This is a genomic window from Shewanella sp. BJSY2023SW007, from assembly GCF_047314525.1.
Classification (GTDB): domain Bacteria; phylum Pseudomonadota; class Gammaproteobacteria; order Enterobacterales; family Shewanellaceae; genus Shewanella; species Shewanella chilikensis.
The window spans coordinates 1-57,671 of sequence record NZ_JBKORL010000038.1 but is presented as its reverse complement, the minus strand read 5'-3'; the positions used below and the strand labels follow the sequence as shown (position 1 = coordinate 57,671).

Annotated in this window: 44 protein-coding genes and 1 riboswitch (1 of these 45 running past the window's edge); of the genes, 20 read left to right on the top strand and 24 right to left on the bottom strand. The window is 55.3% G+C overall.

Going from position 1 to position 57,671, the window contains the following annotated elements:
• The 5 genes from aceF to ACMHXE_RS07250 all read left to right on the top strand — a co-directional run.
• Nucleotides 1-1,905: the 3' portion of a dihydrolipoyllysine-residue acetyltransferase gene (gene aceF / locus ACMHXE_RS07270; protein ID WP_165564358.1), read on the top strand. It extends 78 nt beyond the left edge of the window; the window shows 1,905 of its 1,983 coding nt (coding positions 79-1,983); its start codon lies beyond the left edge, outside the window; the stop codon is at nt 1,903-1,905.
• 157 nt (nt 1,906-2,062) lie between these two features.
• A complete protein-coding gene (lpdA, locus tag ACMHXE_RS07265) occupies nt 2,063-3,493 on the top strand; it encodes a dihydrolipoyl dehydrogenase (protein WP_071476775.1) in 1,431 nt (476 codons plus the stop codon).
• A 171-nt stretch (nt 3,494-3,664) separates the two neighbouring features.
• A complete protein-coding gene (locus ACMHXE_RS07260) occupies nt 3,665-8,107 on the top strand; it encodes an EAL domain-containing protein (RefSeq protein ID WP_413731831.1) in 4,443 nt (1,480 codons plus the stop codon).
• 88 nt (nt 8,108-8,195) lie between these two features.
• Nucleotides 8,196-10,412 (top strand): patatin-like phospholipase family protein, encoded by a 2,217-nt coding sequence (locus ACMHXE_RS07255; protein WP_224865817.1) that lies wholly within the window; start codon nt 8,196-8,198, stop codon nt 10,410-10,412.
• Between the two features lie 142 nt (nt 10,413-10,554).
• Nucleotides 10,555-12,609 (top strand): M13 family metallopeptidase, encoded by a 2,055-nt coding sequence (locus ACMHXE_RS07250; protein WP_224865819.1) that lies wholly within the window; start codon nt 10,555-10,557, stop codon nt 12,607-12,609.
• 58 nt (nt 12,610-12,667) lie between these two features.
• On the opposite strand, the gene hxpB is transcribed toward ACMHXE_RS07250, so the two are convergent.
• Nucleotides 12,668-13,330 (bottom strand): hexitol phosphatase HxpB, encoded by a 663-nt coding sequence (gene hxpB / locus ACMHXE_RS07245; protein WP_413731829.1) that lies wholly within the window; start codon nt 13,328-13,330, stop codon nt 12,668-12,670.
• A gap of 381 nt (nt 13,331-13,711) precedes the next feature.
• Between hxpB and acnB the strand changes: the two genes are divergently transcribed.
• Complete coding sequence (gene acnB, locus ACMHXE_RS07240; protein ID WP_101055966.1) at nt 13,712-16,309, top strand: bifunctional aconitate hydratase 2/2-methylisocitrate dehydratase; 2,598 nt, start codon at nt 13,712-13,714, stop codon at nt 16,307-16,309.
• A 437-nt stretch (nt 16,310-16,746) separates the two neighbouring features.
• Here the strand turns inward: acnB and yjgA are convergent, their stop codons facing one another.
• The gene (gene yjgA, locus ACMHXE_RS07235; protein WP_101055967.1) at nt 16,747-17,280 is read right to left on the bottom strand and encodes a ribosome biogenesis factor YjgA; all 534 of its coding nucleotides are present in this window, start codon (nt 17,278-17,280) and stop codon (nt 16,747-16,749) included.
• A 148-nt stretch (nt 17,281-17,428) separates the two neighbouring features.
• On the opposite strand from yjgA, the gene pmbA reads away from it, so the two are divergent.
• A complete protein-coding gene (gene pmbA / locus ACMHXE_RS07230; RefSeq protein WP_224865823.1) occupies nt 17,429-18,772 on the top strand; it encodes a metalloprotease PmbA in 1,344 nt (447 codons plus the stop codon).
• 96 nt (nt 18,773-18,868) lie between these two features.
• Here pmbA and ACMHXE_RS07225 read toward each other — a convergent pair whose 3' ends face one another.
• The gene (locus ACMHXE_RS07225; protein ID WP_101055969.1) at nt 18,869-19,216 is read right to left on the bottom strand and encodes a hypothetical protein; all 348 of its coding nucleotides are present in this window, start codon (nt 19,214-19,216) and stop codon (nt 18,869-18,871) included.
• 99 nt (nt 19,217-19,315) lie between these two features.
• Nucleotides 19,316-20,161, bottom strand: a complete 846-nt coding sequence (locus tag ACMHXE_RS07220) for a substrate-binding periplasmic protein (protein WP_165564363.1) — start codon at nt 20,159-20,161, stop codon at nt 19,316-19,318.
• A 186-nt stretch (nt 20,162-20,347) separates the two neighbouring features.
• On the opposite strand from ACMHXE_RS07220, the gene ACMHXE_RS07215 reads away from it, so the two are divergent.
• Nucleotides 20,348-20,572: a ribosome alternative rescue factor ArfA gene (locus tag ACMHXE_RS07215; RefSeq protein ID WP_096141104.1), complete on the top strand. Its 225-nt coding sequence runs from the start codon at nt 20,348-20,350 to the stop codon at nt 20,570-20,572.
• A 37-nt stretch (nt 20,573-20,609) separates the two neighbouring features.
• Here ACMHXE_RS07215 and rimO read toward each other — a convergent pair whose 3' ends face one another.
• On the bottom strand, nt 20,610-22,034 hold the full coding sequence (gene rimO, locus ACMHXE_RS07210; protein ID WP_039033558.1) for a 30S ribosomal protein S12 methylthiotransferase RimO: 1,425 nt from the start codon (nt 22,032-22,034) through the stop codon (nt 20,610-20,612).
• 233 nt (nt 22,035-22,267) lie between these two features.
• Here rimO and ACMHXE_RS07205 point away from each other — a divergent pair, with 233 nt between their 5' ends.
• From ACMHXE_RS07205 to ACMHXE_RS07195, 3 genes are all read left to right on the top strand, one after another.
• Nucleotides 22,268-22,975: an oxidative stress defense protein gene (locus ACMHXE_RS07205; RefSeq protein WP_101055971.1), complete on the top strand. Its 708-nt coding sequence runs from the start codon at nt 22,268-22,270 to the stop codon at nt 22,973-22,975.
• Nucleotides 22,976-23,179: 204 nt separating this feature from the next.
• A riboswitch (Lysine riboswitch) is annotated at nt 23,180-23,351 on the top strand.
• A gap of 88 nt (nt 23,352-23,439) precedes the next feature.
• The gene (locus ACMHXE_RS07200) at nt 23,440-25,020 is read left to right on the top strand and encodes a Na+/H+ antiporter NhaC family protein (RefSeq protein WP_101055972.1); all 1,581 of its coding nucleotides are present in this window, start codon (nt 23,440-23,442) and stop codon (nt 25,018-25,020) included.
• Between the two features lie 156 nt (nt 25,021-25,176).
• Nucleotides 25,177-25,299, top strand: a complete 123-nt coding sequence (locus ACMHXE_RS07195; protein WP_413731825.1) for a hypothetical protein — start codon at nt 25,177-25,179, stop codon at nt 25,297-25,299.
• Between the two features lie 192 nt (nt 25,300-25,491).
• Here the strand turns inward: ACMHXE_RS07195 and ACMHXE_RS07190 are convergent, their stop codons facing one another.
• The 11 genes from ACMHXE_RS07190 to ACMHXE_RS07140 form a co-directional block, all read right to left on the bottom strand.
• Nucleotides 25,492-25,674 (bottom strand): hypothetical protein, encoded by a 183-nt coding sequence (locus ACMHXE_RS07190; RefSeq protein WP_413731823.1) that lies wholly within the window; start codon nt 25,672-25,674, stop codon nt 25,492-25,494.
• Between the two features lie 173 nt (nt 25,675-25,847).
• Entirely contained in the window at nt 25,848-26,360 is a 513-nt protein-coding gene (locus ACMHXE_RS07185; RefSeq protein ID WP_287589752.1) for a GNAT family N-acetyltransferase, read from the bottom strand.
• A 113-nt stretch (nt 26,361-26,473) separates the two neighbouring features.
• Nucleotides 26,474-27,094, bottom strand: coding sequence for an urease accessory protein UreG (ureG, locus tag ACMHXE_RS07180; protein ID WP_413731821.1), 621 nt, complete (start codon nt 27,092-27,094; stop codon nt 26,474-26,476).
• Nucleotides 27,095-27,102: 8 nt separating this feature from the next.
• Nucleotides 27,103-27,954 carry an urease accessory protein UreF gene (locus tag ACMHXE_RS07175; protein ID WP_226563834.1) on the bottom strand — a complete coding sequence of 284 codons (852 nt, stop codon included), beginning with the start codon at nt 27,952-27,954 and terminating at the stop codon, nt 27,103-27,105.
• Nucleotides 27,836-28,378, bottom strand: coding sequence for an urease accessory protein UreE (gene ureE, locus ACMHXE_RS07170; RefSeq protein WP_226563568.1), 543 nt, complete (start codon nt 28,376-28,378; stop codon nt 27,836-27,838). Before ureE ends, ACMHXE_RS07175 begins: the two co-directional genes overlap by 119 nt.
• Nucleotides 28,379-28,413: 35 nt before the next feature.
• On the bottom strand, nt 28,414-30,117 hold the full coding sequence (ureC, locus tag ACMHXE_RS07165; protein ID WP_413731818.1) for an urease subunit alpha: 1,704 nt from the start codon (nt 30,115-30,117) through the stop codon (nt 28,414-28,416).
• Nucleotides 30,114-30,434 (bottom strand): urease subunit beta, encoded by a 321-nt coding sequence (locus ACMHXE_RS07160; RefSeq protein WP_101055978.1) that lies wholly within the window; start codon nt 30,432-30,434, stop codon nt 30,114-30,116. The genes ureC and ACMHXE_RS07160 overlap by 4 nt, the downstream gene beginning before the upstream one ends.
• 13 nt (nt 30,435-30,447) lie before the next feature.
• Entirely contained in the window at nt 30,448-30,750 is a 303-nt protein-coding gene (gene ureA / locus ACMHXE_RS07155; protein ID WP_039033550.1) for an urease subunit gamma, read from the bottom strand.
• A gap of 15 nt (nt 30,751-30,765) precedes the next feature.
• Complete coding sequence (locus ACMHXE_RS07150) at nt 30,766-31,611, bottom strand: urease accessory protein UreD (protein WP_224865829.1); 846 nt, start codon at nt 31,609-31,611, stop codon at nt 30,766-30,768.
• 215 nt (nt 31,612-31,826) lie between these two features.
• Nucleotides 31,827-32,729: a helix-turn-helix transcriptional regulator gene (locus tag ACMHXE_RS07145; RefSeq protein WP_101055980.1), complete on the bottom strand. Its 903-nt coding sequence runs from the start codon at nt 32,727-32,729 to the stop codon at nt 31,827-31,829.
• Nucleotides 32,730-32,817: 88 nt separating this feature from the next.
• Nucleotides 32,818-34,710: an alkaline phosphatase D family protein gene (locus tag ACMHXE_RS07140; protein WP_413731815.1), complete on the bottom strand. Its 1,893-nt coding sequence runs from the start codon at nt 34,708-34,710 to the stop codon at nt 32,818-32,820.
• Between the two features lie 225 nt (nt 34,711-34,935).
• Here ACMHXE_RS07140 and ACMHXE_RS07135 point away from each other — a divergent pair, with 225 nt between their 5' ends.
• Both ACMHXE_RS07135 and ACMHXE_RS07130 read left to right on the top strand, forming a co-directional pair.
• The gene (locus ACMHXE_RS07135; protein WP_412499797.1) at nt 34,936-36,228 is read left to right on the top strand and encodes an ATP-binding protein; all 1,293 of its coding nucleotides are present in this window, start codon (nt 34,936-34,938) and stop codon (nt 36,226-36,228) included.
• Nucleotides 36,225-36,755, top strand: a complete 531-nt coding sequence (locus ACMHXE_RS07130; RefSeq protein WP_413731813.1) for a response regulator transcription factor — start codon at nt 36,225-36,227, stop codon at nt 36,753-36,755. The genes ACMHXE_RS07135 and ACMHXE_RS07130 overlap by 4 nt, the downstream gene beginning before the upstream one ends.
• Before the next feature lie 118 nt (nt 36,756-36,873).
• Here the strand turns inward: ACMHXE_RS07130 and ACMHXE_RS07125 are convergent, their stop codons facing one another.
• Both ACMHXE_RS07125 and ACMHXE_RS07120 read right to left on the bottom strand, forming a co-directional pair.
• The gene (locus ACMHXE_RS07125; RefSeq protein WP_335921356.1) at nt 36,874-38,919 is read right to left on the bottom strand and encodes a TonB-dependent receptor; all 2,046 of its coding nucleotides are present in this window, start codon (nt 38,917-38,919) and stop codon (nt 36,874-36,876) included.
• A 106-nt stretch (nt 38,920-39,025) separates the two neighbouring features.
• On the bottom strand, nt 39,026-39,613 hold the full coding sequence (locus tag ACMHXE_RS07120) for a response regulator transcription factor (protein ID WP_224865836.1): 588 nt from the start codon (nt 39,611-39,613) through the stop codon (nt 39,026-39,028).
• 266 nt (nt 39,614-39,879) lie between these two features.
• On the opposite strand from ACMHXE_RS07120, the gene ACMHXE_RS07115 reads away from it, so the two are divergent.
• Nucleotides 39,880-41,646, top strand: coding sequence for a PhnD/SsuA/transferrin family substrate-binding protein (locus ACMHXE_RS07115; RefSeq protein ID WP_413731839.1), 1,767 nt, complete (start codon nt 39,880-39,882; stop codon nt 41,644-41,646).
• 31 nt (nt 41,647-41,677) lie between these two features.
• Here ACMHXE_RS07115 and ACMHXE_RS07110 read toward each other — a convergent pair whose 3' ends face one another.
• The 4 genes from ACMHXE_RS07110 to ACMHXE_RS07095 all read right to left on the bottom strand — a co-directional run bounded on the left by ACMHXE_RS07110 (nt 41,678) and on the right by ACMHXE_RS07095 (nt 46,699).
• The gene (locus ACMHXE_RS07110; protein WP_413731810.1) at nt 41,678-42,820 is read right to left on the bottom strand and encodes a putative sulfate/molybdate transporter; all 1,143 of its coding nucleotides are present in this window, start codon (nt 42,818-42,820) and stop codon (nt 41,678-41,680) included.
• Between the two features lie 291 nt (nt 42,821-43,111).
• Nucleotides 43,112-44,512, bottom strand: coding sequence for a tetrathionate reductase family octaheme c-type cytochrome (locus tag ACMHXE_RS07105; RefSeq protein WP_208125146.1), 1,401 nt, complete (start codon nt 44,510-44,512; stop codon nt 43,112-43,114).
• A 12-nt stretch (nt 44,513-44,524) separates the two neighbouring features.
• Entirely contained in the window at nt 44,525-46,252 is a 1,728-nt protein-coding gene (locus ACMHXE_RS07100; RefSeq protein WP_413731808.1) for a DUF3373 domain-containing protein, read from the bottom strand.
• Between the two features lie 120 nt (nt 46,253-46,372).
• The gene (locus ACMHXE_RS07095) at nt 46,373-46,699 is read right to left on the bottom strand and encodes a c-type cytochrome (protein ID WP_025010197.1); all 327 of its coding nucleotides are present in this window, start codon (nt 46,697-46,699) and stop codon (nt 46,373-46,375) included.
• Between the two features lie 553 nt (nt 46,700-47,252).
• Between ACMHXE_RS07095 and phsA the strand changes: the two genes are divergently transcribed.
• From phsA to ACMHXE_RS07075, 4 genes are all read left to right on the top strand, one after another.
• Complete coding sequence (phsA, locus tag ACMHXE_RS07090; protein ID WP_165564375.1) at nt 47,253-49,532, top strand: thiosulfate reductase PhsA; 2,280 nt, start codon at nt 47,253-47,255, stop codon at nt 49,530-49,532.
• A 12-nt stretch (nt 49,533-49,544) separates the two neighbouring features.
• Nucleotides 49,545-50,117 carry a 4Fe-4S dicluster domain-containing protein gene (locus ACMHXE_RS07085; RefSeq protein WP_101055985.1) on the top strand — a complete coding sequence of 191 codons (573 nt, stop codon included), beginning with the start codon at nt 49,545-49,547 and terminating at the stop codon, nt 50,115-50,117.
• The gene (gene nrfD / locus ACMHXE_RS07080) at nt 50,114-51,058 is read left to right on the top strand and encodes an NrfD/PsrC family molybdoenzyme membrane anchor subunit (protein ID WP_101055986.1); all 945 of its coding nucleotides are present in this window, start codon (nt 50,114-50,116) and stop codon (nt 51,056-51,058) included. Before ACMHXE_RS07085 ends, nrfD begins: the two co-directional genes overlap by 4 nt.
• A gap of 157 nt (nt 51,059-51,215) precedes the next feature.
• Nucleotides 51,216-52,409, top strand: coding sequence for a conjugal transfer protein TraF (locus tag ACMHXE_RS07075; RefSeq protein ID WP_101055987.1), 1,194 nt, complete (start codon nt 51,216-51,218; stop codon nt 52,407-52,409).
• Nucleotides 52,410-52,411: 2 nt separating this feature from the next.
• On the opposite strand, the gene ACMHXE_RS07070 is transcribed toward ACMHXE_RS07075, so the two are convergent.
• Nucleotides 52,412-53,155 (bottom strand): sulfite exporter TauE/SafE family protein, encoded by a 744-nt coding sequence (locus ACMHXE_RS07070; protein WP_101055988.1) that lies wholly within the window; start codon nt 53,153-53,155, stop codon nt 52,412-52,414.
• 75 nt (nt 53,156-53,230) lie between these two features.
• Nucleotides 53,231-53,545 (bottom strand): met regulon transcriptional regulator MetJ, encoded by a 315-nt coding sequence (gene metJ, locus ACMHXE_RS07065; protein WP_039033538.1) that lies wholly within the window; start codon nt 53,543-53,545, stop codon nt 53,231-53,233.
• Between the two features lie 215 nt (nt 53,546-53,760).
• Between metJ and metB the strand changes: the two genes are divergently transcribed.
• Both metB and ACMHXE_RS07055 read left to right on the top strand, forming a co-directional pair.
• The gene (gene metB, locus ACMHXE_RS07060) at nt 53,761-54,921 is read left to right on the top strand and encodes a cystathionine gamma-synthase (RefSeq protein ID WP_101055989.1); all 1,161 of its coding nucleotides are present in this window, start codon (nt 53,761-53,763) and stop codon (nt 54,919-54,921) included.
• Nucleotides 54,922-54,937: 16 nt separating this feature from the next.
• Nucleotides 54,938-57,337, top strand: coding sequence for a bifunctional aspartate kinase/homoserine dehydrogenase II (locus ACMHXE_RS07055; RefSeq protein WP_101055990.1), 2,400 nt, complete (start codon nt 54,938-54,940; stop codon nt 57,335-57,337).
• Nucleotides 57,338-57,671: the final 334 nt, after the last annotated feature.

The window sequence follows — 57,671 nt, the reverse complement described above, 5'->3', positions numbered from 1 at the left end:
GGTGACAGCCTGGCGGCTGAAGACTCCATTATTACCGTTGAAAGCGACAAGGCGACCATGGATATTCCTGCGCCATTCGCCGGTGTGCTCAAAGAATTGAAAGTGGCCGTTGGCGACAGCGTGTCTGAAGGCACCTTGATCGCCTTGATGGCCGCCGAAGGCGCAGAAGCGGCTCCTGTTGCAGAAGCGCCCAAGGCAGAAGCTGCACCTGCTCCGGCAGCGGCTCCCGCGCCAGCTGCAGAACAGGCGGCGCCGGCCGCACCTGCAGACGGTGGCAGCCAGGTCATCGAAGTGACAGTGCCGGATATCGGTGATGCCGCAGATGTCGATGTTATTGAGGTGCTGGTGAGCGAAGGTGAGGCTATCGAAGCCGATGCCGGGTTGATCACGCTGGAAACCGATAAGGCAACCATGGATGTACCTTCGCCTCAGGCGGGTACAGTCAAGTCACTGAAAGTGAAGGTTGGCGATAAGGTTTCCCAGGGCTCTTTGGTGTTGCTGCTGGAAGTTGGCGCCTCTGCCGAAGCGCCACAAGCGCCAGCGGCTCAAGCAGCCGCACAGCCGGTGGCCGCTCAGGCAGCCGCGCCTGCCACAGTTGAAGTGAAAGAGATTGCGGTTCCCGATATCGGTGATGCTGCCGATGTGGACGTTATCGAAGTGCTGGTGGCGGTAGGTGATGAGATCAGTGCCGATCAAGGGCTGATCACGCTGGAAACCGACAAGGCGACCATGGAAGTACCGGCGCCCTTCGGTGGCAAGCTGGTTTCTCTGACCGTCAAAGTGGGTGACAAGGTGTCTCAGGGTAGCGTGATTGCCACGGTTGAGACCCAAGGCGCTGCTCCCGCAGCAGTTGCTGCACCGGCAGAAGCCCCAGCTCAGGCGGCCCCGGCCCCCGCACCGGCTCCAGTGGCCGCGCCTGCAGCGCAGAGCCGCCCACCTGTGCCGCATCATCCGAGCGCCGGTGCCCAGCCTAACACAGGTGCGGTACACGCTTCTCCGGCGGTGCGTCGCCTGGCCCGTGAGTTCGGTGTGGACCTGACTCAGGTGAAAGGTACGGGTCGCAAGGGCCGTATCCTCAAAGAGGATGTGCAGGCCTATGTGAAATATGAACTGTCACGGCCCAAGGCCACGGCGGCGACTTCTGTCGGCGGCGGCAGTGGTCTGCAGGTTATCGATGCGCCTAAGGTAGATTTCAGCAAGTTCGGTGAAGTGGAACAAGTACCACTGACCCGGATCCAGAAGATCTCCGGCCCTAACCTGCACCGCAACTGGGTGACTATTCCCCATGTGACTCAGTTCGATGAGGCTGATATCACAGAGATGGAAGCTTTCCGTAAGCAGCAGAATGAATTGGCTGCCAAGCAGAAGCTGAATGTGAAGATCACTCCGCTGGTGTTCATGATGAAGGCGGTTGCCAAGACGCTGCAGCAGTTCCCGGTATTCAACTCCAGCCTGAGCCCGGACGGTGAATCGCTGATCCGCAAGAAGTACTTCCACATAGGGGTGGCGGTTGATACGCCAAACGGTTTGGTTGTGCCAGTGGTGCGTGATGTGGACAAGAAAGGGATTATCGAGCTCAGCCGTGAGCTGACCGAAATTTCGATCAAGGCCCGCGACGGCAAGCTCAAGGCAGCCGACATGCAAGGCAGCTGCTTCACTATCTCAAGCCTGGGTGGTATCGGCGGTACCGCGTTTACGCCTATCGTCAACTATCCGGATGTGGCAATTCTCGGGGTGTCCAAGTCTGAGATCAAGCCGAAGTGGAACGGTAAAGAGTTTGAGCCAAAGCTGATGTTACCACTGTCACTGTCTTATGATCACCGGGTGATCGACGGGGCGATGGCGGCACGCTTCAGTGTCACTCTGTCAGGGATCTTGTCCGATATTCGTACAATGATCCTCTAACACAACAGGCTGCCCCTCGGGGCGGCCTTTTGTTTATTGTGATCAGTGTCAAACACGGGTTAAAATGCGCCCACCTTACGAGACAAGCACTTTCGAGCTGGCGCATCGCAGGTTGGGCTGGCTGTCCCCAACGGAATGAAAGAAATCAGAGGAAAAAATGAGTAACGAAATCAAAACTCAGGTAGTGGTATTAGGTGCTGGCCCTGCTGGCTATTCTGCGGCTTTTCGCGCGGCAGATTTAGGCCTGGAGACAGTGATTGTTGAGCGTTTCAGCACTCTGGGTGGCGTATGCCTGAATGTGGGTTGTATTCCTTCCAAAGCCCTGTTGCATGTAGCCAAAGTGATTGAAGAGGCCAAGGCGGTATCGGATCACGGTGTTGTGTTTGGCGAGCCAAAAATAGATCTCGACAAGCTGCGTGGCTTTAAAGAGAAAGTGATCGGCCAACTGACCAATGGTCTTGGCGGTATGTCCAAGATGCGTAAAGTTAAGGTGGTTAACGGTTTCGGTAAGTTCACTGGCCCCAACAGCCTCGAAGTGAAAGGTGCCGACGGTGAAACCACAGTGGTTAACTTTGACAACGCCATCATAGCTGCCGGCTCTCGCCCAATTCAGCTGCCTTTCATTCCTCATGAAGATCCACGTATCTGGGACTCTACCGATGCACTGGAACTGAAAGAGATCCCTGGCAAGATGCTGGTGATGGGCGGCGGTATCATAGGTCTGGAAATGGGTACTGTTTACTCGTCTCTGGGCAGTGAAATCGACGTGGTTGAAATGTTCGACCAGGTGATCCCTGCGGCGGATAAAGACGTGGTTAAGGTCTTTACCAAGCAGATCAAGAAGAAATTCAACCTGATGCTGGAAACCAAGGTGACAGCGGTTGAAGCCAAAGAAGACGGCATTTATGTGTCTATGGAAGGTAAGTCGGCACCTGCCGAGCCAGTGCGTTACGACGCAGTGCTGGTGGCCATTGGCCGTACTCCCAATGGCAAGTTGATTGATGCCGACAAGGCCGGGGTTAAGATTGACGAGCGTGGCTTTATCAATGTCGACAAGCAACTGCGTACCAATGTGGCCAACATCTTCGCCGTGGGTGATATAGTTGGTCAGCCAATGCTGGCTCACAAAGGTGTACATGAAGGCCACGTGGCCGCCGAAGTGATTGCCGGTATGAAGCACTTCTTCGATCCTAAAGTTATCCCATCCATCGCTTACACAGATCCTGAAGTGGCTTGGGTTGGTCTGACCGAGAAAGAAGCCAAAGAGCAGGGCATAGCATACGAAACCGCGACCTTCCCATGGGCAGCCAGCGGCCGTGCTATCGCTTCCGATGCCAGCGAAGGTATGACCAAGCTGATTTTCGACAAAGAGACTCACAGAGTGATCGGTGGCGCTATTGTGGGTGTCAACGGCGGTGAGTTGCTGGGTGAAATCGGCCTGGCCATCGAGATGGGTTGTGATGCCGAAGATCTGGCGCTGACCATTCACGCTCACCCGACTCTGCACGAGTCTGTAGGGCTGGCGGCCGAGATCTACGAAGGTTCAATCACAGATCTGCCTAACCCAAAGGCAAAAAAGAAAAAGTAATCTGCTGATTGGGGACTTGTTCCCTGGCAGGGTTGAAGTCGGGTCCAGTTAGCTGGGCCCGATTTTTTTATATCAAGTGCAATCCTTGTAAACGAACTGTTGTTTACAAGATGAAATTCGGTGGTCTAGCTGGTACATTCAAGACTGGTCACCAAGGTCATTCATCAACCGATGATAAGAAAACTAATAACAGCAGGTATTGCTATACTGCTCAGCCTTTTTTTCGGGGCTGCATCGGCAGATGCCGACGAGTTGGTTAAAAGGGTATTTTCTTCCAGGGATGGTTTGATCAACACCAGTATTCTCGACATCAGTATGGATGAGCGGGGATTTATCTGGCTCTCTACCGAACAGGGACTGTATCGCCTCAGCAACGCCAATATCCGCCGTTTGGATCGCGATGGTCTGGAATCGCGGATGGCCGATGAGTATCTACCCCTGGTCAAGTCTCTCGGGCAACAACAGATGCTGGTCAGTACTCTGTCGCACGCCTATCTCTACCATATAGCCGATAACCGTTTCCGTCAGTTTGGCAGCGATGAGCTGTTTCCGGATTATCAGGGTGGCGGTTTAATGAAGAGCTTGCAATCGACCGCTGGCGGCTGGCTGCTGTTAACGGAAAAAGGTCAGATTTGGCGCCTGAGTCAGGACCTGCAACAGCTTAGTAAGTTGTTTGATTTACCTTTCGACAGCGATTTGCTTTGGGATCAGCTGTTACAGCTTGAGAGTGGTGCCTTACTAATAGGGAACGCTTATGGCTTGGAGCTGAGATCGCACAATGGCGATGTATTGCAGCGTTTACCCTGGCAGGATAACTATGGACGTCTCAATGCCTTGTTTCTGGATAGCCAACAGCGGATCTGGGTGGCCGCCAGCAAAGGATTCTATCGGGTGGATCTGGCTGCCAACAGCATAGAGGCCGTGGCCGAAATCCCTTTTTTTACCAGTGAAATCACCGAAGATCTCAAGGGAAACCTGTGGATTGCCAGCAAGCAGGGATTGTTAAACTGGTCTCCGGATAGCCGCAAATTAAAACAGTATAAAGAACAGTTGAAGCTCAAGGCCGGTATCGAATATATCAATGCCCTGCAGGTGGACAGCAATGGCCTGATCTGGGTTGGTGGCACGGGGCATTCGCTGGCAGTGGTAGCCGATTCACCGGAATTTATTCTGGATAGTTTCAGCGCTTCTGAACCTTACAAGCTCAGTGATTCCATGGTTTGGGCCATACTGGCCGACGGTGAGATGCTGTGGCTGGGAACCGACTCAGGGTTGTTGGCCGTCAATCGAAATACCCAACAGAGCCAAACTACGCTTCCCAAAGGGATGGAGGTCAATGACAGCATCTACAAGATAGATAATTTGGACCAGAATCACCTGTTGTTATCGACCACCAATGGCTTATTTGTGATGAACAAGCAGACCTTGGAAGGGCAACCCTTGGGGGATTGGAACGGCAGCGGGCAGTCTCTGAGTCACAAGACGGTGATCACGGCTTTGAATGAGGGCAACCTTTGGTGGTTTGCGACCAGCAGCGGTTTGTATGAGTGGGATCAAACTCAAGGCAAGATAGCGCAAAAGACTTTGCCGGATACTGAATCCAGTGGCAATAATCCTGCGATTTACGGTGTCTATCGCGATAGTCGGCAGCGCTTGTGGATAGGTGGCAATAAGTCGTTCGGTTACCTGGAAAAGGGCGGTGGCTTCCGCTCGTTGGCGTCGGTATTTGATGACTTGCCGCATATGCCGACGGTGAGCCAATGGTTGGAATTGAGTCCGGATCGTTTTTGGCTGGCCACCCGGCAGGGAGGCTTGATCGAGCTGGACTTGCAGACCATGAATATTCGCCGTTTGACGCAAGAATGGCAATTGGACTGCAACACAGTATTTTTTTTGCAGGATACCGGCGACTACCGAGTTGTGGGATGCAGTTATGTGTTGATCCGTCAGGAAAAGAGTAGCGGTGAAATCAAGGTATTCAATAATGATGACGGTTTGTTGGGGGAGGAACTCAACGAAGGGGCATACTTCTATCAGCCGCAGCAGGGCCTCTATGTAGGTACGCCGGATGGGGTGATACTGCTGGACGTTGCCGGCATGGTTAATCGTATTCCAAAGCACGGCGCCATTGTTGAGTCGATTGCGGTTTATTATGACAATAAAACAGAGCTGAGTTTGGTACCGACTCCTGAACAACTCATTGCTCCCGGAGCCAGAATGCTCAGTTTTCAACTGAGCAGCATGGACTACCTGGATGATGCGCCCATTAGCCTCAAATACCGTTTGCGGCATCCAGGGGAAGATGAGTTGAATTATCTACTGCTGGAAAATCAGTCACAAATCAATCTTTCCGGATTAATTCCCGGCCCTTATCAATTGGAAGTGATCAGTCAAAACAACGGTATCTGGCAGTCGGAACCCTTCCGTTTCCCCTTTACCGTTGACCAGTTCTGGTGGCAGAGCCTTTGGTTCAAGGGATTGTTGTTACTGTTGTCGATGGCAGCCCTGCTCAGTGTTGTGATCTTTCGGCAGCGTCAAGTACAACGTTTTATGACTATGAACCTGGCGCTGCGCCAAAGCGATGACAGGTTGAGGCAATCACTCAGGGGCAGTGAATCGGATCTCTGGGAATGGCGCCGTGATACCGGCCAGTTTCATCTGGATAATCGCGGTGGCGTGCTGGGCAGCGGTGAAGACTTTATTCTTATCGGGATAGATAAGTTGCCGGTGCATCCAGATGATAGGACTGCCGCTTTGGACGAATGGCGCAGGATGTTGGAAGGTGAGAGTGACAGGTTTGAGTCTGAATACCGTTATATGCGTCAGGATGGCAGTTGGGGCTGGCTCAGGGTGCGCGGTAGGCCGGTCAGTCACGATCCGGTTTCCGGCAAGGTGCTCAAGGCAGCCGGGATTTATTCCGACATCACCATCAAGCGGCAACTGGAAGAGGAGGTAGAGCTGCTGGCGCAGGCATTTGAAAACACCTCTGAAGGGGTGTTTATTTTGGACGCCGATGAGGTCATCAAGGTCGCCAACAGAGCGGCAGAGTCGATAGTAGGTCAGGATAGGCAGAGCCTGCAGGGACGGCACTTCGGCGAGTTGGTGGTCAGTGAAAACTTCCATAAAGATAAGGTTGCCATTTTACTGCAAGGGGTGGAATCCTGGACCGGCGAGCTGGAAATTGTTGGTGTGGCCGGGTCGCGCTGTCCTGTGTGGCTCAATATTTCCCTGATGCAGGATCGCAAGGAGCGGGTGCAACACTATGTGGTGGTGTTTTCCGATATCACTGAGCGCAAACGCACCGAGGCGGATCTGCGCCGCCTGGCGAACTATGACGTGCTGACCGGTTTGCCGAACAGGTCGCTGTTTGCCAACCGTTTGCAACAGGCAATCGAAGGGGCCAAAGATCAGCAACATAAGCTGGCCTTGCTGTTTTTGGATCTGGACAGGTTCAAGCATGTTAACGACTCCTACGGCCACAGCATGGGAGATGCGCTGCTGATAGAGGCCGCCAATAGGCTGCAGTCAGTGATGGGGCCGGAGCAGGTGTTGTGCAGGTTTGGCGGTGATGAGTTTGTGATCCTGGTACAGGATGCCGAGATAGATAAGCTCAATCGCCTCTGTGAGCGTCTGTTGGCGCAGATAGCTCAGCCGTTTGAACTCTATGGACGGGAGTTTTTTATTTCCACCAGTATCGGCATCAGTATCTGGCCCGACGATGCCAGACAACCTGAGATGTTGATCAAGAACGCCGATCAAGCCATGTATCACGCCAAGGAAGAGGGCAGAGGGAATTTCCAATACTATTCCAGTGAGCGTAATGCAGAGGCTTTGTACCATCTACGTTTGGAAGCCGATTTACGCCACGCCATAGAGCAGGGCGAGTTTGAGCTCTATTACCAGGGTCAGTTTGATGTAAAAGAGCAGCAAAAGCTTATCGGTATGGAAGCCTTGTTGCGCTGGCATCATCCAAGCGAAGGTTTTGTACGGCCGGATATTTTCATCAAGGTGGCCGAATCCTGTGGTTTGATTATTACTATCGACCGTTGGGTGCTGCGCCAAGCTTGTGAGGATGGTGCCCGTTGGAGCCAGAGTGCGGCGGAGCCGTTCAAGTTGTCGGTAAATGTCAGCGCAGTGCATTTCCGTCACCCGGAATTTATCAGTGGCGTGCTCGATATCCTCGAAGAAACCGGAATGCCGGCCGAATATCTGGCGCTGGAGATCACCGAAGGGGTGTTGATGAAAGAGCTGCAGATTGCCCGCCAGCACTTGAGACAGCTGAGGGCCCACGGCATAGAGGTGGCGATTGATGACTTTGGCACCGGCTACTCATCGCTGGCTTATTTGCGCCACTTTGAAGTGAATACCCTGAAAATTGATCGCTCCTTCCTCAAAGATATTGCCGGCAACAGTGCCGATCAGGCGATTGTCAGCAGTATTGTCGAGCTGGCCCGTAACCTCAAACTCAAGGTGGTGGCCGAAGGGGTGGAAACCCGGGAACAGCTGCAACAGGTCACTCACAGAGGCTGTCATATCATTCAGGGTTACTACTTTGCCAAGCCCGTACCTGCTGGTGAACTGGCATCCTGGTTTTACGAAACGTGCGATTTATGATCTTTGTTTATACCCTATTGGAACTTTCTCTTTACTGTAAATTCTTTGTTAGAATATACCGACTCTAATTCTGGAACTCTTGCTAGGTATGAAACCCTCTCTGCGCTTACTGGTTTTGATTGGCACTTTGTTGAGTGTGGCTGCGGTGGCGGCCGAACGTCCTAAGGTAGGCCTGGTACTCAGTGGCGGGGGCGCCAAGGGCGCGGCACATGTTGGGGTGCTTAAGATGCTCGAGGCAAACAATATTCCAGTCGATTATGTTGCTGGTACCAGCATAGGCGCCTATGTCGGCGGCCTTTATGCGCTTGGCTACAGCGCCACAGAAATTGAAACCATTATGATGAATGAGGATTGGTCCAAGGGTTACTCGGACACTATTCCGCGCCAGGCCATGAGTTATCGTGATAAACAGCAAAGAGACCAATACAATATTCCGCTCAATCTGGGGATCCGTGATGGTGAAGTACAGTCGCCCAGTGGCGTACTCCTTGGGCAAACCATGTCGCAACTGTATCGCAACACCACAGATCTGGTGCGGGAGTTCAATAGTTTCAACGAGCTGTCCATTCCCTATCGGGCGGTGGCGACAGATTTGGAAACCAGTCTGCCGGTAGTGATCAGCAGTGGCAGCCTGGTGCAGGCGATGCAGGCTTCGGCCACAGTGCCGGGAGCGCTGCAACCAGCTGAAATCGATGGTAAGTTGCTGGTGGATGGTGGTATTGCCAACAATATGCCGGTGGATGTGGTCAAGGCTATGGGGGCCGATGTGATTATCGCCGTCGATATAGGTTCGCCTTTGGTGAAAAGGGATCAGCTTAACGGCACCTTAGCGGTATTGGATCAGCTGTCTACCATGCTGACCAACGCCAGCACAGAGCGGCAAAAGGTCTTGTTGACCAAGGACGATATCCTGATCCGCCCGGCTATCGACAACCTCAGCACCACAGATTTCGCCGATATGCCCAAGGCATTGGAAGCCGGGGTGACAGCTGCCGTACGGTACACCGACAGATTGAGCCAGTTAGCCGTGTCTCCTGAGGAATATCATGCTTATGTCCGGCAAAAACGCGAAGCCAGTCGTGATTGGCTGGATAACTTGGAGCGCCCGGTTACCCGGATAGTTTTTGATAATCAGTCCAAGGTCAGTGACTCTCTGCTGGGTGATACTTTGGGTATCGAATTGGGTGACAGAGTTACCAAACAGCAACTGGACGAGAGTATTGCGCGGTTATACTCACTGAACAAGTTTGAACGGGTCAGTGCCGAGTTTCAGGATACTGATGAGGGCCGGGTGTTAACCGTAACTACCAAGGCTAAGTCCTGGGGGCCTAACTATTTCCAGTTTGGCTTGAATTGGGAGGACGATTTCTCACTGGATTCGGCAGTAACCCTGGATGGTGCCGTGACCATGACGGACTTGACCGAAAACGGTGGTGAATGGCGCAACGAGCTCAAGATGGGCTTCGAGAAGCTGCTCGGTACCGAATTTTACCAGCCTCTGGACAAAGATCAGCAGTTCTATGCCCGCGCCCGATATCAATACGAGATCAAAGGTTGGGATGTGTTTGATGCCAACAAGCTTTACTTTGAGCTGGATCGCAAGAGTCACAGAGTCGACCTGGGTTTGGGGTACAACTATGTCAAACAGGGCCGGATTGAGCTGGGGCTGACGGGTGAGTCGGGAGTGGTCTCCAATGATGCCTTCTTCGATGATCTCAAGTTCAACACCTATGGCGCCTATTTGAAGCTCGGCTACGATACCCTGGACAGCATCAGTTTCCCCACCTCAGGTAACCGTTTTACTCTGAATATCTATTTGCGTAATGAAGAGTATGAAGACGGCGAGTTCAAGACGGATCCGGAACGTTCGCTCCAGATAGAAGCCGACTGGAAAGGGGTAGTCAGTGTTGGCAGCCACTCTTTTGTGGGTAAGGCATCCTATGCAAACGTGGATAAAGACGGCAACTTTACTCTCTATGTATCCGACCTCGGCGGTTTCCTTAATCTCTCCGGCTACCACAAGAATTCTATTGCCGGCGCCCAAAAGGTGTTCGGTGCCTTCATTTATCAGTACGATCTCGGTCGTGATGCGCTGGGGATGAAGGACTTTCCGCTTTACTTGGGAGCCAGTTTGGAAGCGGGTAACGTTTGGGGTCTTGATGAGCATGTGATGTTCAACGATCTCATCTATTCCAGCAGTTTGTATCTGGGGACAGAGACTCAGCTGGGCCCTGCCGCGATCGGCTTTGGTTTCAGTGATAACGGTGAAAAGGCGGTTTACCTGTTTCTCGGCAAAAACTTCTAAGTCTTATTGTTGACCAGGTCAGTGGTGTTCATAGTTATTTACAAAAATCCACTACAGACTGGTCACAGGGAGTGCTAAGGTTTGAAGCTGGTATCTTTGTAGCAATATAACTATCTGAACAATCACAAATTCGGGAAAGAAAATGAGCAAAATAACCACCCTGGCACTGGGCATCGCCCTCAGCCTTGGTCTGGCTTCCTGTGCCAGCCAGCAAGCGCCGCAGTCGCAAGCAGAAGTGAAAAAGGCCTCCGGTATTGAGCTGGAGAACTTTGACCACCAGGTTCGTCATCAGGACGATTTCTACTACAGCGTCAACGGTAAGTGGTTGGCTACTACGCCTATTCCGGCCGACAAATCCAACTATGGTGCTTTCTCTGTGCTCTATGAAGAAAGCCAGGCTGCCCTGAAACAGATTATCGAAGAAGCCGCCGCCAAGCCTAATAAAGCTGAAGGTTCGGTGGAGCAGAAGATAGGCGATTTCTATGCCGCCTATATGGATAGCACTCTTGCTGACCAACTGGGGATTGCGCCGCTCAAGGGACAACTGGCCGATATCGCCAAAACCGCCAGCCATGCCGATGTTGCCGCGCTGATGGGCAAACTGTTGACCGATGGCTCCGGCATTCCCTTTGGTTTTTACGTTAATAACGATGCCAAGAATTCCAGCCAATACGGGGTTTACCTGTACCAGAGCGGCCTGACACTGCCGGATCGTGATTACTACCTCAAGGATGATCCCAAGTTTGTCGCCAATCGCGAAGCGATGCGTGAATATGTTCGCAACCTGATGAGTGCCGCCGGTTACCCGCACGCCGATGCCGCTGCAGCCAATGTCGCCAACATTGAACTCTTTATCGCCCAGAGCCAGTGGAGCCGGGTCGAGTCCCGTGATGCCAACAAGGCTTACAATAAGATGAGCCTGAAAGAGTTGCAGCAGCTGATGGGCGGCTTCGACTTTGACGGTTTCGCCAAGGCGGCCGGTCTAAGCGGCAAGACTCAGGACGTGATAGTGCGTCAACCTTCCTACTTTGAGAAGTTGGGCGCCGAGTTCGGCAAGTTCCCTGTTTCAGCCTGGCAAGACTACCTGGCATTCCATCTGGTGGACTCCTACGCCGGTTTGCTGAGCCAGCAGTTTGTCGATTTGCACTTTGATTTCCACAGCAAAACCTTGATGGGTATTCAGGAGCAAAAACCGCGCTGGAAGCGGGCCGTCGATGGCGCCGACCAAGTGATTGGTGAGCTGGTGGGTAAAGAATATGTAGCCCGTCACTTCCAGCCGGAAGCCAAGGCGCGGATGGAGTCGATGATCAAAAACTTGATCAAGGGCTTTGAAGTCAGCATCAATGAGCTGGAGTGGATGACACCCGAGACCAAGAAAGCGGCTCAGGAAAAACTGTCCAAGTTTACTTACAAGATAGGTTATCCGGACAAGTGGAAGGACTACAGCAATCTGGAGATCAAGGCCGACGATTTGGTGGGGAACTATCAGCGTTATGCCCGTTTCGAGTATCAGGACATGCTGGCTAAGCTGGGCAAGCCAATCGATCGCACTGAGTGGCACATGACACCGCAAACGGTGAACGCCTACTACAACCCTGTGATGAACGAAATCGTGTTCCCGGCCGCCATTCTGCAGCCGCCTTTCTTCAACATGGAAGCCGATGACGCGGTGAACTATGGTGGCATAGGCGCGGTGATCGGCCACGAGATCAGCCATGGTTTCGATGATCAGGGCGCCAAGTATGACGGCGACGGTAACCTGCGCAACTGGTGGACAGACAAAGACCGCGAAGAGTTCCAGAAGCGCGGTGCGCAGCTGTCTGCCCAGTACAGCCAGTTTGAAGCTCTGCCTGGCAAGTTCGTCAACGGTGACTTGACTCTGGGCGAGAACATAGGCGATCTGGGTGGCTTGACCGTTGCCCTGCGCTCTTATCACCTGAGCCTCAACGGTAAAGAAGCGCCGGTAATGGACGGCCTGACCGGCGATCAGCGTTTCTTCGTCGGTTGGTCACAGGTGTGGCGCCGCAACTACCGTGATGAGGAGCTGGGACGTCGTCTGCTGACTGACCCCCATTCACCCAGCCACTACCGCGCCATGGGTACTCCCCGCAACGTGGAAGGTTTCTACAAAGCCTTCGACCTCAAGCCGACTGACAAGATGTATCTGTCGGAAGAGGACAGAGTGAAGATCTGGTAAGGCGGATTATCCAGAAAACAGAGCCAGGCAGATGCCTGGCTCTGTTGTATCTGGTGGTTTATAGGGTATCAAGCAGTGCCGACAAGGCTTCCAGGCTATCACCTTGATAATGCGCCGCAGCCCAGCGGGGATCCTGGCGCTGCTCGGCTGCCGGGACTATCAAGGTCTGCATATTGGCGGCGCGAGCGGCTATCAGGCCGTTGAAAGAGTCTTCCACCGCCAGGCAGCGGCTCGGCGCCAGCGCCAGTTTGGCGGCGCAGGAGAGATAAACCTCAGGGTGGGGTTTACCGAGGGGAAAATCCTGAGCCGATTGTATCGCATCGAAGGCTTCTGTTATGGCGAGTTTGCCAAGCACGGCATCGATAATATCCCAGGAGGAAGAGGTGGCCAGACCCACTTTCAGACCTCGGCTGCGGCAGGCGCTGAGGGCATCGACAACACCGCGCATGGGTTTGCCATCGCGGCGGATATAGGCGATTACCGCCGCTATGATTTGATCGGCGATATATTGAGGATCTACTTTGACCTTTGGAAAGCGCTGTAACCAGAAGTCCACCACTTGATCGATTCGCAGGCCGGTGGTGAGCGCAATGGCCTCGCGGCTGACGCTCATTCCAAGCGAGTGTAAAACCTGAAACTCGGCTTGCTGCCAGACGGGCTCTGAGTCAATTAATATCCCATCCATATCAAAAATAACGGCCTGTATTGCGGGTGCTTGCATGGAAAAGTCTCAAAAACGGCGCGGATTTGGACGCAGGATAACGAAAATCGGCCTCGGGATGCAAAATTATCCCGGCTGGGATGCTTGGCTGAAGGCGTTTGAATTTAATTCGATTACTACAATCTAATTATTTGTATTTAAATGAAAAAATCATTTTTTCAAACTATTGTCTAATTTCCTTTGTTTAATGAGGGGCTTAGTGTGTTGCCGACCTTGGGATTTTGCCACGATTTCTCAGTTGCCTTAGTGTGATCTCATTCATACTTTTGCAAAGCTGTAGTATACTGCAGGCCGGAATTTACGGGTCGATCCTGTGGGGCTGTCAGCTTCATTCATGAAGACGTGCAGTCGTAAGAGCGCCTAACAAAGAGGAATGTTGCCGTGCTAGAAGCATATCGTAAACACGTCGAAGAGCGTGCTGCTGAGGGCGTAGTCCCTAAGCCATTGGATGCACATCAAGTGGCTGAGCTTGTTGAATTAGTGAAAAACCCACCTGCAGGCGAAGAAGAATTTATTCTTAACCTGCTCGAAAATCGTATTCCCCCAGGTGTTGATGAAGCCGCCTATGTTAAGGCCGGTTTCCTGGATGCCGTTGCCAAGGGTGAGGTGAAATCGCCAATCCTGAGTGCCGAGCGTGCGCTGGAACTCTTGGGCACCATGCAGGGCGGTTACAATATCGAACCCCTGATCCGCCAATTGGACAACGAGCAGATGGCCCCGCTGGCGGTCAAGGCTCTGTCCCACACCCTGCTGATGTTCGATGCCTTCCACGATGTGGTTGAGAAGATGAAGGCGGGTAACGCCTATGCCAAGCAAGTGGTTGAGTCCTGGGCTAATGCCGAGTGGTTCCTCAGCCGTCCTAAGCTGGCCGAGAAAATCTCTCTGACCGTATTCAAGGTCACAGGCGAAACCAACACCGACGATCTGTCTCCGGCTCCTGATGCCTGGTCACGTCCCGATATCCCACTGCACGCTTTGGCGATGCTGAAAAACGCCCGCGACGGTATTGAGCCGGATCAGCCAGGCGTAGTAGGGCCAATCAAGAAGATTGAAGAACTTAAAACCAAGGGCTTCCCACTGGTTTATGTGGGCGACGTGGTAGGTACAGGTTCTTCCCGTAAGTCGGCGACCAACTCTGTGCTGTGGTTCATGGGTGATGATATTCCATTCGTGCCCAACAAGCGTGCCGGTGGCTTCTGCCTCGGTGGCAAGATAGCTCCTATCTTCTTCAACACCATGGAAGATGCCGGTGCTCTGCCGATTGAGTTGGATGTGGGCAATATGGAGATGGGCGATGTTATCGACATCTACCCTTATGCCGGTAAAGTGACCCGTCACGATAGCGACGAAGTTATCTCTGAATTCAAACTCAAGACTGATGTGCTGCTGGACGAAGTGCGTGCCGGTGGCCGTATTCCATTGATCATCGGCCGCGGTCTGACCGACAAGGCCCGTGAAGCTCTGGGTCTGGAAGCCTCCGATGTCTTCGTGCGTCCAGGTGACGTTGCCGATACCGGCAAGGGTTACACCCTGGCGCAGAAGATGGTAGGTAAGGCCTGTGGCGTAGAAGGTATCCGTCCTGGCCAATACTGTGAACCCAAGATGACTTCTGTCGGTTCTCAGGACACTACCGGCCCTATGACTCGTGACGAGCTAAAAGACTTGGCCTGTCTCGGTTTCAGTGCTGATTTGACCATGCAGTCTTTCTGTCACACTGCCGCTTATCCCAAGCCTGTTGACGTAAATACTCACCACACTCTGCCTGACTTCATCATGAACCGCGGTGGTGTTTCCCTGCGTCCAGGTGACGGTGTTATTCACTCTTGGCTGAACCGCATGCTGCTGCCCGATACCGTAGGTACAGGTGGTGACTCGCACACCCGTTTCCCTATCGGTATCTCTTTCCCAGCCGGTTCCGGCCTGGTGGCTTTTGCCGCCGCTACCGGTGTTATGCCACTGGATATGCCTGAGTCTGTGCTGGTGCGCTTCAAGGGCAAGATGCAGCCTGGTATCACTCTGCGTGATCTGGTGCATGCGATTCCGCACAAGGCCATCGAAATGGGTCTGCTGACCGTTGAGAAGAAGGGCAAGAAGAATATCTTCTCCGGCCGTATCCTCGAAATCGAAGGTCTGGAGCACCTCAAGGTTGAGCAGGCATTCGAACTGTCTGATGCGTCTGCCGAGCGTTCTGCCGCCGGTTGTACCATCAAGCTGGATAAAGATCCTATCATCGAGTACCTGAACTCCAACATAGTCATGCTCAAGTGGATGATTGCCGAAGGCTACGGCGACCGTCGTACCATAGAACGTCGTATCAAGGGCATGGAAGAGTGGTTGGCGAACCCTGAACTGATGGAAGCCGACAAGGATGCCGAGTATTCAGCGGTTATTGAGATCGATCTGAATGAGATCAAAGAGCCTATTCTGTGTGCACCGAACGATCCCGATGACGCCGTATTGCTGTCTCAGGTAGCCAACACTCAGATTGATGAAGTGTTTGTCGGTTCCTGTATGACCAACATAGGCCACTTCCGCGCCACGGGTAAGATGCTGGACAAGTTCGCCAAGACGCTGCCTACTCGTCTGTGGATTGCTCCGCCAACCAAGATGGATAAGGATCAGCTGACCGAAGAAGGTTACTACGGTATCTTCGGCCGCGTCGGTGCCCGTATCGAGATCCCCGGTTGTTCTCTGTGTATGGGTAACCAGGCGCGGGTTGCTGAAGGTGCGACCGTGGTGTCGACTTCTACCCGTAACTTCCCGAACCGCCTGGGTACGGGGGCCAATGTGTACCTGGCCTCTGCCGAGCTGGCTGCCGTTGCAGCGCTGTTGGGACGTTTGCCAAGCCCTGAAGAGTATCAGGAATATGCCAAGGAACTGGACGCAACAGCGGCCGATACCTACAGATACCTGAACTTCGACCAACTGGAGTCTTACACCAAGAAGGCCGGTGAAGTGATCTTCCAGTCAGCGGTTTAAGTTATTGCATAGATTATCGCAATAACCTAAGTCAGCTCATGGAACTCAATGCCAATAGCTATAGAGGCTTAACGGTTTCCGGGAGCTGACGCAAAACCCCACTAACTTTGTTAGTGGGGTTTTTCTATGTTAGCTGAAGCGTTCGGGAAGATGCGAATAGCTACTCATGGCACCCTCATTGAAAGAGGGCGAAGCTTACAAAGCGGTTTGTTGTGTGCCGATCACGCCTTGATTCACATCACGAAGAAGTGGACTAAGCCTATAGGGGATAGGGAGCCGGTGAGGGTGAAACTCACTGTTCGGTGACAGAGTATCACAGTGATAAACTGGCACCTAAACAGAAGAATATATCGCCGTGTTAACTATATGAGTATTAATGCTTATACATAACATCAAAACTCCAAGAACGGCAGTTTTATACAGTGCGAATTACGGGATCAGTTTTCCAGTTCGCTGCGCAAATACTTGAACAGCTCGGCAGAGGACTTGGACTGAGGCCCCTTGGCCAGTTCCTTATTGGCCTGACGCACCAGTTGCCTGAGTTTTTGTCTGTCCAGTTGCGGATGTTCTTCCAGCAGGGACTGCACTTCGGCATCGCCACCATTGAGCAAACGGTCACGCAACTTCTCAAATACCTGGGCCTTGGCGGCCGCTTCGTTGTTCTTGTTCAGCACCCGCTCAAGCGAGGTTTGAATCGCCTCAAGATCTTCGTTGCGCATCAGCTTGCCGATAAACTGCAACTGACGACGGAAGGCCTCGGTATTGGGCTTGATGTTCTTGGTTTGCATGATGGCATCAAACAGGGACTCACCCAGCTCAATTTTGGCCAACTGACTCTTGCTCAGCGCTGCCAGCTGTTTGCCCAGATCCTGAGCCTCTTCACTGTCGCGTTTGAGCGAGGTCTTGCTGATATAGTCCTCGTCCTCATCATAAGGCTGTTTAAAATGCTCTGAATCGCCAACTATTTTCATAAAGTCTTTCCTCTGATACTGGCGCTGATTGTAGCATCCCCCTTGGCGCTTCGTCTTCTACGGCAGCAAAATTGATCTGTCGTGGTTATGTGAATAAAGCCGGCTTTTGTTATGCTAGGGGCAGTTTAGCCAATTCAAGAGTAAACCTGTGTCTGCAAATTTTATTGATAGTGAACTGAGTGCGTTGAAAGACGCGGTGGCAATGGCGCTGGAGTATGCCAATAGCCTGGGCACCAGTGCTGCCGAGGTGGCCATCAGCAAGCAACAGGGCCTGAGTGTTTCCACTCGCCTCAAGGAGGTGGAAACGGTCGAATTCAACAAGGATGGCGCGCTGGGGATCACCCTGTATCGCGATGGACATAAGGGCAGCTCTTCCACTTCGGATCTGTCGCCGGAGGCGATTCGCCAAGCGGTTAAGGCCGCCGATGGTATCGCCCGCTATACCAGTGAAGACCCTGCCAGCGGTTTGGCCGATCCTGAGTTGATGGCGAAAGATTTTCCCGATCTGGATCTCTATCATCCCCGTCACACCAGCCCGGAAGAGTTAGCCGAGTTGGCCATTCGCGCCGAAGCTGCGGCGCTGGACAGAGATCCGAGGATCAAGAATTCGGATGGTGCCAGTGCCAACGCCCACAACAGCGTCAAGGTCTATGGCAACAGCCATGGTTTCCTGCAGGGTTACTGCAGCTCGCGCTACAGCCTCAGCTGTGTGGTGATTGGCGCCGAAGACAACGGCGATATGCAGCGCGACTATGACTATGGTATCAACCGCCGCTTCGACGCCTTGTTGAGCCCGGAGCTGGTGGGGATTAAGGCCGCCGATAAGACGGTTGCCCGTCTCGGTGCCCGCAAACTGGCAACCGGCAAACTGCCCGTGCTGTTTGCGCCGGAAGTGGCCACAGGTCTGGTGGGACATCTGGTCAGCGCCATCAGTGGCTCAAGCTTGTATCGCAAGTCCAGCTTCCTGCAGGATGCTATCCACACCCGGATTTTCCCCGAATGGTTAAGCATTGCCGAGCAGCCGCATCTCAAAGGTGCCCTGGCCAGTGCCAACTACGACAGCGAAGGGGTCGCGACCCGTGAGCGGGACATAGTCCGTGACGGCACACTGGAGAGTTATCTGCTGACCAGTTACTCGGCGCGCAAGCTCGGACTGGTCAATACCGGCCATGCCGGCGGCATCTATAACTGGACGCTGGCCGATACCGGCCACAGTTTTGATGAGTTGGTGCGTTCCATGAGCCGCGGGCTCATAGTCACAGAGGTGATGGGTCAAGGGGTGAATATGGTTACCGGCGACTATTCCCGCGGCGCAGCCGGTTTCTATGTCGAGAATGGCGAAATCCAGTTCCCGGTCGAGGAGATCACCATAGCCGGTAACCTGAAGCAGATGTATCGCTCCATGCAGGCGGTTTCCAGCGACAGGGATCTGCGCTCCAGCATTCGTACCGGGGCAATATTGCTCGATGAGATGAAGATAGCCGGTAACTGAGCCGGCAAACGGCTAAAAATGCTTGTAAAAGCCCGCTGTCAATGCGGGCTTTTGGGCATGTTCATTTTTATCAAAACGTTACGGGCTTATTGGGCATCATGCAGGGTGATATGCTTCCTCACCCGAGTCACTATCCTCAAAGTTGAGTGGCAGATATTGGCTGAGCTCTTTTAAGTTATTGCAGATACTGTGGGCTCTCTGTTCATCCCCTTGATGCAAGATGGTGAACATATGTTGCAGTGCCATGGCATTAAGATAGTCCCGGTGAACCGGCGGGAAGATTTCGGCATCGATTTTCGCCCGCTGCAGGCGCTTGTTTATCGCTTGTTGACTGCTGAGCAGCACCAGTTCCAGCGCGGTTTTCAAGTGCTGTTCCTCTTCGGCCATCAAGTTCATGGCCAAGTCCAACTGTGCCTGTGGCGTTAACGGCTTACGGGAAAACATCTGATTAACTCTTTACGGCCAAAAACGCCAGTGTACCCCTGGCATGCTGGACTCAGGCTGAACCACAGGGACTAGAGCCCTTGTTTAGGCTTAGGGGAACTAAGGCGTCGCAGCAGGCTGTGATACCTGTTGCATATAGTCTTGATAACGCCGCTCGGTTTCCCCGCTGTTGGCCATTTGAGACAAGACTTGCTGTAGTGCGTAGGCTATGCTGCCTGCTTGTAATTCCCAAGGGCTGTTGTCAATGGATATCGGCTTGGCGGCGACATAATTGGGGTTTGCGTCGGCGCTGAAATAACGGCTCTTGCGTGAGAAGCCCAGGTGACCTGGCCGCCAGTTATCGCAGCAGTTGGGATGCAGTTTTAGCCCGTGCTGAGGATGATTTTGCAGCCAGTACCTCAGGGTTGATTCATCGTAGACATAGAAATCCCCTTGATGCTGTGTGAGAAAGGCTATCGCGGAGTCTGTGCTCATGTCCGGTGGCTTGCGCACTATCAATTTGTTTGGTAAACCACCCAGCTGATAGCTACCGGGGGAGATCAGCAGCACCAATTGTTTATCCACCAATTGCTGCAGCGAAGTGATGTCAGTCAAGTCGTCGCGGCTGACGCCTATATAGCGTTCAGACAGGCCGTTAACGATAAAATGTGCATAGTTGTGGCGTTCTTTGGAGAAGGCCAACCCAGGGTAAAAGTCGATATTGCCCTTGGCGATTTCCCGTAGAATACGCTTTTTCGGTGCTCGCACTACCTTAAGACTACAACCTATTCTCGCTGCTGCCTCTTGATAGAGGTTGAGATAGAGGCCGCTGTTATCCGGTGCTTCAGCAATATAGGGTGGCCGGGCGTTGGTGCGATATCCCATGGTTAACTCACAATTTTCTGTGGCAAACACTTGTGCCGCACAAACGAGCGTCAGCAGTGTCAAACAGAACTTGATGATCAAAGAATAACTCCTCCGGGTGGGGCTAACGCAGGCTGAATAATACGGCGGGTTGCTAGCATAGGTAAAATACTCGTGATATTTTCCTGGAGCCGATACTTGGTTATTTTAATAAAAGAGGATAATATTTGCGCGATTTTTGTCCGGTATGGCTGGGCAAGTCTCATCCAATTGAAATAAGGAGCCGATATGGCCAAACATATTAAGCAGACCGCACTGCTGGAGCATGAATCCGGTCGTGGACAGATCAAAGATAACGCCCTCAAGGCGGTGGTGACCAGTTCACTGTTTCGCTGTCGCAGCGAGAAGCCGAAGAAGGGCAAAGGATCATACAGTCGTAAAGGACGCAATGGAAAGGGGCAACAGGGTGTTGCCCCTTTTGATTTTATGACTCTAATCTTTTCACCCTGCTGACACCTCAAGAAAGGTTTCTCCAAGGTGTTGGGAGAGTTTATTCCGGCATCTGCACCAGTTCGGCCCACAGATCGTGCTCATCAGAATGAGTGATCAGTGCGCGCACCATGTCCCCTGGGCTCAGTTCCACTTCTCCGTTTAAGAATACCATGCCGTCGATTTCAGGCGCATCGGCATAGCAGCGGCCAATGGCGCCTTCCTCGTCCACATCATCGATGAGGACATCCAGCTCACGGCCTACCAGGCGCGCCAGCCGCTCGGCACTGATCTCGGCCTGCACCTGCATGAAACGCTCATAGCGGTCCTGCTTGACCTCTTCACTGATAAGCTCGGCCAAGGTGTTGGCCACGGCGCCATCGACTTCCGAGTACTTGAAGCAGCCCACTCGGTCCAGCCTTGCTTCACGCAGGAAGTCCAGCAGGATTTCGAAATCCTCTTCGGTTTCACCGGGGAAGCCAACGATAAAGGTTGAGCGGATCACCAGATCCGGGCAGATCTCACGCCACTTCTTGATGGCGTCCAACTGGCGGTCGACCCGGCCGGGACGCTTCATCATCTTGAGCACGCGAGGGCTGGCGTGCTGCAGTGGCAGATCCAGATAGGGCAGGATCAGTCCTTCGGCCATCAGCGGGATCAGCTCATCGACCCAAGGGTAAGGGTAGACATAGTGCAGGCGTACCCACACCCCCATCTTGCCCAGATGGCGGGCCAGGGTAGTGATATCTTGCTTCACCGGCATGCCGTTCCAGAAGTCGGTGCGGCCGCCCTTGTCTTTGCCGTAGGCCGAGGTGTCCTGGCTGACGACCAGAATTTCCTGAACGCCGCTTTCCACCAGGCGTTTGGCTTCATCCAGCACGCTGCCGACACTGCGGCTGTCCAGATCGCCCCTCAGCGCTGGAATGATGCAGAAGGTACAGCGGTTGTCGCAGCCTTCGGAAATCTTCAGGTAGGCATAATGCTTGGGGGTCAGCTTAACCCCGGCTTGCGGGATCAGCGAGGTGAAGGGGTTGTGCTCTGGCTTGGGCACATATTTGTGCACATGGTTCAGCACGGCTTCATAGCTGTGGGGGCCGGTGATCTCCAGTACATCCGGATGCACTTCGCGGATCTGGTTTTCCTTGGCGCCCAGGCAGCCGGTGACTATCACCTTGCCGTTTTCTTCCAGCGCTTCACGCACGGCATCCAGCGACTCTTCCACCGCGGCATCAATAAAGCCACAGGTGTTGACTATTACCAGGTCGGCATTGTCATAGCTGTTGGTAACCTCATAGCCGTCGATGCGCAGTTGGGTGAGGATCCGCTCGGAATCCACCAGGTTCTTGGGGCAGCCCAGGCTGACAAAGCCGATGCGATTGCCGCTGGTTTGGGCCTCGGCAGGGCTGTTTTCCTGTGCCAGAGTCTTGGCCGGAGTGTCCAGAGTCGTGGTCTGCTTGGGATCAAATATGTCGACTGATTTCTTCAAGAGCTGTTTTCCGCAATGCTAAAGCTGATGGAGCACGCTTGGGTGCCGGTAAAATTGGCGGCGATTATACCTCAGCCATAGAAAAGGTACAGTTGGGCTGGTTAATTTATGTTCTATGTTGCCATCTCGGTTGCCGCTTCAAAACCTCGTTGAAAAATTTTTTGATTTTTTAACCCTTTTGTCAGCTGGCTGCGTTTCTATGGTCAACGAAGCGAACTTTTTGGAGAACCAAGATGAAAAAATCTCTGCTGAATCTGGCGCTGATAGGCGCACTGTTACCCGCTACTCTGATGAGCCACTCGGTACTGGCCCAGGATAGACCTCTGCTGGAAACTACAGGCGTCAGCCAGATACAGGTTGAGCCCGATATGGCCGAAATCAATGTTGAAGTGTCATTAAGCGAATCTGATGCCAAGGCGGCCAAGGCCGCATCCGACCAAGCGGTGGCCGCTTTTATCGAGCGCCTGCTCAAGGCTGGGGTCGCCAAGGAGTCGATTGCCGCCGCCAATCTGAATCTGCAACCTGAGTATGTTTACCTCAAGGACAAGGCGCCCGAGCTCAAGGGCTATCGCGCCAGTCGCAGTGTGACAGTGTTGGTGAAACAGTTGGATCAGCTCAACCCCATACTGGACTCGGCGCTAATAGGCGGGATCAACAAGGTGAACCAGATTAACCTTAAGTCCAGTAAAGAAGCCGAGATGCGCAAGCAGGCGCGGCAGGCGGCCATTGAAGATGCCAAGCAAAAGGCCAGTGAGCTGGCAGCCGGATTCGGCGAGAAACTCGATGGCGTCTGGTCGATTCGTTATTTCGACCAAGGCCCGGTGCGTCCTGTGATGTACAAGGCCGCCATGATGGCCGAAGGCGCTATCAACCAGAGCTATGAGTATGGCCAGGTAACTTTCTCCGACAGGGTCGAGGTCAGCTACAAGCTGCGTGACTGAAGTAAGCATTTGGGGGAGCCGGTAGCTCGCTGATGGGGCAAAGCGCTTTTTAACCGTGGCTCATGAACAAGCGGTGCCGGTATTTGTAGGCCGTGACATGAGTCACTTACCCTGGGCTTAATGCCCGCCGGGCGGGATATTTACCGCCAGAGGCACAATCCGGCTTGCTATTGGGGCCGTGATAGTTAGAATGCCAGTCGAATACCTTTGAGTAGAGGCGCGCTGCCTAAGAGTAACCGGGAAGAGGGTGATGCCTTTGAGGCCCGGGGAAAGGAGTCGGCGCCGAAGTAGCCAGGCCATCGAACCTGACTGCTGGTTCTGTATCTAACAGGTGCAGGACTGCCATAGTCATCCACTATGGAGCGCTACCTGAAGGAGCTGAGAAGTTTCTGCCCTCCTTGGTCTGAGTTTCTTCGATCCTATCGGTAGATCTCCACCTTAGTTGTTTTAGGTGTAAAGAGATCATGAATATCATGCATTTTGCGGACTCTCCCTGGTCCATTGTTCCTCCTCTGCTGGCGGTTGCGCTGGCGATCATCACCCGTAGAGTACTGCTCTCCCTTGGAGTAGGCATAGTCGCCGGCAGCCTGATGTTACAGCAGTTTTCACCGCTGCAATCGCTGCGCTATCTGTTTGACAGTGTGCTGAAAATCTTCTGGGTCGATGGTGCTCCCAACAGCGATAACCTGAATATGCTGCTGTTTATGCTGCTGCTGGGTGGGCTTATCAGCTTGATGACCGCCTCGGGGGCGACCCGGGCCTTTGCCGAGTGGGCCGCCAGGCGCTGCCAGAGCCGCAAGGGCGCCAAGTCGCTCACCGGCTTGATGGTGTTTGCCTTCTTTATTGACGACTTCTTCCATAGCCTGTCGGTGGGGCCCATTTGCCGCCCTGTGACCGACAGATTCCAGATCTCCCGCGCCAAGTTGGCCTATCTGCTGGACTCAACCGCGGCGCCTGTATGCGTATTGATGCCCATCTCCTCCTGGGGGGCCTATATCATCGCCCTGGTGGGCGGCATACTCGTGGCCCATGGGGTGACAGACCAGAGCCCGATCGCCGCCTTCGTGCAGATGATCCCCATGAACCTCTATGCGGTATTTACCCTGATCATGGTGGTGGTGGTGATCGCCTTCCAACTGGATATTGGGCCGATGCGACAGCATGAGCAGCGGGCGCTCGAAGGCAAGCTCTGGGATGAATCCAAGGGCCGGCCAATAGGGCTGGATATGGAAGCCCCGGCCGACAGCCGCGGCGGCATGCTGGATATGGTGTTGCCTATAGTGACACTGACGGCGGCGAGTATCTATTTTATGCTGGACTCCGGGGCCCAGGTATTGGCCACCAATGGTCAGGCCTTCAGTGTGCTGGGCGCCTTTGAACATACCAATGTGGGTTCGTCTTTGGTTTATGGCGCCCTTTGCAGCCTGGCGGTGTCCGGCCTGTTGGCTCTGCGTCTCGGTCTTGGGATATCCACTTGGCTGCGTGCCGCCCCCAGAGGCGTTATGGCCATGCTGCCGGCGATCAACATACTGCTGTTTGCCTGGACCATAGGCGCCGTGGTGCGTGACATGGAAACCGGCAAATATCTCGCCAGCCTGGCCAACGGCAACCTGCCCACAGGGCTGCTGCCTGTGGTGGTGTTTGTGCTTTCCTGCGCTATGGCTTTTGCCACAGGCACCAGCTGGGGCACTTTCGGTATCATGTTGCCGCTCGCCGGTGATATGGCCGCCGCCAGCGATATTCAACTCCTGCTGCCCATGTTGTCGGCTGTGCTGGCCGGCGCTGTGTTTGGCGACCACAGTTCGCCCATCTCCAGCACCAGTATTCTGTCGGCCACCGGCGCCGGCTGTCACCATATAGATCATGTGCTGACCCAGTTGCCTTATGCTCTGACCGTCGCCTTCGGGGCAGCGCTGGGGTATCTGGCCATGGGGCTGCTGCATTCCACCTTGGCCGGTTTCCTGGTGAGTGCCGCCTGGTTTGCACTCTTCTGCCTCTATCACGCCAGGCGCTTCCAGGCGGCTCCCGAGGCCGCCATCGGCTGAGGCTGAGATGGGATACCAAAAAAGCCCCGGGAGTTTCCCTCGGGGCTTTTTACTCTTGCCAAAGGCTTTTGCGTCGATAAGGAGTCTCAGTGATCCAGATAGAGATAGTTTTGCCAGCTTTTCACTACTTATCAATACCTTACGCATGATTGACGCATGCTCAAAGCTGTCGGAATAGATGGCGATCTCCACATTGGTGCCCAGTGGCAAATGATACTGACTCAGATCATCCAGCGGCTTGAGTTTCACCAGAGGTTGGCCGTTGAGGCGAATTTGTGACGAGCCATAGAGCTGTCCCTGCGCCTGCACCTGAGATTCACCTAAGGCCGGCAGCACTTCGACCACTTCGGCTTGAAACACCTTGCCCGGCAGAGCGCGGAAGAGCAGCTCGGCCTTGATGCGACTGGCCTCGGCGGCCTTATAGACAGCGTCAAGCCCCAATGCCGCCTGTTTGGCCTGCTCCAGGTTGGCTTACAGCCGGGTGACTTCTGTTTGATAAGGAGTCGGATTGACCCGGAACAGCCACTCGCCCTCTTTTAGCAGTTTGTTGGGGGTGACGGGCACATCTATGATCTTGCCGCGCACTGAGGGGCTCCGCGGGGTGGTGATGTACATCTGGCTACCCATGGCGGTATGGGGATGGCTGTAGCTCATCAACAAATCAAGGTGGCTATCAGTACTACTCCACAGAGCACTACGATGGGCAAGCTTCAGTTGTTAAGCGGAATACGGAAAATCTTGAAGATGGCGACGCAGATAGCAGATTGCCCGGGAATGATGAATTTTTTCAGTGGCATAAGATGAAAATCGACTCGTACCCGAAAGGGTTAGGGCTCGGCAGGTCCCGGCAGCATAAGCTGATAAAACGCCAAATCCAGCCAGCGGTCGAACTTATAACCCACCTGAGGCAGGGTGCCTGAGTGTTTGAACCCCAACTTCAGGTGCAAGGCAATACTGGCCTGGTTTCCGGCATCTATGGCGCCCACCATGGTGCGTATGCCGCGCTCCCGGGCCTGGGTTATCAAATGCTGCATCAGAAAGCGCGCCACCCCTTTGCCTCTATGCTCCGGGTGCACATACACAGAATGTTCCACCGAGTAGAGGTTGGCCGGATAGCCGCGAAAGGGGCCGAAGCTGGCAAATCCCAACAGTTGCCCCTGCTCATCCTCGGCGCCCAGAATCGGCCAGTTGCCTTGCTGTTTGGCGCCGAACCAGTCGCGGATCTGCTGCTCGCTCCTGGGCTGATATTCATAAAGGGCTGTGGTATGGGCAATGGCATGGTTGAAGATGGCGCGTATCGCCTCGCCATGTTGCTCAAGTTGGCAGTGACACAGATGCATCTTAGGCTCCCAAGGTGGTTTCGCCTGAGTATGCCACAAGTCGGTCGGTGTGCCACCTAAAGGACTGGATATCAAAAAACAGTGCCTGCCCAGGTGGCAGGCACAGCTCAGGCTCAGTGCTGATCCAGCATGCCTTGGGTGACAATAAAGTCGATGATTTCAGCCACCCCTTGCCCCTGCTTGAGGTTTGTGAATACCCAAGGCTTGTTGGGGCGCATTCTGGTGGTATCTTCGGCCATCACTTCCAGCGAGGCTCCGACATAGGGCGCCAAATCTATCTTGTTGATCACCAGCAGATCGGAGCGGGTAATGCCAGGGCCGCCCTTACGGGGGATCTTCTCGCCCTCGGCCACATCTATTACATAGATGGTCAGATCTGCCAGTTCCGGGCTGAAGGTGGCACTGAGGTTGTCGCCGCCACTCTCGACAAAGACCAGATCCAGGCCGGGATGGCGCGCCGTCAGTTCTTCCACTGCCGCGAGATTCATCGAAGCGTCTTCGCGAATTGCCGTATGGGGGCAGCCACCGGTTTCCACGCCTATTATGCGGTCGGCGCTCAAGGCCTCGGCGCGGGTGAGAATTTTGGCGTCTTCCTGGGTATAGATATCGTTGGTGACCACGGCCAGGTTGTAGTTGTCACGCATCGCCTTGCACAGAACTTCCAACAGTGCTGTCTTGCCCGAACCAACGGGGCCGCCAACGCCTATGCGCAAAGGTTGTTTGGTTGTTTGCATATTTTCTCTCATGAACGAAACAGTCGGGTGTATTGGGTTTCATGGCGGGCACTGGCAATGGCCAGCGCCGGGGTATAACTGCCGATATCGGCCTCGGGCCAGTCTTGCGCCTTTTGCAGCGCCTCGGGGATCTCGGCGCTCAGTTGCAGCAACAGCTGCTGACCGGCACTCTGTCCCAAGGGGATCAGCTTGACGCCGGCAGTGACGGCATTTTCGAGCCAGCTCCAGCAATAGGCTTCGCACAGTTCATATGTCGGCAGTTGCCAGTGTTTGGCTGCGAGGGCAAAGGCCGCCAGTTGGGTTTGCAGCACCAGCTCCCGCTCCTCGGGCGCAAGTGGGATCCCCAGCTGTGGCAGCAGTTTGGCAAAGGCCTGACCGCGCTGGCGTTCTTCCTGCCTTAGTTCTGCGGTTTCGCGACTGGCCAGCAGTAATCGGCAATAGTCGCTCGCCGCAGAGATGTGTTCTTGCGCCAGCGCCTGGCACAGACGCATCAGCAAGGGCAGCTCCAAGGTGGCCAGGCTGTCTTTAAGTTGGTTTTGCAGCCAGTGTCCCAGGGTGACAGGGTCTTTGACCCAGCCCCGCTCTATGGCCCACTCCAGTCCTTGGGAATAGGTAAAGCCCCCCACAGGCAGAGACGGACTCACCAACTGATAGAGGCGCAAGCGGCCAAGCTCGCCGGGTGCCTTGGTCTGAGGCTCAAGGCCCAGCTGCCCATGGGCTGGAACCCGGCCTGGGTTGATATTAGTGCTCATGGCTGTGGTCGTGACCATGTCCGTGATAGTGCCCATGACTATTGCCGTGACTATGAGCGTGACTATTACCGTGACTATTACCGTGACTATGGCCGTGGGCACTGCCACCATAGGCTCCCGCCTCGGGTTGGAACTTGTCCTGGCGATAGCTGACCGTGAGTCCGAGTCCCTTAATCATCTCGTCCAGAACATGATCGTGCAGGTAACAGCATTGGCCTTGGGTTATCTGCAGCGGCACATGACGATTCCCCAGGTGATAGCAGGCACGAGCCAGCAGCAGTGGGTCTGAACTGCTGACCACGGACAGGTTCTCGGCCTTGGCACAAACCTTGGCCAACTCGCCCGTTTCTGCCTTGAGAATATCGCCTTCTTTGAGGACAGTACCGCGTGGCAGAAACAATCCGGCTTCGCTGCCGTCACTCAAGGTCACTCTTTGGCGGCTGCGAACCCGCTCATCCATCGACAGCCACAGCTGCAGTGTCGGGAGCTGTTGGCATTCATCGGCTTCCAGGCGTTGACAGAAATGGATCATCTAAACTTGCTCCTCTTGGTTTCAAGGCCTGTATATCAGAACAGGAAGTAGCGCTGGGTCATGGGCAACTCAGTGGCCGGTTCACACACCAGCGGCATACCATCGGCCTTGACTTCATAGGTTTGGGAGTCCAGTTGGATCTCCGGGGTATAGTCGTTATGCAGCATCTGTTTTTTATTTATGTTGCGACAGCCCCTCACTTCACCTATGCGACTCTTGAGCCCCAACTTACCTGGGATATCCGCTGCGATGGCCGCTTTGGACAGAAACAGCATGGAGCTGCTGTGCAGCGCCTGGCCAAAACAGGCATACATGGGGCGATAGTGCACGGGTTGCGGAGTGGGGATGGCCGCATTGATGTCGCCCATAGGGGCGTAAGCGGTCAGGCCACACTTGAGCACCAGTGCGGGTTTAACCCCGAAAAATACCGGATCCCAGAGCACGATATCGGCCAGTTTGCCCGGCTCTATCGAACCCACCTCATGGGCTATGCCATGGGCGATCGCCGGGTTGATGGTGTACTTGGCCAGATAGCGCTTAATGCGTTGGTTATCGTTGTGCTCCGTGTCTCCCGTCAGAGGCCCGCGCTGCAGCTTCATCTTGTGGGCACATTGCCAGGTACGCATTATCACTTCCCCGACCCGGCCCATGGCCTGGGAGTCGGAGGACATCACTGAGATGGCTCCGAGATCATGCAGTATGTCCTCGGCGGCTATGGTCTCACGACGAATGCGCGACTCGGCAAAGGCCACATCTTCGGGAATGGCCGGATCCAGGTGATGACAGACCATCAGCATATCCAAGTGCTCATCCACAGTGTTGACTGTGTAAGGCATGGTGGGATTGGTGGAGGCCGGCAGAATATTGGCTTCTCCTACTGACTTGATCACATCCGGGGCATGGCCGCCACCGGCGCCTTCGGTGTGAAACACATGAATGACCCGGCCGTCGATCGCCTTGATGGTTTCTTCATAGAAGCCGGCTTCGTTGAGTGTGTCCGAGTGAATGGCTACCTGCACATCCATCTCATCGGCCACCTGCAGGCAATGATCTATGGCGGCTGGCGTAGCCCCCCAGTCCTCGTGGATCTTGAAACCCATGGCACCGGCCGCTATCTGTTCCCGCAGTGCTTCCTTATTGCTGACATTGCCCTTGGCGAACAGGCCTATGTTGATTGGCAGTGAGTCCACGGCTTCCAGCATCCGGTGCATGTTCCAGATCCCCGGAGTGACTGTGGTGGCGTTACTGCCGGCCACAGGCCCTGTGCCGCCACCGATAAAAGTGGTGACGCCACTGACCAGACCTTCTTCGGCCTGTTGTGGGCAGATAAAGTGGATATGGGTATCCACCCCTCCGGCGGTGACCAGCTTGCCTTCACCGGCCACCACTTCGGTTGCCGGGCCAACTACTATGTTGACACCATCCTGCACATCTGGGTTACCGGCCTTGCCTATGGCCTGAATGCGGCCGTCTTTAATGCCTATGTCTGCCTTGACTATGCCCCAGTAATCCAAGATCAGGGCGTTGGTGATCACCAAGTCGACACAGTCGGCCGCCAGTGCCTGGCTCTGGCCCATGCCATCGCGGATCACCTTGCCGCCACCAAACTTGACCTCTTCGCCGTAACGGCAGTAATCCTGCTCTACTTCGAGGAAGAGCTCAGTGTCGGCCAGCCGTACCCGGTCGCCCTTAGTTGGGCCATACATGTCGGCGTAGGCCCGTCGTGATAACTTGCTCATTTTGCCTCCAGTGCGCCCATAATGGCGCCGCGAAAACCATAAATGGCCCGGCGACCGCCAAAGGGCACCAGCTCCACGGTTCTTTGCTGGCCGGGCTCGAAACGGATTGCCATGCCGGCCGGAATATTTAGCCTTAACCCCTTGGTTTGCTCGCGCTCGAACGCCAGTTGGGGGTTGACCTCGTAAAAGTGGAAATGCGAGCCGACCTGAATTGGCCTGTCACCCAGATTAGCCACCGAAATTTTCAACTTGGGCAGGTCAGTGTTGATTTCAATGTCGCCCAGTGCCTCATTGAGGCGGTATTCGCCCGGGATCATCCGCTGCCTCCAATCAGATTATCGGTTCGTGGATCGACACCAACTTGGTGCCGTCGGGGAAGGTGCATTCCACCTGAATGTCGCTGATCATCTCGGGGACGCCTTCCATCACATCCTCGGCACTGAGTATGGTGCGGCCGTAGTTCATCAATTCGGCCACCGTCTTGCCGTCGCGGGCCCGCTCCATGATTTCACAGGAGATCAGGGCTACCGCTTCCGGGTAGTTCAGCTTCAGGCCTCGGGCCCGGCGACGTTCGGCCACCAGCCCGGCGGTGAACAACAACAGTTTGTCTTTTTCTCTTGGGGTCAATTCCATCTTCTGGTCTCGCTATCAGGTCGCCCAAATCCTTGGCGGCTGCGGCAGACGTCCGTGCCAGTGTTGGTGGATCTGTTGCCAGACGGCAATCAAGGCCGTCATCAGCACTTCGGTTTGGTGTCCCAGCAAACGGATACAAAGAATGCCGTCTACCAGGGTGGCACCGTATTCAAAATCGCTTGTGTCTGCGGCGAAGGCAGTCAATGCCTGGCGTACCAACGCCAGTAACTGCGCATCGGCGGGGAAAACGTAGCAGTTGCCCTGCATGGGATAGGTTTGTAATCCTGCCAACTGCTCAGGGTTGCCGGCCTGCTGCACAAACAGGCCTTCAGACAGGCGCAGCTCGCCATCCAGATAAATTTGACTGCGGCCGCGGATATCGCCATGGCTGAAGCGCTCCTTGAGCACAGGGCGACCGAAGCAGAGCATCTCCCAGCCGATGAAGCGTGCACCTGTGACCAGCTCTATGCGGGTTTCCAGGCGGGCACAGGCGCCGGGGAAAAACAGGGTTTCCTGGGGCAGCCATTCCAGCAGGGCGCCATCGGCCACTTGCAGTTGCAGTTGCTGAGCCGCGTATTGGCCGCCGCTGCGGTAAAACTTACCGGCGCCCGGAGTGGTTACCAGACTGTGGGCACCGCTGTCGGCGGCGATAATGATCTGCAGCTGGTCGCCGCCGACTACACCGCCCGGTGGATGTAACAGATAGGTGTGGCAGACTCCGGCTTCGGCCTGAAACGGGCGTTGCACCAGCAAGGGACCAAACTGTTCCCTTTGCAGCAGCCGGGTTTGCCCCCGTCTGGGGCCATAGCGCAGATAGAGTCGGGCACGCCAGTTGGCATGCGTTACAGGAATTACAGACACACTTACCCCTGCCCTGGAATTGTCAAAAGGCATTTAGTTGTTTGAAAGTTGGACTCGATTTTGATCAGTTCGGCGTCGACCACGCCCTGGATGCACCGCAGAAAACTACGCGGTAGGGCGAAGAGAGAAAGGTCGACGGACGCCTGAGATCATAGGGGCAGTCAAGCATGGCGACAAGAGTCGCCCAAGCGAATTCATTTCGTTATCTGCTCATTTTATTTCGCAGTTGTTGTTTCCGGAGTTTTCGCCAGCACCAGCGATGGGCGTCTGTGTCCAGGTGAGCCGCTATCCTTGAGGGCAAACAGTGCCAGAATGTCGTTGCCGCTGCGGGAATGGCTGCGAAACTGCAGCGGTGTCATTCCCTGATGCTGCTTGAACTTGTCGCAAAAATAGGCCGGGCTGTGAAATCCGGACAGCTTGCAGACCCGACTGACCGGGAAGTCGGTGAAGGTCAGATAGTTGAGAGCTACCCCCATGCGCACTTCCAGCAATAATTTACTGAAACTGTAGCCTTCCTGTTGCAGATGACGCCTGAGCGTGGCCGGGCTGGTATACAGACGGGCGGCGACTTGTTCCAGGGTCCATTTATGGCCGGGATCTGTCATGATCAGGCGTGCCAGCGCCCTTTCCCTGGGTTCGTCATATTTGACTCTGAGGGTATTGAACAGATCGACTCCGGCGGCCAGTATCGCCTTGAGGATAAAGTACTGACATTGGCGCAGCAGGCAGGGAGCTTGAGGTGTTTGGCTCACCAGTTCATGGGTGAGCCGCAGCAGTTCAAAGTTGTCCCTGGCAGCATCCGGCGTATTCAGGGCGTAGCGGCGATTGTGGCCATCTATCTGACACTGGCCCGGCAGATAGTCGACGGCCAACTCTGCCAGCAAAGCTTCATCCAGCGTCAGCGTTTGCACCGTCAGCGGTTGCTGCGCCGCTTCTATATGACAGGAGATATGGGCAAAACGGGGAATGATCAGCAGAGTATCCTGGTTTACGTTCAGTCGTTCACCATTGATACTGACCCAGCCACGACCCGAGTACAGACGCACCAAAAGCACGCTATCTATATAAAATTCGCGCAGTTCTAGATGTCTGGATGAGTCTATATGTCGGTATTGCATCGTGAGTCTGAGCCGGGATGAATGCCTGCATTATAACCTGAGCCGGCTTGTCACCAAGCCGGGCTGATCAAAATCCGCTCCCCGGGATTCAGTCGCGACTGTCTTTGGGGGCTTGAAACTCGGTCAGGCTCATATCGGCGTGCAGTACGGCTATCCGCTTGGGGGCGCCGTTTTCTGCCAGTTCCAGAAGGCCGATACCGCTTTGGTTGACCAGGCGCTTGCTGGGGGCTCCATTGGGGCGGCGGCCGCGGATCGACATGCGTTTGCGTTTGGTCAGCAGATTGAGCGGCGAGAAATGCCCATAGAGCCAACCGTTGAGCTTATCAAACACAGGCAGCAGCTTTTCCGGGAACTGATTTTTGATGCCGCTGGCGGTGATCTGGTAGATGTTGGGACTGGCACGGCGAAAGCGGATCCCTATGTCATAAGCAAAGGAGTAGTGCACATCGCCGGAGAGGATCACAAACTCCTGCGGGGTACGTCTGTGCATGAAGATCGACAGCAGGGCGTTGGCGGCGCCGGGGTGTGCCATCCAGTTTTCGGCGTCCACCAGCAGCGAAGCACCGATGAGAGTGGCCGTGCGCTGCACAGCCTCAATTAGCTTGACCCCGAAAATCGGCGCCGCCGACACTATGATGACCTTATCCTGCCCCAGCAGCGCCTGTTGTAGATCCATCAGCGCCTCCCAGTCCATCAGTCCGGAAGGCTTGGCCAGGTTGGATTCGCTGCGCCAGCGGCGGGTACGGGTATCCAGTACTACCATTCTGGGGTGAGTATCCAGGGTGTAGTGCCAGTTCTCACACTTGAGCAGCTTGTCTATCAGGGCATCCTGGCGCTCGCTGTCGGCCAGATAGAGGCCGCTCAGATCTTCGAAAAAGTCGGTAAACCTCTTGGGTTGATTGCCGAGAGCTTGAAACAGGGTGTACCCCAGCAAGGCATTGCCTATGATGCGCTTGGAGAAGGCGTGACTATAGGCGGCCTCTTCCCAGCGGGCCGTCAGGTTCCAGTCGTCGGTAATGTCATGATCATCGAAAATCATATAGGTGGGCAGATGCGCCAAAAGGCGCCTAACCTTGCCAAGGCCCGCCTTGAACTCCAATAAGTGTTGCCACTGGTTCTGCCACTCCTGTGCCCGTTTACCGTTCAGCCCGGGCAACTGTTGCGGCAGTTCCAGTTGCTGCCACAGTTCCGGCGACCAGATTAAAAGATACAGGGCAGTAACTTCGGCGAAGCTCAGCAGATGGTTTTCTGCCATCGAGGAGGTGAATATGGGGTGGTTGATATACCAGTGCCAGAGCGCAGTCTTGGCCGGATACTGGGTTCGGGGCAAGAGTTGTTTCGGCCGCAGGTAGAGGGAGTCTGGGCCATAGTCTATCTGCGCCGAGTCCTTGAGCGGAGCGTCGCTAAAGCTTTCCTGTTTCAGTCCCAGCAGCGCGATTACCTGGGCAATGGCCACCAGGGTGGGGCCGGCCACATCATCGACATAGAGCTGATCGCCGCTTAGCATCAACAGCGCCGGGCGCTCGGCCGGGGCATTGTTCTGTTCCAGCTGAGTATCGGCCGCCACCAGTGCATCGCCGCTGTGATGATGCGGGTTGCGACAGGAGCCGTGCAGCAAACGATCCAGCCTGGGCTGCAGCACCAGTTCGGGAGAGGCTTTGCCCGGATAACATAGGCCTTCGATACCGGCGAACAGCGACTGACCATCGGCATCTTCCAGGCTGTAACCCACGGCTTGCCCTTGGGGCAGCAATCCGGGAACCTCCAGGTGCAGCAGATACTGCCAGGCATGTTCACCCAGTTGTACTTTGTGCACTTGCTCTTCATTCAGCGGCAAGGGCGCCGACTTGTGACTCAACTTAAGCGTCAGTTGCGGGCTCAGCGGCTTGCTGCTGACCCACCAGAGGGTGAAATGGTCCCGGTCGCAGTGGCGCAATATCGGGCCGGTCAGGATCAGCGGCAAGGAAGAGGAAGTGGTCATCGGCGAATTTCGCAGCCTCTCAGGAATGAAAAAAGGTGAATCCACAGGTTAAACAAGTGCTTTGGCTTTGAAAAGCCCCTAAAATGTGAAGCCTTGTTAATGATGTAAAGCGGCTGTGCCGAGGCATCGACGGCAGACATTGACACTCCAGAGCCTCCTAATGCCATAGCCAACTTGGTATACCTGCCGATTCAATGCCTTTGCAGGTTTTCGGATGATAAACGGATGAAAAGCACCCCGATAGGAATGAATGGCTTATTTGGCCGAACCGGTGGCTTGGCGGCGGCCGATCAACTGGCGTTGCTGCGAGTTTTGGGTTTGCTGCTGCAACTGGGGCTGACCCTGCTCGGCAGTGACGCCTTTGGCTTGACGCTGCAACCTGAACCCTTGTGGTGGGTGTTTGGGCTGGAAAGCGCCTATCTGGCCTTGACCCTGTGGCTTCGTCATCCCCTCTATCGCCAGAGTGCCGGTATCTTTATCGCCCTGTTACTGGACACCCTGTTCTGGATCTCCTGGCTATGGTTTTCCGGTGGTGCTACCAATGCCTTTATTTCGCTGCTGTTGGTGCCGATTGCGCTGGCGGCGGTCACCTTGCCCGCCTGGGGCAGTTGGAGCCTGGCGGCGTTGTCGACCCTGGCCTACAGCTTGATGATCTTAAGCTTGCCGGAAGGTCATATTCGCCATCACGGCATGGATATGAGTTCACACTTCCTGGGGATGTGGCTCAACTTTGTGGTATCGGCACTGGTGTTGACCACCAGTGTCGCTCTGATAAGCCGTCGTCTGCGGCGCCAGGATACCGAGCTTGGTTGGCTGAGGGAAAATCAGTTGCGGCAGGAACAACTGTTGGCGTTGGGCACAGCTTCGGCGCAGATGGCACACCAGTTGGCAACGCCGCTAGCGAGCCTGAGGTTACTGCTGGATGAAGCCATGGAAGAGGGCCTGGATGCCGAGGCGCAGGTGCAAATGAGCCAGGCGCTGTCCCGCTGTGAAGTCACACTCAATGAACTGCGGAATGCCACCGAATCGATTCGTGAGCGCCGCCGTCAGGCTGTGACCCTGGCGGCTCTGGGGCAAAATATGCGCCAGCAACTCATGCTGTTGATGCCCGAGGTGGATTTCAGCCTCACCTTGCCCGCAGGCCTGACTGATCGTGAAATTATCACAGATGCCAGTTTGTTGCCGGCACTGCTGGCGCTGGTGGATAACGCCGCCAAGGCCAGCCTCAACAATACAGGCGAGCCCAAGGTTGAAATCGGCTTCGATTCGCTCGGTGATACTCGGCTTGAAATTAACATCAAGGATTATGGCCGCGGCATAGAGGCACATCTCTTGGGTGAGCTTGGGCTGATGCCGGTGGCGAGCCGCACCGGCATGGGGGTTGCAGTGCTCTTGAGTCACGCCAGTCTGGAAAGGCTGGGGGGTGAGCTGGTGCTGCACAACGGCCCACAGGGCTGTGAAGCGCGTATCAGTCTGCCCTTATTGCCGGTTTCTGCCAGTAAAGGAGATGCGGCATGAAGCGGCTATTGATAGTCGAAGATGACCTGGCGCTGGCGGCCATTCTGAAACGGCGTATGCAGCGGCACGATTTCGAGTGCTGCTATGCCGAAGATGCCAGCCAAGCACTGCTCAGCGCCCGCAGTTGGCAGCCGAGCCATGTGCTGCTGGATATGAAATTGGCGCAAAGCAACGGCCTTAATCTGATAGTGCCGCTGCGAGCCAGCCTGCCCAAGGCCTGTATTGTGTTGCTTACGGGCTTTGCCAGCATAGCCACTGCGGTGGAGGCGGTGAAACTGGGGGCAGATAACTACCTGGCCAAGCCGGCCGACACCCAGACACTGCTGGCGGCACTCAAAGTCGAGCCTAAATCCCACACGGCTTCATCCTTGCCTGATGAAACCCCGTTGCACCCCAAGCGCTTGGAGTGGGAACATATTCAGCAGGTACTCAATGCCAACAAGGGCAATGTCTCGGCCACCGCCCGCCAGTTGGGAATGCATCGCCGCACTTTGCAACGCAAGCTGGCCAAGAAACCTGTTGCTTAAAAAAATCCCGGCCTTTCGAGACGAGAAAAGGCCGGGGCAGGTTCAATTGCAGTGGAAGTCTCAACGGCTTGCGGGAGCACGGTGAGGATGAACCCTTAAGCGGGCAACCGGGGCGCCCTTAAAAACGGTACTCGCCCATGACCCAGGCGTTGAGACCGGGTTGTGGCAAGCGCTCGCCGACGGCGATATCACCGCCCATTACCCGGTTATAACCGGCGAGATGATCGACATATTCTCTGTCTAGCAGGTTATCGACCCCGGCCTTGAGCATAAAGCTGTCACCGCGGTAACCGGCCGCCAGATTCACCAAGCCATAGCCTGCAGTTTCCTGCTCCAGCTGAGTGGCCGAGACCTTATCCTGGGCGGCAACCGCTACTGTCTCGAGGCGGGCAAACCAGCTGCCCTGATCCCAGTTGAGTCCCAGAGTCAGGTTGGGTGGGGCGATACGGTATAGCTTGTCTTCCACGTCGCGGCGCTCACCATAGGTATAGGCCGCCTGCAGATCCAGGCTCCACTGTTCATGCAACTGCCAGTGGGCGTTGACATCCATGCCGTAGAGCAGGGCGTCGGTATTGCTGAACACCAAGGTGTTGGCATCGCCGGCGGCGATAACGGCGGGATCATCCGTGGGCAGGCCCTGAATATAGTTGTCTATCCTTTGGACAAATACCCTAGGGGTCAGGTTGAAATCCTGACGGTGTAAATCCAGCCCCAGCTCCAGTTGCCAGGCGGTTTCCAGATCCAAGTCCATCTGGCCTACATAGGTGCGGCCATCGGCCAGGCCACCGGTGGACTGCATCGGCACCCAGAGATAGCGCTGTTGATAGCTGGCACTGGCCTGTTTGCGCGCCAGGCCGATTATGGCATCCAACTCACTGTCGATTTCGAAGCGGCCGTTGATCACCAAGTCCAGCCCGGTATCGTTTTGGCTGCGATCGGCCTGATTGAATCTGTCCATCAGGGTCTTGATTGCCGGTTTCATCGCCGCCATAGAGTGACTCACGGGATCGGCATCAAACCTGTAGTGCTTCACCCGGCTGCCCAGTTGCCAGCTCCAACGGCCAAAATCCTGCTGCCATTGGGCGTAGAGGCTGTAAACACTGTCGTTGACACCGTTGAAGTTATCTACCCGGAACTTGCTGTTGCTGGGGTCTGTCACCACAGTGTCGTGTTCGGCATGGCGCCAATCCAAGCCAAATTCCCAGCTGTCTTTCGCCATTTGCCAATGGCCGTCGAAACTCTTGGAGTCGGCTATGGTGTAGCGCGGTGCCATGGTAGGCATTTTCATCCGTAGGCTGAAGTTGTCCATGCCGTGGCGGGCATCGCTGTAGCCCAGATGCCAGCGCGTTTGCCAATCGGCCAGCAGGTGCTCACCACTGAGCTTGAATCTGTCGGTGCGGATATAGTCGATATCCATCGGCAGCGCCGGGGTGGCGGCATCTGTGGTTTCCAGATGCTGGAATGAGAAGGCTATCGACTCATCATCGGCGTTGCTGTCGGCCAGGTTGAACCTGTATTCACCACCGAACACCTGCTTGTCGTAGACCCCTGGCAGCAGTCGGTGGTTATCGCCGCTCTCGGGCACATCATTGCCCTTGAACAAGTCGCCATACAGCATGAGTGCCTGACGCTCGCCGCCGAAATTGCTCTTGACGCCGATGCGGCTCTGCTCGCCATTATGCTGGTATTGGCCGCTGACCAGGCCACTGACTTCATCGAAACGCGCCTGGGACTCCACTACTCGGATGCTGCCACCCAGGGTATCGACGCCGCTGGCGACCGGGGCTATGCCGCGATCCAGCTCTAACTGCTCAGTGATCACTGGCACGGCATAACTCAAGGGTGTATCCATGGCGTTGGGACCAGCACCGGCCATGCTCATGCCGCCGACCTGGGTTTCGACTCTATCGCCAAAGAGACCACGATACTGGGCTATGCCGGTTAGTGGACCGTTACTGTTGACGTTGGCACCGGGCAGCGACTTGAGCAGGCCACTGATATCGGCCTTGGGCGCTGTGGCCTCGGGCGAGGTTTGCAACACGCTGCTTTGTACACTGCCGCGTACCACCAGCACTTCCATGGGAGAATCACTGGCCTTTGCGGCAGTGATCAGACCGATTATAGGCAGTAAAGCCAGAGTGAGAGGAGAAGGTGAAAAGCGCATATCTTATTGATTTTGGTTGTTTTGGGTGACCCATTCTGGGTCTTGTGCACGGGCGGGGCAAAGCTAAACAACCAAAGTGCGACAAGCTGTCGCACCCGGGAGAGGGTCAAACCAAGGGCGTGAACTTAATCAGTTCGGCAATACTGTGAACACCAAGCTTTTTCATGATCTTGGCGCGATGTACTTCTATGGTTCGCAGCGACAGATAGAGAGCTTCGGACATCTGTTTATTGGTCATTCCCTGTACCAGCAGCTGCAATACCTGCTGCTCCCGCTCGGTCAGGGTGGCGTATTTCTGCTGCAGTTGCTGCTGTTCATGGGTCTTGAGGCTGTAGTCGAAGGCTTTTTCGATGGCGGCGGCCAGCGCCTTGCCGGCAACGGGTTTCTGGAAAAAGTCGCAGGCTCCCTGACGAAAGGCGTCAACGGCCATCGGCAAATCGCCATGGCCGGTAAGAAAGATGATCCCCAAGGGACTGTTGGCCTCCAGTAATCTCTGCTGTACCTGCTGGCCAGTGAGTTCCGGCATGCGGCTGTCGAGGATCACGCAGCCAGGCGCCTCCAACTCGGCGGCCTGGAGAAATGCCTGGCCGCTGTCAAAGGCTTGCAGCCGGTAACCGAACTGGCTCAACATAAAGCCGAGTGAATCCCGGACGGCGGCATCGTCGTCCACCAAATAAAGCGTTGTGTCAGTCACATACTTGCCTCTCTCGGGTGAATAAGCCAATCCTAATCTTTGTCGCGACTGGGCTCAAACCCGGTTGTTGGCTTTTAGAGCCAGATCACTGAGGTGTTGGCCGACATTTGCCCTCCATCAAGTTATTTTTTTGCTGTCTGTATTAGCTTATCTTGATGGATGAAAGGGGAGTTGGAATGGCCAAAATATTAATCTTGATACTGTTGTTGGGGGCCGGGTGTGCTTCGGCTTTTGCGCAACTGTATGAACCGGCGACCGATGCCGAAATGGGTGACGAGCCCATAGAGGCCGTTTTTCGGGTCGGGGTGCTGGCCAATCACGGGGTTGCCCAGGCAAAAGAGAGATGGCGCCCCATGATGCAATATCTCAGTCAAGAACTTCCTGGAAATCGCTTCGAGGTCGAACCGCTGACCTTTGATCAAATGAGCCAGCAACTGCTGGAGCACAGGATCCACTTCATTGTGACCAACCCGGGGCAATACCTTAGCCTCAGCAGCAAGCTGCCTCTATCCTGGCTGGCAACCATGCGCAGTCGCAAACATCAGGGCACCACCTTTGCCATCAGTTCGGCGATCATAGTGCGGGCCGACAGCCCGGTGCGCAATATTGAGGAGCTGCGTGGTGCTACTGTGGTGGCCAGCGATCCTCAGGCGCTGGGGGGATATCAGGCGACAGTAGGCTTGCTCAACAAGCGTGGCTTTGCTGCCAAGCGTTTTTTCGGCGAAGTGCGTTTTTTGGGGTTTCCGCTGGAGCCTCTGGTTTACCAGGTGCGTGACCGCACTGTCGATGCCGCCATTACTCCCTTCTGTACCCTTGAGGAGATGGTGGATACCGGCTTGGTGCAACGTCAGGACTATCGGGTGATCAACGGCGTCAAGCCAGAGGGCTATGATTGTGAAACCAGCAGTGCCCTCTATCCCAACTGGTCATTTGCCGCCTCTGACTTGGTGCCCAGCCATATCACCCAGTCGGTGACCCGGGCGCTGTTCGACTTGCCTTCCGACTCTGAAGCGGCGATAAAGGCCGACACCATGGGCTGGACAGCTCCTATCAGTCAGCTCAAGGTGATCAAGCTGTATGAGGAGCTGGATCTCCACGGCGGCCCTCCCCCTTTGTATGAAGCTGCCATCGACTGGGTACGCAAGAACAAGGAGTGGGGCGGAGCGCTGCTGTTACTGTTCCTGATCTCCACTCTCTACCACCTGTGGCTGGAGTACAAGTTCCGCCAGAAGAGCGAATTCTTACTGGCAACAGAGCGACAGCTGCGGGATAAAGAGTTGCAACTGGAACGAATGCAGAGTGCCGCTATTCTGGGCGAAATTGGCGCTGGGCTGGCGCATGAGCTCAACCAGCCGATTGCCGCCATTACCCAATACAGTGAGGGCGCCATGATGGTGCTGGAGCAGCGCGCCGCCGAGGGCTGTGGCGAGCGCGCCGATGCCATGCGTGAGGTGCTGACCAAGATCAATAATCAGTCTATCCGTGCTGGGGCCGTGGTGCATCGTATTCGCGGCTTGTTGCGTCGGCGCCGGGCCGAATCTGAGCCTGTGGTGATAGAATCGCTGCTCAGGGATGCACTGGCGCTGTTTCAGCGGCCGATGGAGCAGCAGGGCGTCGAGCTCAAAATAAGTCGTCGCGGGCCGGAGCGGCCATTGCTGGGGGATGCAGTGGGGCTGAGTCAGATGCTGGTTAACCTGCTGAAAAATGCCATGGATGCCCTGGATGCGGTATCGGGTAAACGGGAGATCCAACTCAAACTCGACTATCAGGCCGAGCCCCCTTCCGCCGGGACCAAGGGAGAGTGGCTGCTGCTGGAACTCTTGGATACAGGCACGGGGTTGAGCGCCTCGGCGGCTGAATTAATGCTGTCTTTCGCCACCACCAAGGAGGATGGATTGGGGCTGGGATTGGCTATCTGCCGCGACGTGGTGACCCAGCATAATGGTCATCTGGAGCTGGAAAACCGCCGCGAGTGCCGCGGCTGCCGAGTGCGGGTGTGGTTGCCTATGGGGGCTCCATCCCGGGATGAATGATCATCCTTGATTCAATTCTGGGGTGTCCGCTTTATCTCAGTGCCCCAAGGGTTTGCCACTGACGGCGGCCGAATTCCAGCACCACACCTACAGCCAGACCGGCGGCGGCATTGACGGCCAGGCTCACCACAGCGGTCGCCAGGATAACAAAGATACAGAAAGGCTTGCCGTCCAAGAGGCGTTTGGACCAGGCCAACTGCAAGCCGGCGGTGGACAGCAGACTACCGAGAATAGCCAGCGGAATAAGGCTCAGCAGCCAGGCCACGTTTTCCCCCCAGGAGAGGGCTATTAGCAGGCAACTGCCGCCGAAGATCAGCGGCGCCCATAGGTGGCGGGCACCGAAATGGTATTGCACCGCCAACCCACCGGCACCGTGGCACATGGCCGAAGCACCGAAGGGGCTCAGCAGCAGATTGGCCAGGCCAGAGCTGGTAGCAAAGGCCTTGGGGCTGAAACGCTTGCTGTCTTCGGGGAACTTCTCTTTGGCCATTACTGAGGTGGCGATAACGGCATTGGTCAAAGTCAACGCCAGTTGCGGCAGCACCAACAGGGTCGCCGCGGCGCCCCAGTCATTTAACTCGGGCCAGCTCAAGTGCCAAGGCGTGTTGTTGAACACAAAGCTGCTGTCGCTGCCGCCTTGCTGGTATTGCCACAGCATGCCGAGGGCAATCACCAAGGGCATGGCCAGATAGCGCAGCGGGATAAAGCGGGCAAAGAAAATCAGTGCGAAGGCGCCGAATCCCAGCACAGGCTCGTCGGCCATCATCTTGAAACCCATCCACAACAGCTGCAGCCCTATGGCCAGTTGGATACCGACACTGACAGCCTGGGATATTTGCCGCGACAGCCAACTGATGGCGCCGGAGGCCGCCAGTACCAGCAGTATTACTCCCATCAGCATGGCGCTGGCTTGCATCATGCCGGGTGTCAGCCCCTGGGCGATGACCAGGGCGGCAATCACCTTCATGGGTTGCACGGGAATGGGGCGGCGATAAAACAGGGCGGTGGCCAGGGCAAAGAGACCGAAACCGAGAAAAATGCCTTGGGGAGAAAACTGATTCAGGGCGATCAGCCCAAGCACCAGAGGAAGAAAGGTTCCCAGATCGGCAAAGGCGCCGCTGAGCTCACCCAGGGAGCGGTTTAATGAGGAAAAAGTCTTGCCGTTTGTTGTCATTGCACTTGCCACAGAAAAGGATGCCCAGACAACGCAAGAAAAATGCCATTTTTTGTAGGGAGTTGCATCATCAATGACCCGAATTTACCGTCATAGTCTAATTCAGTGTAGTGCCGCTTGGACACTTTGGCCCGATTCTGGGTCTAAATGTCTTTTTTAGGGATAAGTGGCATCTCGTTTGGAGAGTACCAGATGAGAGAGTAACAGATGAGAGAGTAACAGATGAGAGTGACCGGCTCCCGGGAGGCAGGGAGATGCGGGAGCCGGTCTTCAGGGCTTGCCTGAATCGGATCAGCGGGCGTGGCGGACGCCGCCTTTGTGCTTCATGGGGTCGCCCTCATAGCCCAGCGCCTGCCAGTCGAGGCGGTCACCGCCATTGTGGCAGTCGGCGCACTTGAGCGCTTCACTCTTGGGCGAGACCATGTGGTTGATGCGCCACCACATTTCGGTTTGAGCAAAGCCGTACTGACCGCTATAGCTGATGCCCTTGGCCTGCATGGGCTCGCTGGCGGCCATCCCTAAGCGAATCGCCTTATCCCAGTCAAACTCAGACCAGAAACCGCCCTTGCCATAGGTCTTGGGATTGAGCAGCACCTTGTTGACCTTGTCGTACACCTGCTTGCCTGTGTGCACCTTGAAGGGGTAGATCTTCGCCTTGGGATCCTGAATGTCACCCAGGGGGAAGGTCAGACGGGTGACCTGCTCGGGATCCATCTTGTCACCGGCCATATAGGCATCGGCACGGCCGTTGTACCAGGCGTAGCTGGGCTTGACCATCTTGCCCCAAACGAAGCTGCCCTTTTTCTTGGCGTAGCTGTGACGACCATATTGATCCAGGCTCTCTTCCCTGTCTTCACCGGCAGTTGACCAGTCCCAGTGCAGCTTGGTGGGTTCATGGCGGGCAAAGAAGGGAATGTGGCAGGTCTGACAGGCCACGATCGCCGCGTGCTTGTTCAGCTGTTTGTTGCCGTGTGGTGCACTGTCGTGGCAATTGTCACAGCCGATATGATCTTCACCGCCGGGGGACACACCCATGGCGTTACCGCTGATCATATGCTTCTGGGTGGTGTGGCATTCCTGACACTGGAAGTCATTGCCATCGCTGTCCATATGCACATCCGTGGCCTTATCCGGGTAGGCCATGGAAGAGTCGAGATCGCCATGCTTGACCGCATCTCCGCCGCCACCGTAGAAGTGGCAGCTGCCGCAGTTATCCCGCACCGGCTTGCCGACATTCTGGGCGACCCGCAGCAGATCCACTGTCTTGAATACCTCTCCGGCCGCGACAGGATCTTTAACATAGGTACCCGTGGTGTCATGGCACACCAGGCAGTCCACCTTGGTCTTGTCCTTGAAGTCGAAGCTGTTGTCTTTCCAGCCGTAACCGGCATGGCAGCCGGTACAGCGAGGTTCGTTACCGGCAATGGAAACACAGAAGTTGTTGATGGAGTTTTTCTTGCCCCGTTTGACTGTGCGTCCGGGCAGTTCCTGCTCCAGCTCCCAGGTCCAGTGGGATGACAGCATAAAGTCATCGGCGTCTTTTTCATGGCACTCAAGACAGGCCTGGGTCACTTCCGAGCCTGTGTTGAAAGGGCCCTTGAGCACCTCTTTGTGGGGGCCGCTGGCCTGGGCTGGGCTCAGGAGGCCGAGCCAGAGTGCCGTGGCTATAAATGGCAGATAAAATGTTTTCATCTGTGTTCCTCCCTAGAAATTCACTGTCAGTGAGGCGTTGATATCCAGCGCCGTATCCACCACGGGCAATAGCGAATAGGCGTTGCCGTCCAGCACTTCATCCACCTTTACAGGTGCACCCACGGGCGTGCCCGAACCTGTGTATTCATAGTCGTAGTAGAGCCCCGCCAGCTTGATAAACATCCTGGGGTTGATGTCGAAGATGTAGTAGGCCTCGGCCACATGGCCGCGGGTGGCCAGCTTGCTGCCGACCGGGTCGTCCTGGGCCTGGGTGAAGGGCGTCCAGTACTTGGAGCCATAGTTGTATTCCAGACCGAACTTGCCGTAAGGCGCCGGGATCTGCATGCCGATATAGATGCCGTAACCATCGTGGGAGGTATCGGACTCGGCGCTGGATGGCACCAGCAGCAGTTCATCGCCACTGCTGTTGAGCTCTGCCTGGAACACGGCGTCGGTCAACATGCCGCCGAACATGCCGGCGTTGCCGTTGCTCTCGCCGCGGGTCCAGCCGAAGGAGGCAAACAGCTTGAGATCGTCATCGGACTCATAGGCATAGCCCAGGCCGCCCAGGTACATGTCGCCTATGACCCCGCTGGGTTGCACCCGGGTAACAAAGTTGAAGTTGTCGAATTTCTGCAGATCGCTGTAGAGGGTGGGGGCGAAAATCCCGGCCAACTCGTTGGGGAAGGCCATGGTGCCCTTGAAACCGTCGTTGATATCCCGCGCGGCAAACAGGGTCAGCTGCAGGAAGTGGTTACCGTCGTTGATCACATCAATGTTGAAACCGCCCAGATGGGTGTCCTTGCTGACGGTATCGCCATAGAGCTCGCCATTGCCCCATTGGGACTCAAAGCCCTGACCGTAACAGAAACGCACCACTTGGCCTTCTATCCCGGTGAGCTCTCCAAGCTTGTAGCCCAGAGTGGCGCCGTCAAAGTTGAAGTTGACCAGGTGCCCGGAAGGGGTGCCGCCACGTTTTTCATTTTCCCGGTAGTGGCTCGGCGGACCATAGGTGGAGGGGCGACGGCCGACAGACAGATAAAACTCGCTGCCGCCGATGTTTTTCCAGTCAAAGTAGGCGCGCTCGACCCGCAGCCAGTCGCCACTGGGGTTGCCTGAGTTGGTGCCGTCCATGGTGAAGGAACGCCAGGAATCAAACACCTGCACACCGGTGGAATCGCCCCAGTCCTTGAACATGGTCAGGCGTCCGGCAAAGCTGACGTTGTCCCACACCTTGGCCTTGAGATCGAGCCGCAGCCGAGTGGTGTAGAAGATGTCATTGTCTATGTCGCCACTGCGATAAGGCGCCAGCACATAGGGCATAACGCCCTGCAGTTGTCCCTGGGCAAAGGCGTTGGCCAGCTCAGGGTTGGCGGCCATCATCTTGCCAAGGGGCGAGGTGGGATCCATGGGGTTGCCCAGTTCGCCGGCCATGGCTTTGGCGCCGAAGTCGTTGAAGTCCATCTTGATCGCCGGATGCCAGGTGACATTGCCATAGTGCAGCGAGTGGGCTCGGGTGCGAAAGTCGCCGCTGATCTCCAGTCGATCGAGCGCCGTGTGCCGCTCTGTCTTGTCCACCCGGCTGTTGAGTATATCCAGCTCTTCGGTGATCTCCTGCAGTTGCTGTTTAAGCTCGTGGATCTTGGTGCTGTCATCCAGTTCCCCGGCCTGAAGCTGGGGGCTGCCGAGCAGAGCCAAACCCAGTGCCTGGGCCACCGCCAGTGCGATAAGAGTACGCATAGTTGATTCTCCTGACCGGCCTTGCCGGTCATTTTCAGGCAGCAAGCGGCCCTGGGGTAACCCCATACTTGGCTTGCAAGCCGTAAATTTAGTTAAGTGATTGGCGCCTATGCGCTCGGATCAACCGCAGGTCTGGGGTTGATCCGAGTCGGCGGCATGGTCGTACAGGAACTGTTGAATATCCTTGAGTTCCTGCTCAGTTAAAGGCTGAAACGCCTCGGGTTTGGCTTTGTGTTTGTCTCTGGCGAAGAATCTGTCCCATTGGCTCATGGTCTTGCTCATGGGAGTCAGTTCGCCGCCTATGCCAGCTTTGCTGTGACACTCTTTACAGACTTTTTTGTACAAGTGTTTGCCTTTCTTGGGGTTGCCGCCGTCGGCTGCGGTGGCGCCTGTGGCCAATGCACAGGCTAAAAGCAGAAGGCCGAGTTTGCTGCTGGTGTTCATCATCTATTCCTCTGGGTGACCGCCCGCTCCGTTAATGGGCTGTTATTTTATGTGTCCTTGCGGTTGTCAATTTAGCAATCCTGAGGTTTATCAGCTTTGAAGTAGATCACCTTCATGAAAATAATCTAATTGATAAAAATATCATTGAAATAAATCTAATTGATTTACCGTTTTTGTATTTATTTATTTAATTTTATTGTGTTTTTATTTTTTCCTCAGAAATCATCACTGTTGTTTTGGTTGATTTTATGAGCGTGATCGGCTTAACAGTTGTGAATATTTGTTGTCTCTAAAGTGGTTTTTGTTAACTGGTTTGGTGCTTGTGGTGGCTTTTTTTTAACGGCTAGAGGCTGGATTACCCTCACACTTTCATGTCCTTTCCGGCATCTTTGCGGGGCATGGATCACACTCACTCCCCCTATGTGGTTTACCACAATACCCACAGGAATTTAATGGGTAAACAATGAGCTCAAGCCGCTGTAGTCAAGCGGAATCCCATTCAAACAATAACCTGTGTGAGCGACCTTTCCCCAAGGGGAGAGGATGGAGGTAAACCATGATAGAGCTTGATAGGCGCACCTTTCTGAAAGGGGCTGGAGCCGGAGGGGCAACTTGTGCCCTGGCCGGAGTTCTGCCCGGTTCGCTGGCGGCTTTGGGGCGCAGCCCTCTGACCGGCAGTGCCACTGAAATTGCCAGTATGTGTGAGATGTGTTCGACCCGTTGCCCGATTTCGGCGCGGATAGTCGATGGCAAAAACGTCTTTATTTCTGGCAATAAAGAAGCCAAATCATTCGGCGGTAAGGTCTGTGCCCGTGGCGGCGCCGGCCTCAGTTTATTGTACGATCCACAAAGGATTGTCAAACCACTCAAGCGTGTCGGTGAGCGCGGCGAAGGCAAGTGGGCCGAAATCAGCTGGCAGGAAGCCTATCAAACCATCGCTACCAAGCTGAATCAAATCAAGGCCGACCATGGTCCTGAAGCCGTGGCATTTTCCTCCAAGTCAGGTTCGCTGTCCGGACACCTGTTCTATTTGGGTCAGGCTTACGGCAGCCCCAACTCCTTTACCCATAACACCACTTGCCCGGGCGGTTATGTGGTTGCCGCCAAGGCGATGTTCGGTACCAAGGTGAAGCGGGATCTCTCCAACTCCAAGTACATCATCAACTTCGGTCATAACCTCTATGAGGGGATCAATATGTCCGAAACCCGGGGAATGATGAAGGCCCAGGCTGACAAAGGCGCCAAGTTGGTGGTGTTTGAACCCAGGTTCTCTGTGGTGGCCGACAAGGCCGATGAGTGGTATGCCATTCGTCCCGGTTCGGATGTGGCCGTAGCCCTGGCGCTGTGCCATGTGCTGATTGCCGACAACCTTTATGACAAGGCCTTTATTGAGCGCTATGTTGTGGGTTTTGAAGAGTTTGCCGCTGAGGTTAAGGCCTACACCCCCGAATGGGCTGAGAAAATTTCCGACGTACCTGCCGCAGATATCCGCCGTATTGCTCACGAGTATGCCGCCGCGGCGCCCCATGCCGTGGTCGACTTTGGCCACAGATCTACCTTCACTCCGGAAGAATTCGATATGCGCCGGGCACTGTATGCCGCCAACGTACTGATCGGTAACCTGGAGCGTAAGGGTGGTCTCTACATGGGTAAGAAGGCCGGTGGTTACAACAAGTTTGCCGGTGAGACCGTGGCTCCTGAGCTGGGTAAGCCGGGCGTTAAACTGCCCAAGCCGCAAGCCAAACGTATCGACCAGATGGATGAGCAGTTTGCCATGGCCTGGTCCGGTGGTGGTATCTATCAGTCAATCATAGATGCAACCCTGGAAGCCAAGCCTTACCAACTGCGGGCCTGGGTTATGAGCCGTACCAACCCTATGCAGACCATGACTGACCGCGCCAAGGTGGTTGAGAGCCTGAAGAAGATGGAGTTTGTGGTTTCCTGTGATGTTTACATCAGTGAAACCGCCGCCTGGGCCGACATCATACTGCCTGAGTGTACTTATCTGGAGCGGGATGAAGAGGTGGCCGACAAGTCCGGCAAGAACCCGGCCTACTACCTGCGTCAGCAAGTGGTGGATGTGATTGGCGATGCCAAGCCTTCCTGGCAAATTTTCCGTGAACTGGGCATAGAGATGGGCCTGGAGCAGTACTATCCCTGGGAAAACATGGAAACCCTGCAATTCCTGCAGGTGAATAAAGACGCCCAGCTGCTACAGCACATCAAGGACAAGGGCTTTGTCAGCTACGGCAAACCGCTGATGCTGCGCGAACCCAAGATGGTGGCCGACTTTGTCGCCGCCTACCCCAACGCCAGAGCCATGGATGAAGATGGTACCTACGGCAGCGCGCTTAAGTTCAAGACCCCCAGCGGCAAGATTGAACTGACCTCCGCCAAGGTGGAAGGCATGGCGCCTGGACGCGGCACTATCGCTTATCGCGAAGTGACCCTGAAACAGCCGGATGAGCTCTACTTTATTCAGGGCAAGGTGGCGGTGCATACCAATGGCGCAACTCACAATGTGCCTATGCTGGCCAACCTGATGTCCGACAACGCCGTCTGGATCCACCCTGACACCGCCGCCAAGCATGGCATTGAGAATGGGGATGCCATTCGTCTCACGTCCAGTGTCGGCAGTGAAGAGGGCCACGCGCTGGTGACCAAGGGTATACGTCCCGACACTGTATTCGCCTACATGGGCTTTGGTTCCAAGAACAAGGAGCTGGCACGGGCGACCGGCAAGGGTGTGCATTGCGGCAACCTGCTGCCCAACGTGACTGCACCTGTGTGCGGTATGAACGTACACACCACAGGTGTGAAGCTGGAAAAGGCATAAGGGGAGGCGAAGATGACTAAAAGATATGTGATGGTGCACGACGAGAATAAGTGCATCGGCTGTCAGGCCTGTAACGTCGCCTGCCGCAGCGAAAACGGTGTACCTGAGAGCGTAACTCGCCTGCAGGTAAGGGTAGAAGGTCCATTCGGGGATGCGCCGCATCTGCACTTCAAGTATCACAGGGTTTCCTGTCAGCAGTGTGAAGATGCCCCTTGCGTTAAGGTCTGTCCTACCGGAGCGGCCTATGTGGGCGAGGACGGCATTATTTCCATCAAGGCAGATAAATGCGTTGGCTGTATGTACTGTGTGGCGGCCTGCCCCTACAAAGTGCGCTTTATGAACCCGGAAACCAAGGTAGCCGACAAGTGCAACTTCTGTAAGGACACCCGACTGGCGCGCGGCGAACAACCCGCCTGTGTGACCGTATGTCCTACCGATGCCCTGGTGTTCGGTGATGCCAATGAGGTCGGCAGCGAGGTGGCGACTCTGCTTAACACTCGCGTGACTTATCAGGACAAGACCCATCTGGGTACCAAGCCCAGAATCTACCGTATTCCTGTCAAGAGAGGGGGGATCCAATCATGAACAATACTTGGGGCGATATGACACAATACGACCCTGTAACCTGGAACTGGGTCATTGCGGTTTACCTCTTCTTGGCTGGGTTATCGGCAGGCAGTCTGCTGATTGGTATCGGGCTGCGTTGGGTGCAAAACAAGACAGAGGGTGACAGCGGTCTTCTCAAGGCGGCAGCCTTGATAGCGCCAGTGGCTATTTGTCTGGGGATGCTGTGTCTGGTGTTTGACCTGACCAAGCCGTTCCACTTCTGGCTGATCCTGATCAACTACAACCTGACATCTGTGATGTCCATCGGGGTGTTGGCGCTGCTGGCCTATATTCCGCTGACCTTTGCCTATGCGCTGGTCGTGCTGAAAGATGATCTCGGTAACTGGGGCCTGGGCTTTCTTAAAGGGATTGCAGAATCACTGACTGGCCTTCGCAAGACTATGGAAGTACTGCTGTTTGTGCTGGCGATTGTCGTGGGTGCTTACACAGGCTTCCTGATCTCCGCCATGAACGCTTACCCCATGCTGAACACTGCCGTATTACCGGCGCTGTTCCTGGTATCCGGCTTGTCGGCCGGTGCGGCCGCCAATGCGGTAGTGGCGCTGCTGCTGTTCAAGACAGACAAGCACTGCCCACAGCTGGGACGGATGCACGGTTTGGAATTGCCCATAATGGCGGCAGAAATCCTGTTCCTGTTCATGCTGTTCTGCGCGCTCTATTTCAAGGGCGGTGCAGCGGCGGCAGCGCTGGCATCACTGACAAGTGGCGTCTGGGCCAGCGTGTTCTGGATTGGGGTTGTGGGTATCGGCTTTGGTATCCCGCTGCTTTCAATGTTGTTGCTGCCTGCGAGTACCCGTCACACCAAGGGCGCTATGTTGGCGGTAGCCTGCTGTAGTCTGACCGGGGTGCTGGCACTTAGACACTTTATTCTCTATGCAGGTCAGAGCTATCTTGGTTAACAAGTACTTCTGAACCTGTTTGAGCCTCAGCCCGTATCATTTGGTACGGGCTTTTTTTGTATCTTGATACCATTGTGCCACTGAGATTTGGACTATCTTTAACCCATATAACTAACGTCTTGCGTCTGGTTACAGATAAAAGCAAGAGGGTGATGAGATGAAACTGAGTCTGTTGACACTGCTTACGACGGGGCTTGCCAGCACGCTGGCGTTGGCTGGGCAGGATGTTTATGAGGCCCGCGCCGATGCCATGGGCGGGGTTGCCGTGGCGGCCGGTAATCGTGAGGCGGCGGCCTTTTCCAATCCGGCCCTGCTGGCTTTGCCTTCGCGCCGCAGCAGTGACTTCAGTTTACTCATTCCCACCATAGGCGCCGATGGCGCCGATAAAGATCAGATGATCGACAAGTTTGACGCCCTGCAGGATAACTATGACGCCCTGGTCAATGCCATAGACGCCGCCGACACAGCGGCTATCGATGACTACCGCAAGCGCCTCAGTGGTGACTTGCAATCGCTGCAGGGCAATAGCGCTTACGTTAGTGCCGGTATCAATATGGCGTTGGTCCTGCCCTCGGATGGTTTTAGCTATGCCTTTGTGTTCAAGAGTTATCTCGATGCTCTGGGGATAGCCGAAATCGCCGCTGCGGATATTGATACCCTGGATAATCTGGATCCCAATAACCCGCCGGAAATCCAAGATTTGACCTCCCAGGGGCGAGTGGTGGCCGGGGCGGTTTCCGAGCTCGGGGTGGCTGTGAGCTATCCGCTATCTATCGTCAATATGCCGGTGACAGTGGGAGTCACTCCCAAGCTGCAACGGCTGGATAGTTTCAACTATGCCGTCAGCGCCAACAACTTCGATGCCGATGATTTCAATGATGATGATTATCGCAGTGATGACACAGGCTTTAACCTGGATCTTGGCCTGGCATTTCAGCCATTGGATGGTTTGGTTATCGGTGTCAGCGGTCGTAATCTTATCGAGCGGGACTTAAGCAGCATAGAGGCCGGCGGCGTGCAGCTTACCTATCAGGTGAAACCTATGGTTACCGCCGGGGTGGCCTATGACTGGGCAGCCTTTTCACTCAGCAGCGACTTGGATCTTACCGACAACGACAAGTTTGCCGAGCTTGAGGGCAGCCGCTATTGGCGTTTAGGCGGTGAATACCGGCCTACCGACTGGGTTGCTTTACGGCTCGGTTATCGCCAGGATCTCAATGATCACAGCGCTGATCTTTATTCACTCGGGACAGGGTTCGCCATAGGCAACAGTTTCCGGCTGGATCTCACCGGCATGTTTGGCAGCGATGACGCCATAGGCGGCGTGCTGCAAACCAGCTATCACTTCTAAAATTAACCGTTGATGAGCGCCAGGCTTGATTTGATGGTCAGCAACAGAGCGCTCAGGGCGCACAGCGCCAGCGTCAGAACTCGGGTCTTCTCTTTATCCACCCGGCCCACCAAGCGGCCAGCCAGCAGAAAACCGAGAAATACCGCAGGCAGCAGCAACAGCGACAGCCATAAGTGTCTCAAGGTCAAGAGGCCAAAACAGCCGAGAATAATCAAGGCTATCAAGGAGCTGAAGATAAAGAAGGCCGACAGCGCTGCGCGGAACTGACTGGCATCCTTACCCGCCAGCAGCAGAGCCATCGGCGGTCCACCTATGGCGGCCACGGTGCCGAATATCCCGGAAAATATCCCGGCAATAAACAGGCTGAGGCGGTTGATCTTGATGCTGTACTTTCTAAGGCTGAGGAATACGGCTACGGCCACAATCAGGGCTATGGTCAAGCCCATAATCGGTTGCGGTGCCAGCAACAGCAGGGTGGCACCAATCAGGCCGCCGGGGAGCCTTCCCAGCAAGGCATATTGCAAGCCGTTGAATTCCAGGTGGCCGCGCTCGCGTATCAGTGTCAGCAGGGCGATGGAAAACCCCATGGCGATAACAGGAGCGGGAACCAGCTCCGGATCGACGATATACAATAAGGGAGTGGCTACCACTGCCAGGCCAAAGCCTATCAGCGACTGGGTCAGGGCACCGGTAAATATGATCAGGGATGCCAGCAACAGGGTGACGGGATCTATCAATGACAGCATTCGCAAGCTCCCAAAAGAAAAGGATCGCGCAGCGATCCTTGTTCAACAATAAGATAATTCAGAGGAATAAGACACTTATTCCATGTCTTCCCATTCAATGCCCATGGCATCCATCATGCGTTTGGCTTCTTCCGGGATGCTGTCTGGTTTGTCTTTGGACAAATCCTCATCATTGGGCAGTGGCTGGCCGGTATAGGCATGCAGGAAGGCTTCGCACAACAGTTCGCTGTTTGTGGCGTGCCGCAGGTTGTTTACCTGGCGCCGGGTGCGCTCATCGGTCAATACTTTCAGTACCTTCAACGGAATAGAGACAGTGATTTTTTTCACTTGCTCATTCTTCTTGCCGTGTTCGGCATAAGGGCTGATGTATTCGCCATTCCATTCAGTCATTGATTCACCTGTGATCTCACTAATTCGCAGCAGATTTTAAACCCTTACAGGATACAGTCAAATGATTGCCTGCAAAATCTGTGCAATATGAACAGAAATCCATACATTTGGACGTCCAAACGTCTTGATGCCTATTGACGGCTGGATGGTCATTGGTTAGATTTAGACGTCCAGACATCTTTGTGGTGTCGAACTTCAGCATTCAGGAGTCGATTATGACAGAGCGGCGATTAGCAACCACAGCGGTCCGGCAGGGCATCGAATCAGACAGCCAGCACGGGGCCGTGGTGCCACCCATCTATCTGTCGACCAACTATGCCTTTGATAGCCACACTCAGCCAAGAGCCTTTGATTACAGCCGCTCGGGTAATCCTACCCGCTCCATTCTGGGGGATGCCTTGGGGGAGCTGGAGCAGGGCTGCAGTGCGGCAATAACCGCTACCGGTATGGCGGCCATTACTCTGGTAGTCAACCTGCTGGGGCCGGATGACCTCTTGTTGGTGCCCCATGACTGTTATGGCGGTAGCTATAGGCTGTTCACCAATCTGGCCGCCAAGGGCCAGTTTCGTTTGCAGGTTTTGGATCAAACCGACCCGCAAGCACTCGCCGCTGCCCTGGCGCAAAAGCCGCGCATGGTGTGGCTCGAGACGCCATCCAATCCGCTGCTGCGGGTAGTGGATATTACCGCCATTGCCGAGGCGGCCCACCAGCAGGGGGCATTGGTGGTGGTCGACAACACCTTTTTATCGCCGGCGCTGCAACAGCCTTTGCTGTTGGGGGCCGACATAGTGGTGCACTCGACCACTAAATACATCAATGGCCACAGCGATGTGGTAGGCGGCGCCGTGATTGCCAAAGATCCTGAACTGGCAGAGCAATTGCACTGGTGGTCCAACACGCTCGGGCTGAGCGGTGGCGCCTTCGACAGCTACCTGACCCTGCGTGGCTTGCGTACTCTGGCGCTGAGGATCCGCGAGCATCAGGCCAATGCCGAGCGCATAGTGGCGCTGCTGAGCCAGAGTCCCGTGGTAGACAAAGTTTACTATCCGGGGCTTAAGAGTCACCCAGGTCATGAGATTGCCGCCAGGCAGCAGAGTGGCTTTGGCGCTATGCTGAGTTTTGAACTCAAGGGTGATGAGGCGCAGGTGGTTGCCTTCCTCGGCGCGCTCAAGCTGTTTTCCGTGGCCGAGAGCCTGGGAGGGGTTGAGAGCCTGGTGGCCGTGCCCGCCACCATGACCCACAGAGCCATGGCGAGTGAGGCTCGCGCCGAAGCCGGTATTAAAGACACGCTTATCCGCTTGTCTGTGGGTATAGAAGATGGCCGGGATCTGCTGGACGATATCGCCGCCGGATTGGCGGCAGCCGCAAACTGTTGAATTGAAGGAGCTTGAGATGGCACGTTGTCACCTACATAAGTTTGGCGGTTCCAGTCTCGCCGATGCCGATTGCTACCGACGGGTCGCCCATATTTTGCTAACCCATGGTCATGCCGATGATCTTGTGGTGGTTTCCGCTGCCGGCAAGAGTACCAATTTTCTCTATAAACTGCTGAACCTGAAGGAATCTGGCGCTCTGTGGCAGGAAGAGCTACAGGTGCTTGTCGGTTATCAGCAGAATCTGATTGAACAGCTGCTGGGCAATGAACAGGCACGTCAACTGCGGGAGCGTCTGTCTACAGATAAGGCGCAACTGGCCAGTTTATTGTCCTTGCCTGAACTCAGCGAATACCAATGCAATCAGGTGGTGGGTTTCGGCGAACGCTGGTCGGCCAGACTGATGGCGGCGCTGCTGCGGGAGTCCGGTGTTGCCGCTTCCCATGTGGATGCCCGCAGTTTATTGATTGCCGATGAGGGCGCAGTACCCAGGATTCGCCTCGATGAGTCCCGTGAAAGGGTGCAGCGGCTGCTGGCCGAGCATCCCGATGAGCGCCTGGTGATCACCGGCTTTATCTGCGCCAATAGCCAAGGCGAAACTCTGTTGCTCGGTCGCAACGGCTCCGACTTCAGTGCCACTCTTATAGCCAGCCTGGCCGATATCGACAGGGTCACTATCTGGACAGATGTTGAAGGGGTGTTCAATGCCGATCCCAACAAGATTGCCGATGCCAAATTGCTGAGTAGCATGTCGCTGGCTGAGGCCGACCGCCTGGCGCGGCTCGGCTCCCCGGTACTGCATTGCCGTACCCTGCAGCCGTTATTTAATACCGATGTCAGCCTGGCGGTGCGTTCTAGCTACGCCTCGCATACCGACTTTACCCTGATAGCCCCCAAGAGTGATGCCGCAAGCGCCCCTGTGGTGACCAATCTCAATCAGGTGTCCCTCTTGAGCCTGGAGTTCAATGGCACCCAGGCTCAGACTCAGACGCTCGATGCGCTCAATGAGGCGGGTTTGACCCCGCTGGCCTACTGGTCTCAAGGGCAACACAAACTTGAGCTGGCCTTTACTCCCGAATTATCCCGCCAAGTCTGGCAGTTACTGGAAGCGCAGACATCCCAGCTCAAAATTCAAAGCATTACCGAGGACAGAGAGCTTGGGCTGGTGGCCCTGGTAAGCAGTGGCGCCGGCAGTTATCGCCGTAGTTTTGCCCGCTTGCTGAGCCGTGAAGCGCGGCCTCTGTATCAGGACCAACTCAGCCTGGTCACCCTGGTGCCCAAATCTCAGGTGAACCTGCTGACCCAGAAGGTGCACAGGCGCTGCGCCGGCCCCCGCAAACGCATAGGCGTTATTCTGCTGGGGGTGGGTAACATAGGCGAAGCCTGGGTGGAACTATTTAGCCGAGCACGCGACGGCCTCAAACGTGAGCTGGAGGCCAGTGTTGAACTCCTGGGCTTGGCGAGTTCGAGCCGTGCCTGGATCTGCAATGAGGGGATCTTTGGGGATGACTGGCAGACAAGGTTTGAAGCCGAAGCTACCCCTTGGCAGTATGAACATCTGTTCGAACAGCTTGCGTTGCTGCAAGCCGATGAACTGGTGGCGCTGGATATCAGTGCCAGCGCCGGATTGACACTGCAGTATCCTGAGTTTTTTGCCCGTGGCATTCATATGGTCAGTGCCAACAAGTTGGCCGGCTCCGGGCCATTGCCTTTCTACCGTGAGCTGAAACAACAACTGGGTAACCGCCGACTGTTCTGGCGTTACAACGCCAGTTGCGGCGCCGGGCTGCCGGTGCAGCACGCGCTCAATGATTTGCACAACAGCGGCGACAGGGTAGAGGCTGTCGGCGGTATCTTCTCCGGCACGCTCTGCTGGCTGTTTGAGCATTTCGATGGCATCAAACCTTTCTCCGAGCTGGTGTTGCAGGCCAAAGAGCTGGGGATCACTGAGCCGGATCCCAGGGACGATCTTTCCGGGCGTGACATGCAGCGCAAGCTGTTGATTTTGGCCCGTGAAATCGGTTTGGAACTGGAGCTTGAGGATATTCGCTTAAGCTCTCTGGTGCCTGAGGCGCTGGCCGATATTCCGTTGGATGAGTTTTTGCAGCGGATCCCCGAATTGGATGCCACTCTCGCGCAGCAGTTTGCTGCCGCGGCCGAGCAAAACAAGGTGCTGCGCTATGTGGCTTCACTGGAGCAGCAAGATGACCAGGTTAACGCCGAAGTCTCTCTGCAATGGGTCGAGCGTCAGCATCCATACGCCAACCTGACCCCGGGAGATAATGTGTTTGTCATCCGCTCGGCCTTCTACCAGGGTAATCCGCTGATCATTCGCGGCCCAGGTGCCGGTAGGGAAGTGACTGCCGCGGCAGTACAGTCGGATCTGGTGCAGATCTGTCGCGATCTGCTGCAGGAGTAGGGTTGGCATTAGCGTCATATTTGAAGCCGGTTGCCTCTTGGCTAGGAAAAGCCTGTGTGAGAGGCCGTTCTCAGACGTGCTGTCCTTCATGGTATTCGGGCTTCCAGCCTATCCGTACCGCGGGTGACGGGCTTGCGGTTTAGCTGGAAGCTGAGATCAAGTTTATTGGTGAGCTTTGGCTTAAAGCCATGCTAGCCGTTGTGCTAGCGGCGTAAAGTCGTGGTGCTTCGCCCCGCACCCGAGGAAAGGGGGCTGTATCGACTCGCCCCCTTTCCAAACCCCCAGCGACCCGCGACGCAGCGGAAAACCCCTTGTGCTTATGATGCCAATTCGC

Bases quoted from the DNA above. Each gene is read 5' to 3' on its own strand.
- lpdA (WP_071476775.1), top strand. From the start codon at position 2,063: ATGAGTAACGAAATCAAAACTCAGGTAGTGGTATTAGGTGCTGGCCCT.
- ACMHXE_RS07260 (WP_413731831.1), top strand. From the start codon at position 3,665: ATGATAAGAAAACTAATAACAGCAGGTATTGCTATACTGCTCAGCCTT.
- ACMHXE_RS07255 (WP_224865817.1), top strand. From the start codon at position 8,196: ATGAAACCCTCTCTGCGCTTACTGGTTTTGATTGGCACTTTGTTGAGT.
- ACMHXE_RS07250 (WP_224865819.1), top strand. From the start codon at position 10,555: ATGAGCAAAATAACCACCCTGGCACTGGGCATCGCCCTCAGCCTTGGT.
- hxpB (WP_413731829.1), bottom strand. From the start codon at position 13,330: ATGCAAGCACCCGCAATACAGGCCGTTATTTTTGATATGGATGGGATA.
- yjgA (WP_101055967.1), bottom strand. From the start codon at position 17,280: ATGAAAATAGTTGGCGATTCAGAGCATTTTAAACAGCCTTATGATGAG.
- ACMHXE_RS07225 (WP_101055969.1), bottom strand. From the start codon at position 19,216: ATGTTTTCCCGTAAGCCGTTAACGCCACAGGCACAGTTGGACTTGGCC.
- ACMHXE_RS07215 (WP_096141104.1), top strand. From the start codon at position 20,348: ATGGCCAAACATATTAAGCAGACCGCACTGCTGGAGCATGAATCCGGT.
- ACMHXE_RS07205 (WP_101055971.1), top strand. From the start codon at position 22,268: ATGAAAAAATCTCTGCTGAATCTGGCGCTGATAGGCGCACTGTTACCC.
- ACMHXE_RS07200 (WP_101055972.1), top strand. From the start codon at position 23,440: ATGAATATCATGCATTTTGCGGACTCTCCCTGGTCCATTGTTCCTCCT.
- ACMHXE_RS07195 (WP_413731825.1), top strand. From the start codon at position 25,177: ATGCTCAAAGCTGTCGGAATAGATGGCGATCTCCACATTGGTGCCCAG.
- ACMHXE_RS07190 (WP_413731823.1), bottom strand. From the start codon at position 25,674: ATGAGCTACAGCCATCCCCATACCGCCATGGGTAGCCAGATGTACATC.
- ACMHXE_RS07185 (WP_287589752.1), bottom strand. From the start codon at position 26,360: ATGCATCTGTGTCACTGCCAACTTGAGCAACATGGCGAGGCGATACGC.
- ureG (WP_413731821.1), bottom strand. From the start codon at position 27,094: ATGCAAACAACCAAACAACCTTTGCGCATAGGCGTTGGCGGCCCCGTT.
- ureE (WP_226563568.1), bottom strand. From the start codon at position 28,378: ATGATCCATTTCTGTCAACGCCTGGAAGCCGATGAATGCCAACAGCTC.
- ureC (WP_413731818.1), bottom strand. From the start codon at position 30,117: ATGAGCAAGTTATCACGACGGGCCTACGCCGACATGTATGGCCCAACT.
- ACMHXE_RS07160 (WP_101055978.1), bottom strand. From the start codon at position 30,434: ATGATCCCGGGCGAATACCGCCTCAATGAGGCACTGGGCGACATTGAA.
- ureA (WP_039033550.1), bottom strand. From the start codon at position 30,750: ATGGAATTGACCCCAAGAGAAAAAGACAAACTGTTGTTGTTCACCGCC.
- ACMHXE_RS07145 (WP_101055980.1), bottom strand. From the start codon at position 32,729: ATGCAATACCGACATATAGACTCATCCAGACATCTAGAACTGCGCGAA.
- ACMHXE_RS07140 (WP_413731815.1), bottom strand. From the start codon at position 34,710: ATGACCACTTCCTCTTCCTTGCCGCTGATCCTGACCGGCCCGATATTG.
- ACMHXE_RS07135 (WP_412499797.1), top strand. From the start codon at position 34,936: ATGAAAAGCACCCCGATAGGAATGAATGGCTTATTTGGCCGAACCGGT.
- ACMHXE_RS07130 (WP_413731813.1), top strand. From the start codon at position 36,225: ATGAAGCGGCTATTGATAGTCGAAGATGACCTGGCGCTGGCGGCCATT.
- ACMHXE_RS07125 (WP_335921356.1), bottom strand. From the start codon at position 38,919: ATGCGCTTTTCACCTTCTCCTCTCACTCTGGCTTTACTGCCTATAATC.
- ACMHXE_RS07115 (WP_413731839.1), top strand. From the start codon at position 39,880: ATGGGTGACGAGCCCATAGAGGCCGTTTTTCGGGTCGGGGTGCTGGCC.
- ACMHXE_RS07110 (WP_413731810.1), bottom strand. From the start codon at position 42,820: ATGACAACAAACGGCAAGACTTTTTCCTCATTAAACCGCTCCCTGGGT.
- ACMHXE_RS07105 (WP_208125146.1), bottom strand. From the start codon at position 44,512: ATGAAAACATTTTATCTGCCATTTATAGCCACGGCACTCTGGCTCGGC.
- ACMHXE_RS07100 (WP_413731808.1), bottom strand. From the start codon at position 46,252: ATGCGTACTCTTATCGCACTGGCGGTGGCCCAGGCACTGGGTTTGGCT.
- ACMHXE_RS07095 (WP_025010197.1), bottom strand. From the start codon at position 46,699: ATGATGAACACCAGCAGCAAACTCGGCCTTCTGCTTTTAGCCTGTGCA.
- phsA (WP_165564375.1), top strand. From the start codon at position 47,253: ATGATAGAGCTTGATAGGCGCACCTTTCTGAAAGGGGCTGGAGCCGGA.
- ACMHXE_RS07085 (WP_101055985.1), top strand. From the start codon at position 49,545: ATGACTAAAAGATATGTGATGGTGCACGACGAGAATAAGTGCATCGGC.
- nrfD (WP_101055986.1), top strand. From the start codon at position 50,114: ATGAACAATACTTGGGGCGATATGACACAATACGACCCTGTAACCTGG.
- ACMHXE_RS07075 (WP_101055987.1), top strand. From the start codon at position 51,216: ATGAAACTGAGTCTGTTGACACTGCTTACGACGGGGCTTGCCAGCACG.
- ACMHXE_RS07070 (WP_101055988.1), bottom strand. From the start codon at position 53,155: ATGCTGTCATTGATAGATCCCGTCACCCTGTTGCTGGCATCCCTGATC.
- metJ (WP_039033538.1), bottom strand. From the start codon at position 53,545: ATGACTGAATGGAATGGCGAATACATCAGCCCTTATGCCGAACACGGC.
- metB (WP_101055989.1), top strand. From the start codon at position 53,761: ATGACAGAGCGGCGATTAGCAACCACAGCGGTCCGGCAGGGCATCGAA.
- ACMHXE_RS07055 (WP_101055990.1), top strand. From the start codon at position 54,938: ATGGCACGTTGTCACCTACATAAGTTTGGCGGTTCCAGTCTCGCCGAT.